The 57,671-nt window shown below is 58.5% G+C and carries 49 protein-coding genes and 1 tRNA gene (1 of these 50 running past the window's edge); 21 read left to right on the top strand and 29 right to left on the bottom strand.

Going from position 1 to position 57,671, the window contains the following annotated elements:
- The 3 genes in view from secD to Q0K10_RS04895 are tightly spaced (at most 58 nt apart) and all read right to left on the bottom strand, a layout consistent with a single transcriptional unit that may run on beyond the window.
- A protein-coding gene (gene secD / locus Q0K10_RS04905) for a protein translocase subunit SecD (protein ID WP_294503992.1) crosses the window boundary here: on the bottom strand, positions 1-384 show its 5' end (the start). Its footprint begins 2,253 nt before the window's first position; the window shows 384 of its 2,637 coding nt (coding positions 1-384); the start codon lies at positions 382-384; its stop codon lies off the left edge, out of view.
- Positions 385-408: 24 nt separating this feature from the next.
- Positions 409-867, bottom strand: coding sequence for a preprotein translocase subunit YajC (gene yajC / locus Q0K10_RS04900; protein WP_294503989.1), 459 nt, complete (start codon positions 865-867; stop codon positions 409-411).
- Between the two features lie 58 nt (positions 868-925).
- Positions 926-1,957 carry a tagaturonate epimerase family protein gene (locus Q0K10_RS04895; RefSeq protein ID WP_294503986.1) on the bottom strand — a complete coding sequence of 344 codons (1,032 nt, stop codon included), beginning with the start codon at positions 1,955-1,957 and terminating at the stop codon, positions 926-928.
- Between the two features lie 110 nt (positions 1,958-2,067).
- On the opposite strand from Q0K10_RS04895, the gene rhaM reads away from it, so the two are divergent.
- The gene (gene rhaM / locus Q0K10_RS04890; RefSeq protein WP_294503983.1) at positions 2,068-2,382 is read left to right on the top strand and encodes an L-rhamnose mutarotase; all 315 of its coding nucleotides are present in this window, start codon (positions 2,068-2,070) and stop codon (positions 2,380-2,382) included.
- A 35-nt stretch (positions 2,383-2,417) separates the two neighbouring features.
- Here the strand turns inward: rhaM and thiC are convergent, their stop codons facing one another.
- Genes thiC through Q0K10_RS04860 form a run of 6 tightly spaced genes read right to left on the bottom strand, consistent with a single transcriptional unit; the run spans position 2,418 to position 9,462 of the window.
- A complete protein-coding gene (gene thiC / locus Q0K10_RS04885; RefSeq protein WP_294503981.1) occupies positions 2,418-3,716 on the bottom strand; it encodes a phosphomethylpyrimidine synthase ThiC in 1,299 nt (432 codons plus the stop codon).
- 59 nt (positions 3,717-3,775) lie between these two features.
- The gene (locus Q0K10_RS04880; RefSeq protein ID WP_294503977.1) at positions 3,776-5,071 is read right to left on the bottom strand and encodes a 3-deoxy-D-manno-octulosonic acid transferase; all 1,296 of its coding nucleotides are present in this window, start codon (positions 5,069-5,071) and stop codon (positions 3,776-3,778) included.
- 2 nt (positions 5,072-5,073) lie between these two features.
- Positions 5,074-6,909, bottom strand: coding sequence for a glutamine--fructose-6-phosphate transaminase (isomerizing) (gene glmS / locus Q0K10_RS04875; RefSeq protein ID WP_294503974.1), 1,836 nt, complete (start codon positions 6,907-6,909; stop codon positions 5,074-5,076).
- Positions 6,910-6,923: 14 nt separating this feature from the next.
- Positions 6,924-7,355 (bottom strand): hypothetical protein, encoded by a 432-nt coding sequence (locus Q0K10_RS04870; RefSeq protein ID WP_294503971.1) that lies wholly within the window; start codon positions 7,353-7,355, stop codon positions 6,924-6,926.
- A gap of 16 nt (positions 7,356-7,371) precedes the next feature.
- A complete protein-coding gene (gene ptsP, locus Q0K10_RS04865; protein ID WP_294503969.1) occupies positions 7,372-9,144 on the bottom strand; it encodes a phosphoenolpyruvate--protein phosphotransferase in 1,773 nt (590 codons plus the stop codon).
- Between the two features lie 21 nt (positions 9,145-9,165).
- The gene (locus Q0K10_RS04860) at positions 9,166-9,462 is read right to left on the bottom strand and encodes an HPr family phosphocarrier protein (RefSeq protein ID WP_294503966.1); all 297 of its coding nucleotides are present in this window, start codon (positions 9,460-9,462) and stop codon (positions 9,166-9,168) included.
- A gap of 264 nt (positions 9,463-9,726) precedes the next feature.
- On the opposite strand from Q0K10_RS04860, the gene Q0K10_RS04855 reads away from it, so the two are divergent.
- Positions 9,727-11,004 (top strand): O-acetylhomoserine aminocarboxypropyltransferase/cysteine synthase family protein, encoded by a 1,278-nt coding sequence (locus tag Q0K10_RS04855; RefSeq protein ID WP_294503963.1) that lies wholly within the window; start codon positions 9,727-9,729, stop codon positions 11,002-11,004.
- Between the two features lie 62 nt (positions 11,005-11,066).
- On the opposite strand, the gene Q0K10_RS04850 is transcribed toward Q0K10_RS04855, so the two are convergent.
- Together Q0K10_RS04850 and Q0K10_RS04845 are read right to left on the bottom strand one after the other, a co-directional pair.
- Positions 11,067-11,984, bottom strand: coding sequence for a M48 family metalloprotease (locus tag Q0K10_RS04850; RefSeq protein WP_294503961.1), 918 nt, complete (start codon positions 11,982-11,984; stop codon positions 11,067-11,069).
- A 1-nt stretch (position 11,985) separates the two neighbouring features.
- Entirely contained in the window at positions 11,986-12,540 is a 555-nt protein-coding gene (locus tag Q0K10_RS04845; RefSeq protein ID WP_294503959.1) for a LemA family protein, read from the bottom strand.
- Between the two features lie 225 nt (positions 12,541-12,765).
- Between Q0K10_RS04845 and Q0K10_RS04840 the strand changes: the two genes are divergently transcribed.
- The 3 genes from Q0K10_RS04840 to smpB are packed head-to-tail and all read left to right on the top strand — an operon-like array spanning position 12,766 to position 15,039.
- Positions 12,766-13,401, top strand: a complete 636-nt coding sequence (locus tag Q0K10_RS04840) for a nucleotide exchange factor GrpE (RefSeq protein ID WP_294503955.1) — start codon at positions 12,766-12,768, stop codon at positions 13,399-13,401.
- A 6-nt stretch (positions 13,402-13,407) separates the two neighbouring features.
- Positions 13,408-14,565: a molecular chaperone DnaJ gene (gene dnaJ / locus Q0K10_RS04835; protein WP_294503952.1), complete on the top strand. Its 1,158-nt coding sequence runs from the start codon at positions 13,408-13,410 to the stop codon at positions 14,563-14,565.
- A 12-nt stretch (positions 14,566-14,577) separates the two neighbouring features.
- A complete protein-coding gene (gene smpB, locus Q0K10_RS04830) occupies positions 14,578-15,039 on the top strand; it encodes an SsrA-binding protein SmpB (protein ID WP_294503949.1) in 462 nt (153 codons plus the stop codon).
- A gap of 38 nt (positions 15,040-15,077) precedes the next feature.
- On the opposite strand, the gene Q0K10_RS04825 is transcribed toward smpB, so the two are convergent.
- Both Q0K10_RS04825 and Q0K10_RS04820 read right to left on the bottom strand, forming a co-directional pair.
- Complete coding sequence (locus Q0K10_RS04825) at positions 15,078-16,328, bottom strand: sugar MFS transporter (RefSeq protein ID WP_294503947.1); 1,251 nt, start codon at positions 16,326-16,328, stop codon at positions 15,078-15,080.
- Between the two features lie 14 nt (positions 16,329-16,342).
- Complete coding sequence (locus Q0K10_RS04820; RefSeq protein ID WP_294503943.1) at positions 16,343-16,810, bottom strand: MarR family transcriptional regulator; 468 nt, start codon at positions 16,808-16,810, stop codon at positions 16,343-16,345.
- 155 nt (positions 16,811-16,965) lie between these two features.
- Here Q0K10_RS04820 and murA point away from each other — a divergent pair, with 155 nt between their 5' ends.
- The 6 genes from murA to Q0K10_RS04790 all read left to right on the top strand — a co-directional run bounded on the left by murA (position 16,966) and on the right by Q0K10_RS04790 (position 25,298).
- Positions 16,966-18,246, top strand: a complete 1,281-nt coding sequence (murA, locus tag Q0K10_RS04815; RefSeq protein WP_294503939.1) for a UDP-N-acetylglucosamine 1-carboxyvinyltransferase — start codon at positions 16,966-16,968, stop codon at positions 18,244-18,246.
- 108 nt (positions 18,247-18,354) lie between these two features.
- Entirely contained in the window at positions 18,355-19,764 is a 1,410-nt protein-coding gene (locus tag Q0K10_RS04810) for an ADP-ribosylglycohydrolase family protein (protein ID WP_294503937.1), read from the top strand.
- 68 nt (positions 19,765-19,832) lie between these two features.
- The gene (locus Q0K10_RS04805) at positions 19,833-20,645 is read left to right on the top strand and encodes a hypothetical protein (protein WP_294503934.1); all 813 of its coding nucleotides are present in this window, start codon (positions 19,833-19,835) and stop codon (positions 20,643-20,645) included.
- A 262-nt stretch (positions 20,646-20,907) separates the two neighbouring features.
- On the top strand, positions 20,908-21,990 hold the full coding sequence (locus Q0K10_RS04800) for a type I restriction endonuclease (protein ID WP_294503931.1): 1,083 nt from the start codon (positions 20,908-20,910) through the stop codon (positions 21,988-21,990).
- Positions 21,991-22,400: 410 nt separating this feature from the next.
- Positions 22,401-22,766 (top strand): DUF2089 domain-containing protein, encoded by a 366-nt coding sequence (locus Q0K10_RS04795; protein WP_294503928.1) that lies wholly within the window; start codon positions 22,401-22,403, stop codon positions 22,764-22,766.
- 21 nt (positions 22,767-22,787) lie between these two features.
- The gene (locus tag Q0K10_RS04790; RefSeq protein ID WP_294503926.1) at positions 22,788-25,298 is read left to right on the top strand and encodes a hypothetical protein; all 2,511 of its coding nucleotides are present in this window, start codon (positions 22,788-22,790) and stop codon (positions 25,296-25,298) included.
- Between the two features lie 60 nt (positions 25,299-25,358).
- Here the strand turns inward: Q0K10_RS04790 and Q0K10_RS04785 are convergent.
- A tRNA-Gly gene (locus Q0K10_RS04785) sits at positions 25,359-25,432 on the bottom strand.
- Positions 25,433-25,497: 65 nt separating this feature from the next.
- Between Q0K10_RS04785 and Q0K10_RS04780 the strand changes: the two genes are divergently transcribed.
- On the top strand, positions 25,498-25,884 hold the full coding sequence (locus Q0K10_RS04780) for a hypothetical protein (RefSeq protein WP_294479613.1): 387 nt from the start codon (positions 25,498-25,500) through the stop codon (positions 25,882-25,884).
- A gap of 4 nt (positions 25,885-25,888) precedes the next feature.
- The gene (locus Q0K10_RS04775) at positions 25,889-27,190 is read left to right on the top strand and encodes a GNAT family N-acetyltransferase (protein ID WP_294503923.1); all 1,302 of its coding nucleotides are present in this window, start codon (positions 25,889-25,891) and stop codon (positions 27,188-27,190) included.
- 32 nt (positions 27,191-27,222) lie between these two features.
- On the opposite strand, the gene Q0K10_RS04770 is transcribed toward Q0K10_RS04775, so the two are convergent.
- Positions 27,223-28,062, bottom strand: coding sequence for an AraC family transcriptional regulator (locus Q0K10_RS04770; protein WP_294503919.1), 840 nt, complete (start codon positions 28,060-28,062; stop codon positions 27,223-27,225).
- 135 nt (positions 28,063-28,197) lie between these two features.
- On the opposite strand from Q0K10_RS04770, the gene Q0K10_RS04765 reads away from it, so the two are divergent.
- The 5 genes from Q0K10_RS04765 to Q0K10_RS04745 all read left to right on the top strand — a co-directional run bounded on the left by Q0K10_RS04765 (position 28,198) and on the right by Q0K10_RS04745 (position 36,505).
- Complete coding sequence (locus tag Q0K10_RS04765) at positions 28,198-28,938, top strand: prepilin-type N-terminal cleavage/methylation domain-containing protein (protein ID WP_294503918.1); 741 nt, start codon at positions 28,198-28,200, stop codon at positions 28,936-28,938.
- Positions 28,939-28,952: 14 nt separating this feature from the next.
- Positions 28,953-32,285 (top strand): hypothetical protein, encoded by a 3,333-nt coding sequence (locus tag Q0K10_RS04760; RefSeq protein ID WP_294503916.1) that lies wholly within the window; start codon positions 28,953-28,955, stop codon positions 32,283-32,285.
- Positions 32,286-32,568: 283 nt separating this feature from the next.
- The gene (locus Q0K10_RS04755) at positions 32,569-33,672 is read left to right on the top strand and encodes a substrate-binding domain-containing protein (RefSeq protein WP_294503912.1); all 1,104 of its coding nucleotides are present in this window, start codon (positions 32,569-32,571) and stop codon (positions 33,670-33,672) included.
- Between the two features lie 75 nt (positions 33,673-33,747).
- Positions 33,748-34,521, top strand: a complete 774-nt coding sequence (locus Q0K10_RS04750; RefSeq protein ID WP_294503911.1) for a type II secretion system protein — start codon at positions 33,748-33,750, stop codon at positions 34,519-34,521.
- Between the two features lie 25 nt (positions 34,522-34,546).
- A complete protein-coding gene (locus tag Q0K10_RS04745; RefSeq protein WP_294503910.1) occupies positions 34,547-36,505 on the top strand; it encodes a glycosyl hydrolase family 28-related protein in 1,959 nt (652 codons plus the stop codon).
- A 14-nt stretch (positions 36,506-36,519) separates the two neighbouring features.
- On the opposite strand, the gene dnaE is transcribed toward Q0K10_RS04745, so the two are convergent.
- The 6 genes from dnaE to Q0K10_RS04715 form a co-directional block, all read right to left on the bottom strand.
- Positions 36,520-40,083 (bottom strand): DNA polymerase III subunit alpha, encoded by a 3,564-nt coding sequence (gene dnaE / locus Q0K10_RS04740; RefSeq protein WP_294503908.1) that lies wholly within the window; start codon positions 40,081-40,083, stop codon positions 36,520-36,522.
- An 88-nt stretch (positions 40,084-40,171) separates the two neighbouring features.
- Positions 40,172-40,951: an EI24 domain-containing protein gene (locus Q0K10_RS04735; protein WP_294503906.1), complete on the bottom strand. Its 780-nt coding sequence runs from the start codon at positions 40,949-40,951 to the stop codon at positions 40,172-40,174.
- 3 nt (positions 40,952-40,954) lie between these two features.
- Positions 40,955-41,929: a hypothetical protein gene (locus Q0K10_RS04730; RefSeq protein WP_294503904.1), complete on the bottom strand. Its 975-nt coding sequence runs from the start codon at positions 41,927-41,929 to the stop codon at positions 40,955-40,957.
- Positions 41,930-42,088: 159 nt separating this feature from the next.
- Complete coding sequence (locus tag Q0K10_RS04725; protein WP_294503902.1) at positions 42,089-42,931, bottom strand: carbohydrate ABC transporter permease; 843 nt, start codon at positions 42,929-42,931, stop codon at positions 42,089-42,091.
- Positions 42,932-42,947: 16 nt separating this feature from the next.
- Complete coding sequence (locus tag Q0K10_RS04720; protein ID WP_294503900.1) at positions 42,948-44,498, bottom strand: carbohydrate ABC transporter permease; 1,551 nt, start codon at positions 44,496-44,498, stop codon at positions 42,948-42,950.
- Between the two features lie 3 nt (positions 44,499-44,501).
- Positions 44,502-46,142: an ABC transporter substrate-binding protein gene (locus tag Q0K10_RS04715; protein ID WP_294503898.1), complete on the bottom strand. Its 1,641-nt coding sequence runs from the start codon at positions 46,140-46,142 to the stop codon at positions 44,502-44,504.
- A gap of 298 nt (positions 46,143-46,440) precedes the next feature.
- Between Q0K10_RS04715 and Q0K10_RS04710 the strand changes: the two genes are divergently transcribed.
- The 3 genes from Q0K10_RS04710 (at position 46,441) to Q0K10_RS04700 (ending at position 49,935) form a co-directional block, all read left to right on the top strand.
- Positions 46,441-47,955, top strand: coding sequence for a DUF1846 domain-containing protein (locus Q0K10_RS04710; protein ID WP_294503896.1), 1,515 nt, complete (start codon positions 46,441-46,443; stop codon positions 47,953-47,955).
- Complete coding sequence (locus Q0K10_RS04705) at positions 47,952-48,641, top strand: SprT family zinc-dependent metalloprotease (protein WP_294503893.1); 690 nt, start codon at positions 47,952-47,954, stop codon at positions 48,639-48,641. The genes Q0K10_RS04710 and Q0K10_RS04705 overlap by 4 nt, the downstream gene beginning before the upstream one ends.
- Before the next feature lie 82 nt (positions 48,642-48,723).
- Positions 48,724-49,935, top strand: a complete 1,212-nt coding sequence (locus Q0K10_RS04700; RefSeq protein ID WP_294503890.1) for an iron-containing alcohol dehydrogenase — start codon at positions 48,724-48,726, stop codon at positions 49,933-49,935.
- A gap of 15 nt (positions 49,936-49,950) precedes the next feature.
- Here Q0K10_RS04700 and Q0K10_RS04695 read toward each other — a convergent pair whose 3' ends face one another.
- The 8 genes from Q0K10_RS04695 to Q0K10_RS04660 form a co-directional block, all read right to left on the bottom strand.
- A complete protein-coding gene (locus Q0K10_RS04695; RefSeq protein ID WP_294503887.1) occupies positions 49,951-51,423 on the bottom strand; it encodes a hypothetical protein in 1,473 nt (490 codons plus the stop codon).
- A 17-nt stretch (positions 51,424-51,440) separates the two neighbouring features.
- Complete coding sequence (gene ruvA, locus Q0K10_RS04690; RefSeq protein ID WP_294503884.1) at positions 51,441-52,046, bottom strand: Holliday junction branch migration protein RuvA; 606 nt, start codon at positions 52,044-52,046, stop codon at positions 51,441-51,443.
- A complete protein-coding gene (gene nadC, locus Q0K10_RS04685; RefSeq protein WP_294503879.1) occupies positions 52,043-52,927 on the bottom strand; it encodes a carboxylating nicotinate-nucleotide diphosphorylase in 885 nt (294 codons plus the stop codon). The genes ruvA and nadC overlap by 4 nt, the downstream gene beginning before the upstream one ends.
- 59 nt (positions 52,928-52,986) lie before the next feature.
- A complete protein-coding gene (locus Q0K10_RS04680) occupies positions 52,987-53,460 on the bottom strand; it encodes a PTS sugar transporter subunit IIA (protein ID WP_294503876.1) in 474 nt (157 codons plus the stop codon).
- A gap of 179 nt (positions 53,461-53,639) precedes the next feature.
- Positions 53,640-55,517: a beta-galactosidase gene (locus Q0K10_RS04675; RefSeq protein ID WP_294503872.1), complete on the bottom strand. Its 1,878-nt coding sequence runs from the start codon at positions 55,515-55,517 to the stop codon at positions 53,640-53,642.
- Between the two features lie 76 nt (positions 55,518-55,593).
- On the bottom strand, positions 55,594-56,361 hold the full coding sequence (locus tag Q0K10_RS04670) for a prepilin-type N-terminal cleavage/methylation domain-containing protein (protein WP_294503869.1): 768 nt from the start codon (positions 56,359-56,361) through the stop codon (positions 55,594-55,596).
- On the bottom strand, positions 56,358-57,449 hold the full coding sequence (locus Q0K10_RS04665) for a substrate-binding domain-containing protein (RefSeq protein ID WP_294503865.1): 1,092 nt from the start codon (positions 57,447-57,449) through the stop codon (positions 56,358-56,360). The genes Q0K10_RS04670 and Q0K10_RS04665 overlap by 4 nt, the downstream gene beginning before the upstream one ends.
- Positions 57,450-57,483: 34 nt before the next feature.
- On the bottom strand, positions 57,484-57,671 hold a 188-nt coding region (locus Q0K10_RS04660; protein ID WP_294503863.1), incomplete at its 5' end, for a hypothetical protein.

The raw sequence follows: 57,671 nt of genomic DNA, 5'->3' as shown, positions 1-57,671 counted from the left end.
CTCCACACCGCCGTTCAGATCGAGTCCCAGACGGATCGAACTCGACGCATGCTTGCGGATCACGCTCATCACGTCGCGGTTGTCTTCCAGATCACTGCCCTTGACCATTTTGGTCAGATCCACGCCGGAATCATCGGCGGCTTTCAGCAGCGCCTGCGACTGGAAGAGATTCGGATCGGCTTTGCGCAGCGCCTCCGCCTCTTTCACGAGTTTCTCGGCATCCGCCTGAACTTTCTTCGCCTCTTCCGGATCCGCCGGCTTGACCAGCAGCCCGAGGAACGTTTCATAATAATCCCGCTCGAACAACGGGTGAATCGCGGAGACGAACACCCCCACGACCACCAGCACGATGAGCGTCCGCAAAATCAACGGTCTCTTGTTCATTCCCGTTCGTCCTGTTTCCGTGTATTATTTTTTCTCGGCCGGGGCGGCGGTTTCAGTGACCGGCTCGGCCACGCCGTTCTTGATCACTTCCACAACGACCTTGTCGGCGATTTCCACCATGTAGCTCTTCTCGCGAACCTCGACAACCGTGCCGAACATGCCGGTGTTCAGCATGACGCGCGTCCCCTTCGCGATGGTGTCAAGCATCTGCTGACGCTTCTGCTGCTGCTTCTTCTGAGAGCGGAACGTGAAGAAGAACATCACGCCGAGCACGATGAGCATCAGAATGATCGGGTTCCCCCAGATCGGCACGCTCTGCTGTTCGGCAGGCTTCTGCTGCACCGGCTCGGCAACCTGCTGGACAGCCTGCCCGACCTGCGCCGCCGACTGCTGCGCAGCGTTGCCCGCTCCCTGCGGGGCTCCGGGTCCGATGGTGATGGTATTCGGGGCGGCGGCGTCGGCCATGATGAAATTCAAACTCATGTTTTCTCCTTACAAGGTTGTTGTTGAAAATGCGTTTATCCTCTAATATTACATCCATTTACGTTTCTTTCAAGCCCGAACCGTGGAAATGGTTCGTAAAATCCGTACCAAACTCCAGATGCACGAGATCAGCCTCCGTCTCGCGGACAGCGTGAAGCATTTCCGCCGGAATCGAAATCCGGTATCCGCCGAAGGTACGGGCTATCGCGCAATGACGGCGCAGCAATGCGGCAAACGCCGCCGGCTCCTCCGGCCAGCGCAGAAACAGAATCGCAAACTCCACGTTGCGTTTCCGCATCTCTCTTACGACAAACAGATGTTCCCCGGGCCGGGTCGGCTCCCCGCCCGCGTCGAGCGCGATTCCGAGAGAGCATCGCCGTTCCCCTCCCCCCGCTTTCGCGGCAAAATCCGCAAGTCCGCCGCAGGAGGCGCAGCAGTGCGCCGCCGTCTCCGCGTCGAACACCACAACTTCGGAACCGAGCACAAACCGTTTCCCGGCGTACTCCTCCTCCTGGCCGGAAGCGCCGCAGGGACGCAACACCGCCAGTGTCGCTCCGGACCGGAAGATCCGTTCCGCCTCCACCGGAGTCGATGCAACCCCGCCGTTCACCGCGTATCCACTTCGAAAATCGGCCGTGAACATGAGGAAAACCACCTCATCCGCCTTCCCGGAAACCACCGGAAACCAGCCCGCTTTCCGTACAACGTCGAGCCGTTTCCCCGCATCATCGCCAAGTTCGAACCCCGCACTCCGGCCCGTTTCCGGAACCTGTTTCGGCGCACACCACGGGAAGTGGCGTCGCAGCGCGGCCGCGTTGGCCGCGGAGAACTCTCCGTTCAACAGCACGCCACCGTCGTCGAGCGCGAACCGCTCCCCTTCGAATCCATCCGGCAGCCGTTTTCTGCAATCCGCCACCACAAGCAGCCGTCGATCTCCGGGGGCTCCCCCCGTCAGAACTGCGCTCATTCCGAGCTTATGGACGGAATCAGGCTCGAACGGGAACGCAGGGTCCGCCCCGCGGAGCCGCCTCCGCAGCTCCTCTTCGCTGCTGCCGAGCAGCGCAAGGATGTTTCGGGCTAAATTCAGCATTTTCTCTCCGCAATAAACCGTTCCCGCCGAACCGGCGTGAAAACATGAATTCTCACGCTTGCAATTTTCCGTTTCCGTGCCACATTAACACCAAAAAGGAGACCCGCATCATGATCCGCGACGCATTCAAAATGAAACTCAAACCCGGCTGCATCGACGAATACCGCAAACGCCATAACGAAATCTGGCCGGAACTCGTCAAGGCCCATTCCGACTGCGGCATATCGGACTATACCATCTTCTTCGACGAAGAGACCCTCACGCTCTTCGCGTTCCGCCGCCTCACCCCGGACAACACCGCCGACCGGATGGGCGAACTCGATATCGTCAAGCGGTGGTGGGCTTTCAACCGCGACCTGATGGAGGTCCATCCGGACAACTCCCCGGTATTCACCCCGCTGACCGAGATATTCCACATGGACTGAAACCGGCCGGGAACTCCCCGCCGGCTTCTCATCGCTCACAACCCCTTGCTGATCCGGATCGAACAGAAGTTCGGTCCGCACATCGTGCAGAAACGCTCATCGCCGTGGCCGTGATCGGGCGGCAGATCGCGTTCGGCCAGCGCTTCGGCGCGAAGTTCCCTGGCCTTCTCCGGATCGAGCGCAAGCTCGAACTGTTTCTCCCAGTCGAACTCCGCCCTCGCCCGGCTGATCGCATCGTCACGGTCGCGGGCCCCCGGCTTGCCGAGCGCAACATCCGCCGCGTGCGCCGCGATCTTGTAGGCGATCACGCCGTCGCGCACATCCCGGGCATTCGGCAATCCGAGATGCTCCTTCGGCGTCACATAGCAGAGCATCGCCGCCCCGGAATAAGCCGCCATCGTCGCACCGATCGCACTCGTGATGTGGTCATATCCCGGCGCGCAGTCGATCACCACCGGGCCGAGCACGTAGAACGGCGCGTCATCACACCGCTCCTGTTCGCGCTTCATATTCATCGCCACCTCGTTGAACGGGATGTGGCCCGGCCCTTCCACCATCGCCTGCACGTCGGCAGCGCGGCAGCGCCGGACGAGTTCGCCGAGCACATCGAGCTCCGCGAACTGCGCCTCGTCGCTCGCATCAGCGAGACACCCGGGACGCATGCCGTCTCCAAGAGAGAGCGTCACGTCGTAACGGCGGCAGATCTCAAGGATCCGGTCGAATGCCGTGTAGAACGGATTCTCTTTCTCAAACCGGCTCATCCACGCCGCGAGGATCGATCCTCCGCGGCTCACAATGCGCAGCAGCCGCTTCTTCGCGGCCGGAATTTGCGCCCGCAGCAGCCCGGCGTGGATCGTCATATAGTCGACTCCCTGTTCCGCCTGCTCCTCCATGACCTGCAAAATCAGCTCCTCGGTCATGTTCTCTACCGTGCCGCAGCGGGCGAGCACCTCGTAAAGCGGAACCGTTCCGACCGGAATCGGGCTGTGCCCGATGATCGACCGTCGAATCTCGTTGATGTTCCCGCCCGTGCTCAGGTCCATGACCGTGTCGGCACCGAATTTCACCGAATACTCAAGCTTTTCGAGCTCCTGGCGCGGACAGCTCGCCACCGAAGAGTTCCCGATGTTCGCATTGATCTTGGTTTTCAAAATCCGTCCGATGCCGATCGGATTCAAATTTCTGTGGTTGATGTTCGCGGGAATGACGATCGTCCCCGCTGCAACCCCCTCGCGGATCTGCTCCGCCGGAAGCTGTTCCTGTTCCGCAACGCGCCGCATTGCCTCCGTGATGATTCCGGCCTTCGCCTGCGCCGGCTGGGTCATCGTATCCATCGCAACTCCTTCTTGTATCGACTCCATTCGGGCGGAACGCCGATTCCGCGCCGTCTCAATCATTTCCCACTGTTTTCCGCGAGCAGCTTTTCAAGCGACTCGATCGTACGGTCGGCGGCTCCGGCGTGGCGGCGGATCGCCCTGCCCGCCCGCTCGCCGAGTTCGCGCCGCAGCGTCTCATCGGTCAGAAGCCGGTGCAGCTGCCCGTAAAGCTCCCCGTCCCCTGTCACGGTCGCAACCGCGTTCTCCTGCAGAAGCACCTTCAGGATGAAACGGAAATTGCGCAGCACATGCCCGGTCACGATCGGCTTGCCGAGCAATGCCGGCTCAATGAGGTTGTGCCCCTCGTCGTGGCCCGCGAGACTCTTGCCCATGATCACAAGATCCGCACCGTTCATGAGCTTCAGCATCTCTCCGGTCGTATCCGCCAGCAGCACGTCAACCGATTCTCCGTCGACGCCCCCCGCACTGCGGCGGACAAAACTCAATCCGAGCTTTTTAAGCATCGCGGCAATATCATCCGCCCGTTCGACATGACGCGGAACCAGCACGAGCTTCAGGTCCGGAATCTCTTTGCGCAACCGCAGAAAAGTCTCGGCAACAAGCTCCTCTTCGCCCGGATGCGTGGAGGCCGCCAGCAAAATCAGATGCTTTCCAGGACCGAAACATGTCTCATAACCCGCATCCGGCAGGTCGGCGGGCGCCTTCTGGTCGAACTTCAGATTCCCGACAACGACCACGTTCGCCTCAGGCGAGACCGAACGAAACCGCTCCGCATCCGCATCCGTCTGCACCGAAATCAGATCGAACATCCGCAGCAGAGGCCCGAAAAAGAAGCGGATCTTGCGGTATCCCCGCACCGAGTGGTCCGACATGCGTCCGTTCACCAGCGTGACCGGGATTCCCCGCCGGCGCGTCTCGGCCACGAGGTTCGGCCAGATCTCCGTCTCGAAAATCACCAGCATCGACGGCTGCAGAATCTTCAGCGTTTTCCGAACCATCCAGAGAAAATCGATCGGGCAGAAAATCACCGCCGTATTCTCCGGCGCCTGGTTGCGAACCAGCTCCTGCCCCGTCGTGGTCGTCGTAGAGACGATGAACTTCCGCTCCGGATGCGCGGCCCGCCAGGAACGCAGCAGCGACAGCGCCACCACCGCCTCTCCGACGCTCACGGCATGAATCCAGATCGCACCGTGGTATGCTTCGAGCTCCCGAACCCGCTCCGGCGAAAAACAGCCGAACCGCTCGGAAAACGTATCCTTCCAACCCGGACGATTCCGGTATTTCAGATACAATCCCGGCACATAAAACAAAAAGCCGATCGGCATGAAAAGATTGTAGAAAAAACGAAACATGATTATTCCACCGTTACACTCTTTGCAAGATTCCGCGGCTGGTCGATCTCACAACCCCGTTCCACCGCGATATAATAGGCGAACAACTGAAGCGCCACCGCCGTCGGCAACGGCGCGATGAAACGCGAGCACGCCGGAACGAAAATCACATCATCGGTCAACGTCTCCACCTCACGGTCGCCGACCGTCGCAACCGCCGCAACCGGGGCGCGCCGCGCCCGGCACTCCTGAATATTCCCGAGAATCTTGTCCCGCCCCGGAATGTCGTTCGCCAACGCCAGAACCGGATGCCGCTCGTCAAGCAGCGCGATCGGCCCGTGTTTGAGCTCCGCGGCGTGATACCCTTCGGCATGAACGTAACTGATCTCCTTGAGTTTCAAAGCCCCTTCAAGCGCCGTCGGATAGAGGCAGCCGCGCCCGATGTAGAAAAAGTCGTCAAACCCGGCGTATCGCTTTGCAATCTCCCGAATCTTTTCCGCCTGTGCAAGCACACTTCGAATCAGTTCCGGCGTCTGCTCGATCTCGCGCGCAAGTTCACAGCCTTCGCTGCGGCTGAGCCGCCGGTTCCGACCGAGCAGCAGCGCCATCAGCAGCAGCACCGCCACCTGGCTCGAAAACGCCTTCGTCGACGCAACGCTGATCTCGGGCCCCGCATGGAGGTAGACCCCCCTCCCCGCCTCCCGGGCAATCGTTGACCCGACCACGTTGCAGAGCGCCGTGACCAGCGCCCCCTTGCCGACCGCCTCGCGAACCGCCGCGATCGTGTCGGCCGTCTCGCCGGACTGACTGATCGGAATAACCAGCGTGTTCGGTTCGATGATCGGATTGCGATAGCGGAACTCCGCAGCCTGTTCGACGGAAGTCGAGATTCCGGCAATGTCCTCGAAATAATACTCCCCGACCATACCCGCGTGCATGCTGCTGCCGCACCCGGCAATCACGATCCGCGAAATCTGCGCCAGATCGCGCGGCGAAAGCTCCAGCCCGTTCAAAATCGCATTGCCCATCTCAAGGCTGATCCGGCCGCGGATTGCGTTCTCGACCGTCTCGGGCTGCTCGAAGATCTCCTTGAGCATGAAATGCGGATAGTTTCCCTTTTCCGCCGCAGCCGCATCCCAGTCGATCTTCGCGACCTCGCGCTCGACCGGAACATTCGAGACATCCCGCAGATCGATCGAGTCCGGCCGGATTGCGGCAATGTCTCCGTCGTTGAGGTAAATGACTTTGCGCGTGTGCGCAAGCAGCGCGGCGATGTCGCTGGCGATCAGGTTCTCCCCCTCACCCAGCCCGATCACCAGCGGACTGCCCTTGCGCGCCGCAACAATGAGCCCGGGATGCCGGCTCGAAACCACCGCGATTCCATAAGTTCCCGAAAGCTGGCGAACCGCCGCAGCCGTCGCCGCCAGAAGATCCCCCTCATAGGCCTCGGCAATCAGATGCACGATCACTTCCGAGTCGGTCTCCGAGCGGAAATGATATCCTTTCTTCAACAGATGCGCCCGCAGCTCATGGTGGTTTTCGACGATGCCGTTGTGGACAATCGCAAACTCGTACCGCTCGTCACAATGCGGATGCGCATTGACCGCAGACGGCACACCATGAGTCGCCCACCGCGTGTGTGCAATCCCGCAGACGGCGGAGCCGTCGATCCCGGCCGCGGCAGAAAAAGCAGCCTCCAGGCGCGCGACCTTGCCGACCTCTTTGATTTCAGAAAGCATTCCAGCTCCGACCAGAGCCATTCCCGCGGAGTCGTATCCGCGATATTCCAAGCGCTTGAGCCCGTCCAGCAGGATCGGCGCCGCTTCCCGGCTGCCGGTGTACCCGATGATTCCGCACATATGACTGACTCCTGTTACTCCATATCCCGGGAGAAGTGGATGCCGATGTACTCCACCGCCTCCTCCAGCGAACCGAGAATCTTCGTGCAGTAACGCACCATCCACGGACTGCACTCCCGGTATTCATAGGGGGAGAACGCCACCACGAACTTCCCCAGCACGTGCGAGGCATAGAACACCTCCATGCTCGTCCCGATGCTCGGCCGGCTGTAATTTACCAGAATGATGTCCGCATTGCGCACATCGAGCAGATCGAACTCCACAATCTCATTCGCACTGTCCACCTCACGGTCGACGAACTTGCGGCGCATCGGATCGAGCAGCCGGTATTTCCCTGCAAAGAGCCGTTTCGCAGACTCCCGCCATTCGCGCGCCACACCTTCATGTTCATCCATGATCGGGCCGGAAAGATAAATCGTCTTGAAAAGTTGTTTCCCGTTGTCCATTACAATCAGATATTTCTCAGATATTGACCACTTCAGGGGCGCGCTGGTTGATGAGCGCCTCCGCCACCGCCAGCGCATCGGTCGCATTCGAGCAGCCGAGCGCGGCCTGTGCGGCCTGTTCCATTTCATACATCGACATGCTGCGGATCACACGCCGCACCACCGCGATCGACGTCGGCGACATGCTCAGCTCATGCACGCCGAGCCCGACCAGCAGCGGAACCATGTACACATCCGCCGCGACCTGCCCGCAGACACTGACCCAGATGTTGTGCCGCTTTGCGGCCTCCACACAGAGCCGGATCAGCTCCAGAATCGCCGGATGCGACGGCCGGTACAGATAGGCGACCCGCTCATTTCCACGGTCGATCGCCATCGTATACTGCACGAGATCGTTCGTTCCAATGCTGAAAAAGTCGACCATCGGCGCGAATTTATCCGCCATCAGCGCGGCCGCCGGCGTCTCGATCATGACACCAAGCGAAAGATTCGACACATGCTCCTTGCCTTCGGCATCAAGCTGCTGATGAAGCTGCCCGAGAATCGAGCGCACTTCGATCACCTCGCGAACGCTGCTGACCATCGGCAGCATCACCCGCAGATTTCCGAACACCCCCGCCCGCAGCAGCGCGCGCAACTGCGTCTCGAGGATATCCCGCCGCTCATGCAGACAGAGCCGGATCCCGCGCAATCCGAGAAACGGATTTTCCTCGCTCGTTCGATAGATGTTCGTATTGAACTTGTCGCCGCCGACGTCCAGCGTGCGCACAATGAGCGGTGCATTGTCGCATGCGACGAGAAGTTTTTTGTAAACCTCAAACTGTTCCTCCTCGTCCGGCAGCTTCTGCCGGTTCATGAAGAGATACTCCGTGCGGAACAACCCGATTCCGCTCGCACCGCTGCGTTTCACTTCCGCAACCTTGTCCGGCGAATCCAGATTCGCGGCAAGCTGCACAATGAAGCCGTCGGTCGTCTCGGGATGCAGTTCATTTTCTCTCTCAAGCTGACTGCGGAGCTGCCCGGCCTCCGCTTTTTTGAGCCGGTACGCCTCCTCGGTGCGGGCATCGGGATTGATGACCAGCTTTCCGCTGAATCCGTCGACAATGAGCTTATCCTCGGCGGAGAGCTGCTCCGGCAGCTCCGGCGGAATCCCCACGATCGCGGGAAGCCCCATCGACCGCGCAAGAATCGCCGTATGACTCGTGGCGCTCCCGGTCGCAACCGCGAATCCAAGCACCTTGCCGATCTCCAGCCCCGCGGTCTCCGAGGGGGAGAGTGTATGTGCAACGATGATCCGCCGGTCATCCATGTCGATCTCATGCCCGTGAACGTGGATATTTGTCAGGTTGGAGAGAATCCGGGCGGAAACATCGCGAATGTCGGCGGCGCGTTCGCGCAAATACTCATCCGGCATCTCCGAAAAAACATGAGCAAAATGTTCACAGGCAAGATAAAGCGCATATTCCGCAGCAAACAGCTTTTCGCGGATCCCCTTCTCGACCTCGGCGCTGAACGTGCGGTCGTCGACAAGCATGATGTGGGCATCGAAAATTTCGGCATCCTGCGCGCGAAGTTTGTCGCGCACCTCGCGACGGAGCTCCACAAGCTGCGTGCGCGTCAGAGCCAATGCGGCGGAATAGCGGGAGAGTTCCGCCGGGATCTCGTCTTTGGTGATCTTATGCGGCTCGGGCTCCAGACAACCGGCAGGCCCGGTAAGTCGCGCCGTCCGCCCGATCGCAATACCGGGAGAGACCGCGATCGCCTGAATCGTCTGTGTCGGGAGTGCCATTTCTGCGTCTCGCTCCTTTGTCTACTTTTCCTCGCCGAAGTTCGACTCGAAAAACTCCACCGCCGCCTTGAACGCGGCCTCCGCCTGCGGGCCGGAAGCGCGAAGCATCAGCCTGGTGCCCTTTCCGGCCGCGAGCATCAGGAGGGAAAGCACACTCCGGCAGTCCGCCTCGCCCTCTTCGCCGTCTCCGATCTTTTCGACGCTCATGGACGCATCGAATGACGAAGCGATCCGAACCAGCTGGGCGGCAGGCCGCGCATGCAGCCCCATGGTGTTGCCCACGGTGATCTCCCGCTCGAAAACTTTCCCCGCACTCATCTGCGCCAACAGCTCCCGTTGTATTTGGAACGGATCACAGACGCCATCCCGCCGGAAAAGATTCTGCAATCGGCCCGTTTCAGTTTCTCTTACGTTCACAGTTGATTAATGTACACCGTTTTCCGACAAAAAGCAACCGGCAGGCGCTTGTAAATTCGGTTTTCAACGATTATATTCATCGTGCACACCTCAAAAAGAAATGCGGCGCAGCGCCTGAAAAAACGCTCCGCCTCTGTAAAAAAACGACAAAGGAAACACTCCATCATGAATGAGAACTGGAAAATCGAAACCCGCGCGGTCCAGGCCGGCTATCAGCCCGGCAACGGCGACCCGCGCGTGCTGCCGCTCTACCAGAGCACCACGTACAAATACGATGACGCGCAAAGCGTGGCGGATCTCTTCGACCTCAAACGCGAGGGATTCTTCTACACCCGGCTCGCGAATCCGACCGTCGACGCGTTCGAGCGCAAAATGGCCGCGCTCGAAGGGGGAGTCGCCGCCGTCGCGGTCAGCGCCGGCCAGACCGCATCGATGCTTTCCATCCTGAACCTCGCCCAGGCGGGGGATCACATCGTCGCGGTCGCAAGTCTCTACGGCGGAACGGTCTCTCTGTTCACCAACACATTCAAGAAACTCGGAATCGACGTCACGTTCGTGCAGCCGGACGCCGATTCGGATACGGTTCGCGCGGCGATCCGGCCGAACACGAAGGCGCTCTTCTCCGAAACGCTTGCGAATCCGGCGCTCATCGTGCTCGACATCGAACGGTTTGCCGCGATTGCGCACGAGGCGGGCATCCCGCTCATTGTGGACAACACGTTCCCGACGCCTTACCTCTGCCGCCCGTTCGAGTTCGGCGCGGACATCGTAACCCATTCAACCAGCAAATACACCGACGGTCACGCCATGGCGATCGGCGGAATCATCATCGAAAAGGGCGGATTCAACTGGAGCAACGGGAAATTCCCCGGATTCACCGAACCCGATCCGGCCTATCACGGGCTGGTCTATGTGGACAGCTTCAAGGAGGCCCCCTACTCCGTGAAACTGCGCGTGCAGTACATCCGCGACATGGGCGTCCCGATGGCGCCGTTCAATGCGCTGCTCGCAAACCTCGGGCTGGAAACGCTGCACGTGCGCATGCAGCGCCACTGCGAAAACGCCCAGGCGATGGCGGAATTTCTGGAAAAACACCCGAAGGTCAGCTGGGTCAACTACCCCGGGCTTCCGTCGAGCAGTCAGCATGAACTTGCGAAAAAGTATCTGCCCAAAGGGTGTTCCGGCGTGATCTGCTTCGGAGTCAAGGGCGGCAAGGCGGCGGGCGAACGGGTCATGAACTCCCTGAAACTCGCAGCCATCGTGGTTCACGTCGCGGACGTGCGCACGAGCGTGCTGCACCCGGCCAGCATGACCCACCGCCAGCTCACGGACGAGGAGCTCAAGGCCGCCGGCGTCTCGCCGGACATGATCCGTCTCTCGGTCGGAATCGAAAACATCGAGGATATCAAGGCCGACTTCGACCAGGCGCTCGCCAACGCCTGACGGAAACCGGAGGGAACGAAAAACGCCCGGAACCCCCGGGCGTTTTTCTTTTGCACTCCTCCTCAGCGCTCCCCTCCGGAGAGCGCCCACAGCCGCTTGATCCGTTCGGAGATCGGCGGATGGGTGGCAAACAAACTTTCGGCTCCGCCGCGCAGCTTCAACTCCGGGTTTACGATGAAGAGCGGCGCGACCGAGCGGCTCGTCCTGTACGGAACCGCATCCCCTGCGAGCTTCGCAAGCGCATCGGCCAGACCGTCCGGGTTGCGCGTGAATTCCACAGCCGACGCGTCCGCAAGATACTCCCGCTGACGGCTCATCGCCATCTGGATGAGTGCCGTGATGATCGGCGCAAGAATCGCAAACACGATCCCGACCAGCATCAGAATCGCCTGAATGCCGCCATCCCGGTCGTTGCGCCGACGGCCGCCGGAGAAGAAAGTCGAACGCAGGAACAGATCCGCCAGCAGCACGATCGCACCGGCCATGACCGCCATCAGCATCGTATAGCGGATGTCAAAATTCCGGATGTGCCCGATTTCATGTGCGATCACCCCCTGGAGCTCGTCGCGGCTGAGTCTGCTGCGCAGCCCTTCCGTGACCGCCACGGCCGCATGAGCGGGATCGACTCCGGTGGCGAACGCATTCATCGCCTTCGTGTTGATGACGAAAACACGCGGCATCGGAACTCCGGCCGCGATCGACATCTCCTCGACCACGTTGAAGAGCTGCGGATCATCCTCTTTGGAGATCTCATGCGCGCCGCTGACGGCAAGCAGCGTCCCGCTCCCCGCGAACCACGAAAAGAGAAAGACGATGCAGGCCGTCCCGAGCGCGATCAGCAGCCCGATCGGCCAGCTTCCATAAGCTCCGCCGAACACAACTCCGAGCGCGATGAGCAGCAGAAACATCCCGGCGATCAGAAACCAGCTGTTGCGCTTGTTCGCAGCGATCAACTGATGAAACGTTTTCGGAGGACGCATCTCAGAACTTCACCTTCGGGACTTCCCGTTCGGCGGGATCGGTGATCTGCCAGAGCTCGGCATCGGTGAAGTGGAACATTCCGGCGATGATGTTCGAGGGGAACACGGCAATCGCGGTATTGTAGTTCGTTGCGCTGTCGTTGTAGTGCTGACGCGCGAACGAGATTTTGTTCTCGGTCGATGTGAGCTCTTCCTGAAGCTGCAGGAAGTTCTCGTTCGCCTTCAGCTGCGGATAGGCCTCCATCTGCACCATCAAGCCATGCAGCGCGCCGGTCAACGCAGTTTCGGCGGCGATCTTCCCGCTGGTATCGGTTGCGGCCAGCGCATTCGAACGGGCCAGCGTGACCTTCTCGAAGACCGAAGCCTCGTGCGCAGCGTATCCCTTGACGGTTTCGATGAGATTCGGGATCAAATCGCAACGCCGCTTGAGCTGAACATCGATCTGCGACCAGGCGTTGTCCACCTGCTTCTTTGACCGAACCAGCCTGTTGTACATTCCGATCACGATCAGTGCAAGCACAACGATCACCGCCAGAACAATCAAACCAGCTATCATCTTCATTCCCCCTTTTGGTTATATCTGCGTGAAGGTCACCGTATAACGTAAAAGATTTCACGAAAATAACAAGTCTTCCGATGAAAAAATTCCGGAAAAATGTGCAGCGCCTCAAGCTTTGCAGTTCGTGAAAACGTAAAAAATGTTAATCACTCCTATTGATTTCCGGCAGTTTCCCCTTATATTAATAATTCATCCAGATCAGACAAAGGAGTATTTACAGATATGAGTCACAAACATCACGAAAAGAATCACGCAGAGAGCCCGGAAGAGTTTCTTCCCGTCGAAGAGCCGGAAGAGACGTTTGCCGAGCAGCAGAATGCGGAAACACAGCCAGACCCCGAAACCCAGGAGGATCCGGTGAAAAAAGAGCTCGAAGCCCTCAAGTCCGAACTCGCGGCCGTACAGGAGAAACTGATCTATCTCCAGGCCGACTATCAGAACTACCGCAAACGCGCCTCGAAGGACATCAGCGACGCCCGGATCTACGGCGCAGCCAATGCGCTTGAGCCGTTCATCACCGTCTATGACTACCTCATAATGGCGCGCAAGGCCTCGGAGAAGTCGGACAAGATCGACCAGATCCGGCAGGGACTTACGATGATCATCGACCAGTATTTGAAGGCGTTTGAGGAGTCCGGCGTAAAGCGGATCGAGACAGTCGGAACTCCGTTCGACCCGACCATCCACGAGGCGGTCGCGCGGGAAGCGTCGGACGAAGTTCCGGAAGGAATCATTCTCAAGGAGTGGAGCGGCGGATACCGGTTCGGTGAACGGCTGCTGCGCCCCGCGAAGGTGGTTGTCTCCTCCGGTCCCAAGGCGGAACAAACGGAGGACTCTTCCGCGGAGAAGGAGGCATAAGCAATTATGGCTCAGGATTTTTATCAGACACTCGGCGTCGACCGCAACGCAACGCTCGACGACCTTAAAAAAGCGTATCGCAAACTTGCGATCAAGTACCATCCGGACAAGAATCCGGGCAACAAGGAAGCCGAGGAAAAATTCAAGGAAGTTTCTCTCGCCTATGAGACCTTGAGCAATCCCGAAAAGCGGCGCCAGTACGACCAGTTCGGCCACGACGCCTACACCAGCAGCCAGCGGGGCGGCGCGGGTCCTGACTTCAACGCCCAGGATATCTTCAGCCAGTTTTTCGGTGGCGGTGGCGGAGGTGGCGGATTCTCGTTCGAAGATCTGTTCGGCGGCGGCGGCGGACGCAGACGGCGCGATCCGAACGGACCCGTGCGAGGCAACGACCTCCGGTATGACCTTGAGATTGATTTCGAAGACGCGGTTTACGGCGCCGAAAAACGGATCACGATTCCCCGGCTGGTCGAGTGCCCCGACTGTTCCGGCAGCGGCTGTGAGCCCGGGACCGGGCGGAAAACCTGCACCCAGTGCGGCGGCCAGGGCCGTATCCACGTCTCGCAGGGATTCTTCAGCATCCAGCAAGCGTGCCCGAAGTGCCAGGGCACCGGCCAGATCATCGAAAAACCCTGTCGCAAATGCCACGGACAAGGAAGAATTCGTCAGGAGAAATCGTTCTCGCTGCGGATTCAGCCCGGTGTCGACACCGGCTCGCAGATGCGGGTCGCGGGCAAGGGGGAGGACGGTCTGCGCGGCGGCGCTGCCGGCGACCTTTATGTGGTGATCCACGTCCGGCCCAGCGCGGTCTTTCAGCGCAGTGAAAATGACCTCAAGTGCGAGGTGCCGATTTCGTTTGAGGCCGCCGTCGCGGGCGGAACCGTCGAGGTTCCGAGTCTGACCGGAAAGACGAAAATGCGGATTCCGCCGGGGACTCAGTCCGGCACGGTATTGCGGCTCAAGGGCAAGGGGGTTCCGTCGTTGCGCGGCGGTGCTCGCGGCGACCTTCATGTGCGGGTCATGGTCGAGAGCCCCGTCGGACTCACAGCGGAACAACTTGAGCTGCTCCGGAAATTCAACGCGTCCCTCACCCCGAAAAATCTGCCGCGCCGCAAGGCGTTCGAGGATCGCGCACAGAATTTCCTGCGCGAAACCAAAGCATAACGGAGGAGAGCCATGCCGAGACGGAATCCGGACGAACCGGTCCTTGCGACCAACAAAAAAGCCTTTCATGACTACAACATCATCGAACGGTTTGAGGCCGGCGTGCAGCTGGTCGGGACGGAGGTCAAGAGCTGCCGGGCGAAGTCGATCACGATGATCGACTCCTACGTCACGATCCGGAACGGGCAGGCATGGCTTGAAAACATGCACATCGCCCCTTACGGGTTCGGCAACCGCTTCAACCACGAGGCCAAACAGACCAGACGGCTGTTGCTGCACAAGAACGAGATTCTCAAACTCGCCCAGTGGATCGGCACAAAGGGGGGGACGGTCATCCCGTTGAAGGTCTATCTCAAGCAGGGGCTTGTGAAGATCGAAATCGCCTATTGCCAGGGGAAAACCCACAGCGACAAGCGGGAGACGCTGCGCAAGCGGCAGGACGATCTCGATATGCGCCGCGCGGTAAAACGGTAAATCGGCTCCGGGGCAAGTTCCCGGAGTCGATCTGCCGTTCACGCCGCGCCGGAGAGTTTCCGCCGTCCGGCAAGCACCCAGCATTCGAGGTAAATCACCACCGCGAAAAGGGCGAGACAGACGGGAATGACCAGAATTCCGCCCCGAAGTCCGTAACAGTCACCGATCACTCCCATCAGCAACGTGAAGATGCCGCACCCCGGGATTCCCAGAGCCGAAAAGCAGATGTAAAGCATGGTCGAATCGAGTTCCGGCATGGTCGTCACCCCGTAAACCTGCACCGACGGCCAGAAGGTCGACACCCCGATTCCGGAGAAGATGAGCAGCAGAAAAAGAAGCGGGAATCCCAATGCGGGCGGCATTACGCCCGGCCTCAGAAACGCCAGCAGCAGCGTCACCGGAATCGTGCAGAGAGCACTCCCGAGCAGAACATACCGGATATCGTTCGGGCGGGCGAAAAAACCGAATCCGCTCCGACCGAGGAACATCCCGAACGCCACCGCCCCGGTTCCAAGTCCGGCCACCCAGGCGCCCGTGTGAAAATTGAGCTGCACGTAGGCGGCCGACCAGAAAGTCAGCCCGAATTCCGCGCCGGCGCCGAAGAACATCGCCAGACTGCAGAGCCAGAACCGTGGGACCCGCACAATCGCGGCAGTCTGCCGCACAATCTCACGGAATCCCGGACCGGAACACCTCTCCGGATATTTTTTCCGGGGATTCTCCCGCCAGAGGAAGGATGCCGAGGCGAAAAGCGTGACCAGTCCGATGCCGCCGAGAATGGTGCGCCAACCCGTCCCGAGCGTCCAGAGCCCGCCGACGACGATCACCACAAGGCCGATTCCGATCGACCAGAACGAGTGCGCGATGTTTACATATCGCTCGGGGGCATCGGGATGAAGATCCTGTACAAACGGAGTGGCGATCCCCTCGCAGATTCCCTCCCCGAACCCGGCGACGAGCAGACACGGAATCAGCATCCAGTATCCGGAGGCCAGAGAGCACAGCAACGTCCCCGCCCCCATGAAAAGCAGGCAACCGCCCATGGAAAGCCGCTTCCCGAACCGACCCGCGATGCTCCCGCACAGCAGCAGCGCCGCAACCATCGCCGCGCTGCGGAACAAATGAAGCATTCCGCCGGCGGCCATTCCGCCGCGGTCGAGCGGGAACTCCAGCGTCTCGCCGATCTCCACGATCATGAGTGGAATCGAAAGCGAACAAAGCGCAAAGCAGACGGAGGCGGAAAAGGCCGCATAATCATAACGGCCGAACCGCAGAGCGTTCCGCGTCATGACAAACTCCGGCGTTACTCCTGATCGCCGCAGTGGTTGAAGACGAAATCGTGAAACTTCGCCATCACGGACATGAAAATGGCGCGCTCATTTTCTTCGAGCGACTCCAGAAAATCAATGGTCTGCCTGTCGAATGTCTGCTCGCACTCCAAAAATTTCTTCCGGCTGAACGGCGCAAGGGTGATCGCGACCGCGCGGCGGTCCTGCGGATTGTGTTCCCTCGTGAGCATTCCCTTCCGGACGAGCGCATCGACCATCTCGGAAGCGGCGGCCGGGGTGATTGACAGCGATTCCGCCAGAACCTTCAGTGTGACTCCCTCCGGATATTCCCGGTTCAGAACATAGACGATCTTGATCATCCGCAACTGATTGAAGGTCATATTCACCAGCAGTTGCTTGTAATCGCTCGAACCGATGTCGCGCATACGGTCGGCGAGGGAGAACATCTGCTGCCAGAGCGCGGTCGCTTCTTCTGTTTTCATTCCTGTATTACCATGGTTAAAATTTTCGGCACTCCTTAACATACAACCATCCTGATTGTTTTCAAGTTCCATATGAAAAAAATTATTCCACCGGGCTTGAAATCGCCGTTTCCGGCGTTATACTTCCTCATGAACTTCAGGGGGAACAGAAATCTATGCAGAGCTTGAAAGTCGAAGGCTCCGCCCCGATCGGCGGAAAGGTGAAAATCAGCGGCAACAAAAACGCGGCGCTGCCGATGATCGCGGCGCTTCTGCTCACCGACCAGGAAACGACCCTGCACAATGTGCCGGACATCCTCGACGTGCGGACGATGCTCGACATCGCCGGGGAACTTGGTGCGGAATTCACGTTTGAAAACAACACGCTGGTCTTCCGCTGTCCGAAAATCCGCACGACGAAGATCTCTCGTGAACTCTGCTCCCGGAACCGCACGAGCATCCTTTTCGCCGCGCCGCTGCTGGCGCGCTGCGGTCAGGCGGAACTTCATCCGCCGGGCGGAGATGTGATCGGCCGCCGCCGTCTTGACGGCCACTTCTACGGACTGTGCAAACTCGGCGCAACGATGACCGGGGACGCGACCTACCGCTTCGACGCGCCGGAGGGACTCGCAGGACGGGAACTCTTCCTCGACGAAGCGAGCGTCACCGCGACCGAACAGATTCTCATCGCCGCCGCGACCGCGCGCGGACGCACCACGCTCTACAACGCAGCGGGGGAACCGCATGTCCGCGACCTGGCCGAAATGCTCAACGCGATGGGAGCGAAGATCAGCGGCGCCGGCAGCAATACCATCGAAATCGACGGAGTCGAAAAACTTCACGGCTGCACCCACACGATCGTCGGCGACCACATCGAAGCGGGCAGTTTCCTCGCGCTCGGCGCGGCGACCGGCGGGGAGATCACAGTCGAGGGAACGCATCTGCGCCACTACTGGATGCTGCGACGCGTCTTTGAGCGGCTCGGGCTGCGGATGGAACTCCGGCCGGATCACATCTTCCTGCCGGGGGGGCAGGATCCGCAGATCGAATGCGATTTCGGCGGCCACATTCCGCAGATCTCCGACGGGCCGTGGCCGCAGTATCCCTCCGACATGATGAGCTGCACGATCGTCGCGGCGACGCAGTGTCGCGGCAGCGTGATGTTTTTCGAAAAGATGTTCGAAAGCCGCATCTACTTTGCGGACCGTCTCATCAGCATGGGGGCGAATGCGATCGTCTGCGATCCGCACCGCGTGGTCGTCACCGGCCGCGCGCAGCTGCACGGAGTCACGATGTCGAGTCCGGACATCCGCGCCGGAATGGCGATGGTCATCGCCGCGCTCTGCGCACGCGGAGAAAGCACGATCAACTCCGCGGAAGTGATCTATCGCGGCTATGAGAACCTCGTCGAAAAACTCTCCGCCCTCGGAGCGAAGATCCGGGAAGTGAAAGGCTGATCCCCCGGGAAAATTTTCATTTTTTCCCGGTTCCGGAGTTGCAAAACCGGAATTTCCGCTGTAAGGTAAACATGTTATCTCTCTTCATCAAAAATACGGAGAACGGATATGGACGAACAGCTTTACAGGAAGAAGGTGCTGGGCTGCTGGCTCGGCAAGGCGGTCGGCGGAACCCTGGGGGCGCCGGTGGAAGGATGGGACGGGCCGCACCATCTGGAGTTTTACGATCCGGTTCCGCAGACGATGGTTCCGAACGACGACCTCGACCTTCAGGTGGTCTGGGCGATGACGATCGCGGGGAATCCGCGGCCGGTGGTCAACAGCCGCGTGCTTGCGGAGGCGTGGCTGAAGAACGTCGGCTTTCCGTGGGATGAGTACGCGGTGGCGATCCGCAATTTGAAGAACGGAATCGAGCCGCCGTTTTCGGGCAGTTACGACAACTGGTTCGTCGACGGGATGGGGTGCGCGATCCGTTCGGAAATCTGGGCGTGCCTCGCGCCGGGCGATCCGGAACGCGCCGCGAAACTCGCATACGAGGATGCGTGCGTCGACCACGCCGGGGACGGCATGTGGGCGGAGGTGTTCCTGGCGGCGATGGAGTCCGCCGCATTCGTCGAGAACGACGTGCGCAAAATCATCGAGATCGGCAAGGCGCAGATTCCGGCGGACTCGAAGCTCCGGATCGGCATCGAGGACGCGATCCGCTGGTTCGACGAAAAACCCGAATTCGATTACCTCTTCCGGGAGATCATGACAAAATACAAAAGCGACAACTTCACGGATGTGAAGGTGAATTTTCCGATCATGGTCGCGGGTCTGCTGCTTGGGAAAGGCGATTTCAGCAAGTCGATCTGCGACGCGGTGAATTTCGGCGAGGACACCGACTGCACGGGTGCAACCGTCGGCGCGATTCTCGGAATCATGAACCCCGATGGAATTCCGGAAAAGTGGCTCGCACCGATCGGCCGGAGCATGGTGCTGAGTCCGGGAATCCGGGGGATCACGCCGCCGCCGACCATCGACGCATTTTCGGATCTGATCTGCGAGATGAGCAAACGCATTGTGCTCGAACCGTGCCCGGCGACAAGTTTCAAACCGCGCCCGGTTCATGCGCGCGCGGTGGTGCGTCCGCCGCGCAGTCAGGCCGAGCCGGAGCAGGAGGTTGTGTTCGACGGAACCTTCGCCGAATGGCCGGAGGAGCTGCCGGAAAAACACGAACTTGTGCTGGATTTCCGTTTCAAAATCGATCAGCCCGGCCGCTATGTCGTGATGTTCAACACGAAGTCGCAGGTGATCGTCGAAATCGACGGAGTCCTCGCGTTCCGGCGCGCGCCGGGCGACATGGCGCCCTCGTTCCACCGCGCACCGTGGAATCAGGAAGTGACGATGGATTTCGCCGCCGGGGAGCACACGCTCCGCGCCACGATTCAGCGCGTTGCGCCGGGTACGCGCCCGAACTGGGTGGTCGGCGTCGCTTACGGTGACACGCTGCAATGGGTTCCGGACGCGATGCTGTAAAAGCCATCCATCCCATGTTCCCGACGCCGCGCCGTTCGCCTGAACGGAGCGGCGTTTTTCCGTAGAGCGTGGAATCAGAACCGGTCGTCATCCCCCGGCCGGTTTCGCCGGAGAAAACACCTTTCCTCGTGCAGCTCGGCAAAAAACAAACAGGTGAAGTCACGTCCCGCAATAAATTCAACGCTCCTCATCCAGAAAGGAGATTCCTGCTGCGAGAGCTCGCATTTTCCCTGCCAGATTCCATTCTTCTGTTCTGCGTCGAACGTATAATGCGGCATCCAATCTTCCTGAAAGAAGTTCGTGTATCGGGAAAGAGTCGTCGTGATGTGTTCCCGAATCCGCTTTTCATCAGCAAAGTCGTTCTCTATCCCGGTCAGACAGAAAACAAACGAGGAACCGGTGTCCCACGACCAGGATTCCGGCAGAGTATTGTTGCGAACAAGCAGAATATCGGATATCCACGAAAACACGTGCCCCCCGTCCGGCATTCTGTTCTCGAACAAAAAGACATCCGGCAACGCGATGATTTCCGTTCTCAAATTTTCATTGATGACTTGTTTTTTTACGATAATGTTGATCCATTGGAAGAAATGATCGACCGCATACGCGGGAATTTCGCCCACCGGTTTTGTCCGGGCTGGATCTTTTTTTTGTTTAATGGAAACGATGGAATAAGCGGGAATCGTCAGCGGCCTCGTATTCACCGGATAAACGAAGGTTCTGTTGCGGCCGATTTGCACCAGAAACTCCGACAGACTGAGAATATCACCGTCCGCCGCCATGCAGAACAAGCCCGCCATCAAGGCGAGAAAAAGCAGAAAGGTTTTCATTGCACATCTCTCTCCGATAGGGCAATTTTTATGGAAAAACCTCTGGGATAATATAATCCATCGCCGGTCAATTGCAAGTTCGCAAACCGAAATCGCCCGCCTTCGCTTGGAATTGCAGAAATTCACATCTGGTTTACCTGATAACATTTTACCAAGAGGTTTTCAATCCCCACTCACTAAAGAACGTTTTCCTCGCCACACCCCGGCGAAGAAGAAAAACGGGAAATTAAGCATTCATTGCTTGACTTCTACGGAAAATACTGCTATAATTCTGCATATGGAAATCACCTTGTCGGGGGAAAGGAAAATTGCCATGAAAGACGCGCTCAAGAAAATTGCGGAACGCATCGAGAAGACGTTCGATCGAATCGAAACGGAAGAAGCGACCAAAAATGCGTTCGTGATGCCCTTCATCCAGCTTCTCGGATATGACATTTTCGATCCGGAAGAGGTCATCCCGGAATTCACCGCCGACCTCGGTATCAAAAAAGGAGAAAAGGTCGACTATGCGATTTTTCATGATGGAGAGCCGGCGATCCTGATCGAATGCAAATCCTGCCACTGTGAACTCTGTGTCGACAATGAGAGCCAGCTGTTCCGGTATTTTCATGCGACCCGCGCCCGCTTCGGAGTGTTGACCAACGGCATCGTCTACAAATTCTTCACCGACCTCGACGAAGCGAATAAGATGGATACCAGACCCTTCCTCGAAATCAACCTCCGGGAACTCGACAAAATCGACTTCGGCGAACTCGTCAAATTCTCGAAAAGCAACTTCGACGAAGCGAGCATCCGGAACCGCGCCGATGTGCTGAAATGCGCAACCTCGATACGCAACGTGCTCAAGGAGGAACTGGCCAATCCCTCCGAGGAGTTCGTCCGCATGGTGTTCCGGAAAATGGATTGCGGCGGCAGCTCCTTCACGGAGAAGGTCCGGGAGAAAATCACACCGCTGGTCAAGTCGGCCATCGACACGATCATCAACGACCAAGTCAAATCCCATCTGAACAACGCGCTGAACACTACGGAGGCCAAATCCGAGGAAATCGCCGCCGCCGCGGCGCCTCCCGCCGAGGAAAGCTCCGGCGGAATCACGACAACGCAGGATGAGGTCGATGCACACAATATTATCCGGGCCATTCTCTGCCAGACCATTCCGGTGGAGGACGTTGCCATGCGGGACGCCAAGAGTTACTGCGCCATTCTCTACCAGAACAACAACCGCAAACCGATCTGCCGCCTTTATTTCAACAATCCGGAACGCAAGTCCATCGGCTTGTTCGATGGAAACGCGGAGGAAAAAATCGCGATCCAGACCACGGCCGAACTGTACCAGTTCGCAGATCGACTGAAAAACACGGTTTTCGGATACATGCAGCTGAAGCACGAAGCATGATCTGAATCTCCCGGTTTTTTTCTTCATCAGCCATCATTGCTGTCGTACCTCCGGCTTGGCGGTACGCTTTTTCTGAACAAAAAAAGTATTTTTTTAAAAAAAGCAAACAAAATATCAGTAATCACTTGACTTTATCAAAAAGAAGCGTTATTTTTGAAACAAAGCACCATTCAGATGCAATTTTCCAGAGGATTTTATTTCCATCACGAGGGAAAGTGCTCGGAGTTGCCTGGAGGAGGCAATTATGAAGCCCGCCCGGGTCGTCGCAAGATGATCCGGGCGGTGTCTTTTTTCCTCTCTGTTTCACCGGCCGAAATATAAATAAAATTTATTTTTATTTCAATTTTATTTATTTCAATCTTGATTTTATTGAAAAATGTGGTATCATTAATTCCGGAAAGGGGTGAAAAATGGCACGGGATCACTTTTCGCATATCTGTCAGAACTGCGGCGGAGAGCTCACCGTCGAAAAACTCTGCTGCCGGAACTGCGGCGTGGCGCTTGAGGGGAAGATCGAACTGCCCCGGCTCGCACGACTGAACGCGGAAGAACGGGAATTCATCGAACTCTTCGTTCTGTCAGCCGGTTCGCTCAAGGAGGTAGGGAAGATTCTGCACCTCTCCTATCCGACTGTCCGGGCGCGGCTGGACCGGGTCATCGCGAGCCTTCAGGAACTCGATCGAGACCGCCGCGACGCGCGCATGCAGATCATCGCCAGGGTCGAACGCGGCGAAATCAGTGCGGAACAGGCCGCCGAACAGCTTGCCTTCATCTGAAAATTATCAGGAGACAATCACATGGCTGAACTCATTCTGACCGCGTTGCGCTGGAATCTGCTGACGGTCTGGCTCCCGGTCGCAATCGTTGCGGCGTCTGCTGCGTGTACCGTGATCCTGATCCGGCGCGATCGTTACCGGCGCAGACTTGCACTCGTCCCCTCCCCCGAGACGGAGCAGATTCGCCGCCTTGTCGAAAACGGCGCAATTGACTCCGGGGCTGCGGAAAAATTGCTCGCAGAGTGTGATGCCCTGCCGGAAGTGCGCGAACGTTCACCGCTGCCGGATCTGCCGCTGAAGCTGGTCTCCGCCTTCGGCCGCATTTACAGCGTCATGAAAATCGTGATGCTCGCGGGAGTGGCGGCGACCTTCGCGGCAATCCGGCTTTATGCGGGAACCCGGAAAGACGGCGGGAATTATGAGTTCAACGGGGAACATCTGCCTCTTCTGCTTGCGGGAACTGCGCTGGTGCTGGTTCTGGCGATCTGCGAATACATCGCAGCCGTCCGGATTCTGCACGGCAGCATCAAAGCCCGCAACTTTCTGATTTTCAGCTGGATGATCAATTTTCTGCTGATCCGGGCGATGCTTTCCCCGTTTGACTCTTCATTCTACTGGGCGCTGACGGCAGGCTGCGGAGTGTATACCTTGTACGTGCTGCTCTTCCGTCGCGACGCACGCAGAAAAATCTCCGCAGAAGGCGGCGAAACCGGGCGCGGCGGAAAAATCGCCGTCGGACTCCTCGCGGCCGCCGCGCTGGCGGCCGGGCTCACGCTCTTTTCGGCGCAGTCGAGCCACGTGTACGAAAACTCCGCGACAATGGTGAATTTCAGAAGCAACGACCACGGCCCGCTCCATATCGAAGTCGAAAACATGATCCTGATTCCGGGCTCTCCGGACGGGGAAACCGCCGAACTGTGCGAACTGCTGGCCGAAGCGTTCCAAGCGAATTCCGGCCCGCTGTGCGAAATCCGGCGTTTCGGAGAGCCGGTTCCCGTCGACAATCTGCTGCAAAAGCTGCCGGTGGTCGTCACCCGCGTGGAGTATCTGCCGCCCGAACCCGTTCGCGGCTTCCGGAAAATCCTGATCCGCAACCTCTGCCCGGAAGCGGCAGCGGCGAACGATCTCTTTGAGTCGTTCACCGGGAAGATGAAACTGTTCCGCTGTTTCCGGATCGAAACCGCAATGGGAATTCACTCCGTCTCCTTTTTATGGAAAGGGATCTCCCTCACGGAAAACCCACTTAACTTCTCCGGGACTTTCCTCGCCGCAACCACCAATCCGGAGGGGAAGCGGAAATCGCTCGAACGCATCGCCGCCCTCGCGGCGAAACAGTGGAACGGAATTCTGGAAAAGCGGCGCAACAAGCCCGTTGCGAGACTTCCGGAAATTCCGGTGGACGAGACGACCCCGCTCCTTCTCGACCTCGACCTCTCCGCCTTTCCGGGAGCCGCACCGCTCTACACCGGGCGCGGGAAATACATCAACACCGTCGCGCTCTACCGGTTCGATCCGCCACGCACTCCGGAAGAACGGCAGAAACTTGTCCGCGCTCTCGAGTCGCAGGGATTCCGCCGCGATTCCGGCAACGGCTTCGGCGGCATCGTCCGATTCGAGAAAAATGCCCCGTCCGTCACCTTGACGCTCCGTTTCCCGGAAAGGCAGCAGATGTTCGAGGAACTCAACTGCCGTCTGCCTTACGGGGAACTGCTTTACTTCCGGTGGAAACATTCAGAAGCGGAAGCCGATCTCGAATTTCTGAGAAAGTTCGCCGCCGCCGACCCGCGCGCTTTCGCACTGATGGGCGGGTTGCGATACCTCCCCGCCGCCGAACGGCGCGAAATCTTCACAAAGGTACTGCGCGACACCCCGCCCGACCGGGCGGAAAAGCTCATCATCTGGCAGTACTTCCTGGGGATCGATGAGCCGCTTGAGCCGGAAGCCGAACGATTCTTCCGCTCCCTCGCGGAAGAGGTTCTCGATGATTTCGCCGCCCCTGATTTTCTCAGCGAAGTCGGAACTCTGCTCGACAGCACCGAGAAAATGCCGGAGAAACAGGCGTTTCTGCTCGAACGGCTCGCACCGATCCGGGAACGGATCAAGCTGCCCACGCCCCCCGGGGAGAACGGCATCGTCGCAGCGAAACACCGTATCCGCCGCACGCCCCTGCTTCCCTCCCGGCTGCTGCTTGAGATCGAAATTCCGGGCAAACCGCTGCTGCGGATCGCGGCGGGCCTGACCGAGATGCCGGATGGGAACCTGAAGGCGGAAGTGGCCGGAATGAGCTCAAGTGGAATTTCGCGGCAGGAACTCTCCAGCCATTCGTTCCAGTCGAGTTACGTCTGTCTCGGCGCGAGGAGCGGCTGGCATAAATTCGGCTCTTCGCATGGGAGAAGGTTCGACAACATTCAGAATTCGTCCCTTTCCTCGGGCGTGCCTCCGGAATCGGGCAAACTCAACGTCCAGCTGCAATTCGACGAAACCGCTTCCGAATACATGATCGGCATCGCCTGGAATCCGGAAAAAAAGTGAGTTCCCCTTGCAATCCGCCGTTCAAACGTGTATACTAAAGGCATGACGAAGGCAAAAAAATGGAGCGGGTGACCGGAGTCGAACCGGCGTCGCCAGCTTGGGAAGCTGGAGCATGACCGTTTTGCTACACCCGCAATCCGAAGTATGAGATAGAATATAACCGCTTTTTACGGAAATGCAAATCGAAAAAGGAACAAGTATGAAAATTTTCTCCCGCTTTCTTCTTGCCGGAGCCGCCTGCGCGCTTCTTGCCGGCTGCGCGACCAAACGTCTCCCCTCCGAAGACCTCGAGGTTCCGAAGCTCTTTCCGGAGGAGATCGCGATTCTGAAAAATCCCGACCTCTCCCCGAACAGCAAGGAGAAGTACGACGCGATCAAAAGTCTCATCCGGAAGGTCGACTTCACCTTTACGCGGGAGGCGAAAACCATCAACGATCTGCTCTACTACGGCGACGGCGTGCCGGATGCGACCGACCGCCCCGACCGTACCATCACCTTCAACTATCAGTACGGCGACCACTATGTCCGACTGGTCTTTGCGCTCTACATGACTGTTGTACTGCGTGCGGATGTGATCGAAAAGTAAGCTGATGACCGATTCCGCCGATACTGACTTCATGCTCCTTGCCCTGAATTGCGCACGGGAGGCCGCAGCCGCGGGGGAGACTCCGGTCGGCGCGGTCGCCGTCGTCGCAGGGAGAGCGGTCGCCCGCGCCCGCAACCGGGTCGAGGAGAAACAAAGCTCCTCCGCCCATGCCGAACTCGAACTGCTGCGGGAGCTTGAAACGCTCCGCGGAGACTGGCGCATGGAGGATGTGACCGTCTATGTGACCAAGGAACCGTGTCCGATGTGTGCGGGTGCGCTTGTGAATGCCCGCGTGCGCCGGATCGTCTACGGTGTTGCCGATCCCCGCTTCGGCGGCTGTTCCGTATTCGGGATCCCCGGTCATCCCGGAGCCCTGTTCCATCCGCAAGTTACCGGCGGGGTCTGTGCGGAAGCGGCGGCGGCGCTGCTTGCTGGCTTTTTCCGTGAAGCACGCGCGAAACACAAACAGCGGCCCGTCCAGATGCGGAATCACTACGACCCGGAATTTGCCGCAGCCCAGAAGGTTCTGCTGCGCGAAGTGTTCGACTTCGATCTCGACTTCTGGTTCCGGCTCGGAATGTGGAACGAAAAATACGAGAGTTACGCCCTCTTTGACGGTCCGCGCATGATTGCACATGCCGGGCTTTCGCGCCTGAATCTCCGCGTGGGCGGCAAAGAGCTCCGCGCGATTCAACTCAACGGCATCGCCTGCACTCCGCCCGAACGCGGGAAAGGGCATGTGCGGAGACTGCTCGACGGAATTCTGCGCCGTTATTCCGGGACGCCGGTTTTCCTCTTTGCAAACGGGAATGTGCTCGATTTCTATCCGAAATTCGGTTTCGAACCGAGAACGATGCACTTGCCGGTCGCGGACGTTGCGGTCGACAATCCAGAATGCCGTCCCGTCAAGGCCGCGCCGGATGAACTGCGGGAACTCGCCTCGATCCGGCGGCTGCCCTCCTCGATCTTCTCAGTCAACAACGACTTCGAACTCCGCTGCTTTCACCTGTACGGGGATTTCGCCGACCGGCTCTATCGCCTCGCGCCCGGAATTGCGATCGCGGCGGAGGCATGCGGAGATACGCTGAAACTGCACGAACTCCTCGCCGACCGGCCCGTCCGCTGGGAGAAACTCGCATCATTGCTGCCGTTCACCGGAATCCGGCGTGTGGAGTTCGGCTTCTGTCCCGACCGGCTTGGAATCGACTTCCGCTGGGAGGTATCCTCCGTCCCCTGGCACCTCTTCATACGCGGCGACTGGCCCCTCCCCGGGCACTTTCTCATCCCCGAATTCGACCGCACCTGACTCCGGCGGAAGGTCCCCCCCCCATTCCGAATTCACCGGTTTCGGGCGGCCACTTCAAAGATCTGCTGGCGAAACTCCCGGGGGGAGACTCCGCTTTCCCGCTTGAAAAAATGGGAAAAATAATACTCGTCGTTGAAGTTCAACCGCCGGGCAATTTCCTTGATCGACAGTTTTGACTCGCGCAACAGCAGCGCAGCCCGAAGCTGCAGCTGATGCGAAAGGTATTTCTTCAAGGTGATGCCGGTATCCTGCGAAAAGGAACGCGACAACGTGCTGCGATGCATTCCCGCGACTTCCGCCAGTTCGTCAATGGTGATTTTCGCATGAATGTTCCGCTCAATATAATCCAGCATCTTGCGATACCGCGAAGTAATGGCGTTCTGAAACGTTATCAGGTTGCGGGGAAGAAAATCCGCCGTGATCTGAAAAAGCATCCCCTTGATCTTGCACGCCCGCTGAATTCCGTCAACCGGAAGACTGCTGATCCGGTCCAACTCCCGGATGATCTCGGGAGCCATTCTCCGCTCCATATGCGCAAAACTCAGAAAGATCTCGGAAAACGGAAGCAGCTGCAGATTGTAATGGAATGCGTAAAAACAGGTTCCGTGCCGGAAGTGGAACGAAACCGGAACTCCCGCACTGAAGAAAAAGAGACTCCCCGGCTCCATCGGCAACTCGCCGCCGAACATCGGTGACCCCACGGTGGAAACCGGCCCGGTCGAAGAATAAACCGCAAAAATTCGATTGAATGCGTAAGTATTTACGGAACAGCGGTCAAAATCCGCCCGGGAATATTCATAGAGTTTCACAGAAAGCAGATTCGCGTAGTCGGTCTCCTGGGAAAAGAGATACGGATCATCCAAGAAATTCATAAAATCGCAAGTTTTTTAACTGTTTTCACATTGTTCTAATCGTGTTTTTCCTGTATAATATACATGTTGTTGCAAATTTGCAAATACAATGAGAAAACAAACTCGCAAAAACAGCCGGGGAAGGAGCGGAAGATCATGATAACTCTTTTTCACAACCGAAAACTGCCGCATTCAAATTTTACATTGATTGAATTGCTGGTTGTAATTGCGATTATTGCGATCCTTGCGGCAATGCTGCTCCCGGCACTGAACCAGTCGCGGGAACGGGCCAAAAGCATCTCATGCACGAACAATCTGAAGCAGTGCGGCCTCTTTTTCGACATGTACGCCAACGATTCCGACGACTATTACCCGGCGCCGATCCAATCCGGAAAGAGCTGGGCATGGTATATTTCCGACTTCGCCGGTGAAAAGAATACGAACAAGGAGTACGATAAACGGTATCAACTGCTGCGCTGTCCCTCCATGCCGGTCATGCCGGAGTCGGAATCCGGAGTGTCCATATCGGCGCAGGTTTACGGTATGAACGTCTGCATCCTGGAAGCATGGGCGGCGCAACTGGCGATCAAGCGTTCCCGGATTCAGGCGGCTCTGAACACCAACCGGCCCTATATCGCCCGGGGATCGCTGGAAAACACCATTCTGCTGGTCGACAGTATCTATTCCGGCAGCAGCGCCACCAAGTCCGGGAAAGACCAGATTCAGAATTTCGCTCTTCCACGGGAGGACTGCAGCATCATTCTGCGCCATCAGAACCGATGCAACATGCTCAATCTCAGCGGTTCGGTGAAAAGCATGTCTTACAACGACCTGCGCCGACAGCTGCAATGGGGAAGCAACTACATCCGCGATATGAACGGAATCAAAATACTGTAAAGGATGGATCGTTTATGAAAAAAATCAGTTGCGTCTGGATGCTTGCCTTTGCCGGGATGTTATTTCATGCGCAGGCTCTGGAGATGGATTCGAACGGATGCATTCAGGCTGATTCGCTCCGTTTTTCGGTCAGTTGCGTCACTCCCGGCTGGAAACAGACCGTTTCCCAGAGCAGCCTGCCCGGGCAGGTGACGAAAGATTCCGGTGCGACGGAATACCGCTGCGAAACCCGCTTCCCGCTTCCGGATCAGGCGGAAGGGATTCTGCAGGAAACATTTCGGCGAAAATCGGAAACCGAATGGGATCTTCAGGCGGAACTGAATTTCCCCCGCCCGGTTCAAACAGCCCGGGTCATGCTCGAAGCAACGCTGCCGAACGCCTTGTTCGACGGCGAAACGCTGCAGGTCAACAGCAGCGCCGTTCAACTGCCGGAGAATGCGTCCAGAAGCGGGAAAATTCTTCTGTACCGGGGAAAAGCGACCGAACTGATCATTCCGCTGAAGGAGAGCCTGCTGCGTTTCCGAGGGGATTTCGAACTGCACCTGCAGGATAACAGCAAATGGAAGTTTCCCGGTTATTCGCTCCGCATTCTGTTTACGCCGTCCGAAGGGGAACTGCAACAGGCCCGCCTGTCGCTGATCATCTCGCAAATCCCCTACCGGAGCAAGCCGCTGGACCTGCGGGCCGGATTCAACCGGGAATTTCGCGATCAGCAGGCGGAAGACGGCGTCGGCGGCTGGACCGATCAGGGAGCAGAGAACGATCTCAGGCTGCTTCCGACCGGAAAACAGAGGTTCGACGGAATCGAATTTTCCATCGTCGACCCGAAAGAGAACAATCGCAAAACCTGCCTGGTGCTGGGCGGCAATCGTCCCGGCCACTCCGGACCGGTGGAGATCGAACAGCCTGAACAACCTTCCGGAAAATACCTTTCTCTGCTCCACGCGCTCGCATGGCCGGAGAAAAAACCGATCGGAACCGTTCAGATTTCCTACACCGACGGAACATCGACCCGGATCACGGTCTGCGGCGGAAGGGATGTCGACAACTGGTGGATGCCGCAGAATTGTCCGAACGGCACGGTGGCATGGACAGGGGAAAATCCCAGTTCTCTGGTGGGCCTGTACCGCTCGAGCTTTCCGATCGACTCCAAACCGGTTCAAAGCCTGAGCTTTGAAGCTCTGGGGCGGTCGGTCTGGGGGATTGTCGCGGCATCTCTCCACGATGCGTGCCCGCCGCGCGGCAAAGACATCCCGGTGTTCATCACCGAAGGGACGGAGTGGAAACCGATCCTCTACAAACGAGACGTTCTGCCAGGCTCCGTTCTCGATTTCTCGAATACCCTCGATGCGCCCGCGGGGAAATACGGACCGATCATGGTCCGCAACGGGAAATTCGTATTCCGGGACCGTCCGGATGAACCGATCCGCTTCTACGGAACGAATCTGGGAGGCAACGCGCTGTTCCTCGACAAGAAACAGGCGGAGAAGATCGCCGACCGGATCGCGGCGGCAGGATACAATGCCGTCCGAATCCACAACCACGATCATCTGCTCGTGCGGCATGAGAACGGAACCTCCACCGTTCTCGACCCGGACCGGCTGGACCGGCTGGAATATTTCATTGCCTGCCTCAAGGAGAGAGGAATCTACATTTCCACGGACCTCTACGTCGTCCGGCAGACGGAACCGGGGGAAATTCCGGAGTTCCCGGGAAAACAGTTTCAACTCGGCGGCTACAAGGCGCTGGTCTGCGTTCTGAAATCCGCCCGCGAAAATCTGAAAGAGTTCTCCCGGGCGTGGCTCACGCATGTCAATCCCTACACGGGCCTCGCGTTGAAAGACGATCCGGTTCTCTTCTCGCTCTCCCTCATCAATGAAAACGACGTATATCGCACCTGGACCCATGCTCCGGAAAGCGTCGCATTGTATCGGAAACTGTTCGCAGAATGGCTGAAAGAACACTCGCTGCCGGAAAGTCCCGCTTCAGCGGACAATCCGGTCTATGCCGACTTCCTCACGGAAATCTATGAGGAATCCTACCGTGATCTGGAGCAATTTGTGCGAGAGCTCGGAGTAACGATCCCGCTCAACGACCAAAATGCAACCACAGCCCTGCGCACGACGGTTCTGCGGGCGGCATACGACTATGTGGATATTCACAAATACTGGGATCATCCGGTCTATGTGGGAGTCAACCGCTGGAATCCCCCTTCCCGGCTGCGAAATCAGTCCGTGATCCGGAGCGAAGCGGAATCCCCCGCGCGGCTGATGCTGTCGCGTCTGCTCGACCGGCCGATGATGGTGACCGAGTTCGACTTCCCCGCGCCGAATCGTTTCCGGGCCGAGGGACCGGTTTTGACCGGAGCATATGCCGCACTGCAGGATTGGGACGGACTCTTTCACTTCGTCTACACCCATCATCCCCGGCAGCTGGAAGGGGAAACAACCGGGGAAGGCGACTTCTTCGCTTCGGCGCAGGATCCGGTCAAATATCTTTCCCAGCTGATCGGAATCCGTCTTTTCCTGGACCGCGGGGTGCGACCAGCTCCGATCTGTCTAGCCCTCCTGCTGGATGCGAATGGGCACGCGCCGTTTTCGGCGATGCCGGCCGGAGATCTTATCAGGCTCGGGTTGCTCGTCAGAATCGGCTCCCTGGTCGTGCCTCCCGGAACGGCTCCGGATGCGTCGCGGTATGCGGGCTGGCTGAAACTGGCGGGGGCCTCCCCGGCCGCATTTCCGAAAACTCTCCCGACCTTCCCCATTGGCGGAGAACAATCGTTCGGCGTACTGGATTCGATGGCCCGGGCCGGAGTGATCTCCGGCAACCTGTTCGATTTGGATCGGAAACGGTATCGCTCCGCCACCGGTCAGATCGAACTGAATGCAGAAAAAGGCACGTTCCGGGTCGTCTCGCCGACCTGTGAAGCGGTGATCCTGCCCGCTGAAAGTACAGGCCGGGGTGATTTTCTTCAGGTACGGAACCACGTCGGGCGCGGCGTCTTCGCGGCAATCTCCACTACCGGAACGCCGCTGGATCAATCCGATCGAATCCTGCTGCTCCACCTGACCGATACGCAGGTTGAAAAATTGAAGTTCGGAAACGCCGCCGGAACCCGCCTGGAACAATTCAGCAAAGGCCGTTTCCTCGCAGAACGGGGAGAAGCGGAAATCGAGTGCGGCGTGTCCTCCGACGCGGAATTCGAACTCTATCGCGTCGATTCCTCCGGCAGACGTCTGGGAAAAGTTCCGTTCTCCCGTTCCGGAAAAGGAACGATCCGATTCCCCGCCCGGGTCTTTTCGCCGGACGGGTCCGGTTTCCTGTACGAACTGTCCAGACGCAAATAGCCGTTCTGCCTGCCGCCTCCGACCGGCCCCAATCGACCGGCGGAGGCATTTTTTGTTTCATCGCCTTTTCGATCGTCCGGCGACTGATCCGAATCAGCCCGAACCCGTCTCCCGCCCCCCTCTGCGTCTTCCCTTCGGCAATGTATCGATACGGCGGGAGCTTCCTGCCGGAACGGCATGAAAAAAAATTTTTGAAAAAAATCTTTGACACCTCTTGGCAAATAGATCGCAGTCTGCTATAATATATAGCAAGATAAGATATTTTATAAAGGCAGGAGCGAGAATGGAAAAGAGGACGTACGGCGGAAAAACGGCGGGAATCCGGGAGCAGCTGCTGCGCCAGATTGAGCTCGGGAATTTTCCGCGCGGCTCGGTACTCCCATCCGAACGCGAATTGACGGAGCAGCTGAATGCAAGCTACATGACCGTCCGCAAAGCCATCGGCACCCTAGTGGCGGAAAAGTATCTGGAGCGGATTCCGAGAGTGGGCACCTTTGTTTCACACACGATTCCGGGGCACAAGGTGCAGCGGCAGCTCGGGATCGTGGTTCCGGCCTGGACGGCACCGGAGAATTCCGATTTCGTGATGTACGCCAGCGAAACCGCGGAACATGAAGGGTGGCTGCCGAAGATGGTGTCGATCCGGCACTGGGAGGACCGGGCGCTGCTGGACGCCTGGACTAATTTCGACGCTCTTGTCTGCTTTGCCCCGCAGCCGATCACGCAGATGCCGTCCGAGCTGCTCAAAAAGCTTCAGAAAAACGAAAAACCGGTTGTATTCATCGGCATCCCCGCCCACTACTTCGGGCTTGACGCCGTTTGCGGTTCCATGGAAGTCGAATTTCGGATCATCCTCGACAAACTCGCGGAAGCGGGACACACCCGCATCGCCCTTGTTGAACAGTGTTCGCTTATGAACGACCAGCAGAGCGTCGATGTCCCGACTTTTCACTCCGTCTGGAAACAGCGGATCACGGAAACCATCGGGGCCGCTGCCGTCGACCCCCTGTCGATTCTCGTGGAAACGCCGCGGTTTGAACTCCCTCACCGGACAATCTACGAGAAACTCAAGTCGATCGGCACGCACCCTCCCTTTACGGCAATCATCACACGCGTTCCGTTTCTCTCGGGAGTCATGGCGGCCTTCTCGGATCTTGGTCTGCGCGTCCCGGAGGATGTTTCCGTCGTCGCCATCGGAGACCGGCAGGAACTGGAATTCTACCGGCCGGAACCCACCTACCTGAAGGTATCGCTGCGCGACCACGCAATCCGGGCCTTCGAACTGATTCGAGCGCGGCTCGCCAATCCGGAACTCCCGGCGCAGTACGCCATGGTCTCTCCGGAATTCATCGAAGGAAAAACCATGAAAAAATTGAAAGAAAAATGATTTTCCCGGTGCCCGAACCAACGATCCAGACACCATAACCCCCACAATAATCATCAACCCCAGAGGAAAGTGACTATGGAGATGAAATGCAATGCCGTCCCCCGCAAAGCCGCACCCTTTATGATGCGTCACTTCACATTGATTGAACTTCTGGTCGTTATAGCGATCATCGCGATTCTCGCATCGATGCTGCTGCCGGCGCTGAATCAGGCGCGGGAACGGGGAAAGAGCATCTCCTGCCTTTCAAACCAGAAGCAGTTCGGGCTTTCGGAAATGCTCTACGCGAACGACTACAACGACTTCTGGACGATTCCCTACTATGACGCCGCCTACGGATACGCCTCCAATCCCGCCAACGCCTCCCACTGGGCGACGGCGCTGGTCCGTCTGAACTACTTGACCTCTCCGGCAAAAGCGGGCAAAAACGTTCTCATTCACTGCCCGTCGGCGCCGCAGCATGACGGGAACGACTATTTGCACTACACCTTCAATATCGGAGCGATCGATGTTTCGACCATGGCGGCATACAAGGTGGCCCCGCGTCCGGGAAAATTACGGGCGCCGTCACGCGCGATGGCAATTTCCGACGCCTATCATCCGGTGATCGACTACTATCTGAATCCCTCCACCTACGGGCAGTCCGTCTGGTGGCGCTGGGAGAATCCGATGCCTGCGCATGTAAAAAGCGAGTGGAGATTCCACCACGTCAACGGCAACAACATGCTCTTCATGGACGGCCATGCCACTCTTATCAATACCGTCATGCTTGCCCAGGGCCAGTCTCCGTCCATTCAAGAGGTGGTCATCTACTGGCAGGGTACGCAGGATAAGCACTGGAATGTACAGTAACCATCCACCCCGAAGGAATCTCAATATGATGTCGAAAAGGATACTCGCCGGCTTCGGCGCGCTTCTGGCCGGAGCTCTCTTCGCCGCGGACCCGTCACTCTCCGATCTCAACTGCAGACGGGACGATCTGCTCTCACGGACGACCCTCGAAACAATCGCCGCAACCGATCCGCTGCTCGGCGAGTGGCTGGCGGCTCAGAAAAAGATTCTCACGAATCTGGAACGGGCGATCGAACGGGATGCCGAACAAACGGCAAGTCTGAAGGCCGACTATGATTATCTGCTCACCCGCCTCGCGGAAGAGATCGAGTTTGCCCGGAACACTCCCGTGATCGACGAAAGCAGACACTACAACGTCAGGGATTTCGGAGCCAGAGGAGACGGCTCGGCCGATGATGGGGAAGCGCTCCGCAAGGCAATCGCAGCCGCAGCGGCCGACACCACCGGCAGACGCACCGTGTTTCTGCCGCGCGGACGATATCTCATACGGTGCGTCGGCCCGGAAACCGGCAACGTGAAGCTCGACAATCTGAAAAATCTCCGCCTCGTCGGGGAACACGGCACGGAAATTCTGCTGCCCGGCCCCCTTGATGTGGCGATCCGCATTCTCAACTGCGACAACGTCGGCGTGAAGAATCTCACCTTGACTTATCGGAAAGTCCCCTACACAACCGGCGTCATCACAGGATTTCCGGCCGACGACACCATTCGCGTCGTAATTGATCCGGGCATGACCGCTCCGACCGAACCGATGTTCCGGGAGGCGCAGACCCGGGGTCTCATGCGGGTCTACTCTCCGGAACGGATTCCCGGTTCCCTGCGCCCCGCGCGCAGTTCCGTCGCCCCGCATCAGGGTGCGCCGACCGTAACCCGGATCGACGACAACACGTTTGACTTCAAACTCAATTCGTTCACTCCGACCGCGAAGCACTACACCATCGGCAGCCGCATTGCGTTCTACGCCAGAACTTATGGGAATCACACCATCAACAACGCCAATTCCAGCCGAACCCGTCTCGAAAACATCACGATAAACACCTCTTCGGCGATGGCGATTCTGAACAACTCGGCTGAAAGGCCGTTCGTTGTGAACTGTAAAGTGGAAGCGCTGCCGGGCAGTTTCGTCTCCACTTCGGCCGACGGAATCTACATGCGCAACATCAGCCTCGGCGGACTCGTGAAGGGGAATGAGATCCGGCACGTCGGCGATGACTTCATGAACATCCACTCCTACGTGCATCCCGCGGCAAAAACGGATGGCAAAACCATTTACGTGAACTCGTCTGATTGGGATCCCCGCACTCTGGCCGCGGGCCGTCGTCTCGGGCTCATCCGCGCCTCCGCCGGAGAAACCGGCGTAGAAAAAGAAGCGCGCATTCTCTCGGTCGAACCGGAAGGCCGACTTCTGAAAGTGACCATCGACACACCGTTCGGACCGTTCGAAACACTGGAAACGACCCGGGACATTCCGGATATGCTGATGCTGCCGGACAACCAGAGCCACGGGCTGGTCATCACCGGGAACCGGTTTGAGGACGGCGTTTCACGCTTCCTCGCCGGAGGACGCAACTGGCTCTTTGTGGACAATGTCGTGATCGATTCGCTCTCGCACCCGTTTTTCATGAACATCCGTCCGGAAGCGGTCGGCCGCAACGGATTCGAATTCGTCGCGCCCCGCAACATCGAGATCTCCGGCAACCGCTTCCAGACGGAAGCGAAGACTCTGTTCCGAATCGGCGCCGGCGCGGCCGCTCCCGGGAAAAGCGCTCCGACCGCCTCGCATATCCGGATCATCGACAACGAAATCGACATCGTCGGAAGCTCCGATCTGCCGCTCATTGAGATGGAAGGATCGGCCTATTTGACCGTTTCCGGAAACGACGTCGACGCCGTGCTGCCGCAAAGCGGCGGATTCGTCCGGCAGCAGAAGAGCTACCAGGTGTCGATCCCCCGGAATCATCTCTCCGGCAATCTCGGCAGATGATCGTTTCCCCGCAACTAGCGGGCGGAAGCCGCGGAAGATTCCTTTTCGCGGTCGCGATTCCAGGCACGGCGCGTCGGCGGCGTGTAGGGAATTGCCTTCAATCTCCAGTGGCCCGGCGTCAAAAGCCGGTCGAGTTCATCGAGCAGCGCCTTCGTCACCGTGATCCGGTCTCGGCGCGCCTCGATGAACGTCACGGAGTCATCCACCCCGACCAGGCAGAGCACGACCATCGCCTTGCCCGGCATCCGGAAACACGCCTCGGATACCTTGCCGAGAACACCCGGCTCAAGTTTATCCGCGTACAAGTGGATGTGCAGCTCCTCGGTCAATTCGTTCGGCGCCTCCGCCAGCGGCATGACTTTCTCGACGATGACCCGCGGCTTTTCCGCCTCGTCACGCTTGCTGACCGTCACCGTTGCGAGCACCGGCAACCCCGGTTCAAGCGTCACCCCCTGCTGCGACAGATCATTCAACGCGCGCTCGTAGAGCATGCACTCCACCGACGAGTCCAGATCCTCCAGAAGCATAACCCCGAACGGCTTACCGCTCTTCTTGCTGAATTTGCTCGTAAAACTGCCGACCATACCGGCGATCCGGATCTGTGAATTGTCCGGAAGTTTTTCAATGCGCCGGATCGGGCAGCTCGAATAGGTCTTCACCAGTTCGGCGTACGGATCGAGCGGATGCCCGGTCACGTAAAATCCGAGCAGCTCCTTCTCACTGCGCAGAATCTCCTCGCGGTCGAACTCCGGAATGTCCGGAATCGGCACCGAACAGACTTCGTCCGCTCCGTCATCCGCTCCGAGCAGATCGAAGAGGGATCCCTGCCCCGCCGCCCTGTCCTTCGCACGGCTTGCGGCGAAACTCATCATCGGCTCGGCCACCATCAGAATCTGACTGCGCCGCAGCCCGAGCGTGTCGAGAGCGCCCGCCCTGGTCAGATGTTCCAGCATGCGTGAATTCACGTCGGTGCCGCACCGTTCACAGAAGTCGAGGAAGCTCTCGAATTTTCCATCCGTCTCACGGCTCGAGATGATCTTTGAAGCCGCCACTTCGCCGACTCCTTTGATCGCCCCGAGTCCGAAGCGGATGCAGCCGGAGTCCACCGAAAAACTGATCTCGGACGAATTCACGTCCGGAGGCAGCACCTTGATCCCCATCTCCCGGCACGCGTTGATCAGAAACGCGATCTGATCGGCCGACTCAAGTTCGCTCGTGAGCACCGCGGCCATGAACTCCACCGGGTAGTTCGCCTTCAAATACGCCGTCTGATAACAGACGAATCCGTAGGCCGCAGAGTGCGACTTGTTGAAACCGTATCCCGCAAACAACTTGATCTTCTCCCAGATCTGATCCGCGAGCGCCTCATCGATGTTGTTCGTCTCCTTGCACCCCTTGAAGAACTTCTCCTTCTGCTTGGCGAGAACGTCGACCTTCTTCTTGCCGATCGCCCGGCGCAGAATGTCCGCACCGCCGAGCGTGAAGCCGGCGAGCACCTGCACAACCTGCATGATCTGCTCCTGATAGAGCATGATTCCGTAGGTCTCCTTGAGGCATGCCTCCATGAGCGGATGGTCGTAGATGATCTCCGCCTCGCCTTTCTTGCGCGCGATGAAGTCCGGGATGAACTGCATCGGCCCGGGGCGGTAGATCGCCAGTAGCGCGATGATGTGTTCGAGCGTCTCCACTCCGAACGACCGGCAGAGATTCTGCATGCCGCCGGATTCAAGCTGGAACACCGCGACCGTATCGCCGCGCCGGAGCATTTCAAAGGTTTTCGGATCGTCGAGCGGGATCTTCATCATGTCGATGTCGATTCCGTGATTCTTTTTGATCATGTCGAGCGCGTTCTTGATGATCGTAAGCGTGCGCAGCCCGAGGAAGTCCATCTTCAAGAGCCCCTGCTCCTCGCACGGGTGCGCCGGGAACGGCACGACCATGCTGTCCGACGCGCTCCGGGCCAGCGGCACAAGGTTGTCGAGCCGCTGGTCGCCGATGATGACTCCGGCGGCGTGAATCCCGGTCTGCCGGTTCAGCCCCTCAAGCACCTTCGCAAACTTGAACACCTGCGCGACCTCCGGATCACTCTCGATGAGTGCGGCGAGCTCCTTCGACTGCTCGACCGCCTTGTCAAGCGTCATCTTCGGATCCTCCGGAATCAGTTTGGTCAGCCGGTTGCCGAACTCGAAATCATGCCCGAGAACGCGCGCGACGTCTTTCACAACCGCCTTCGCCTTCAGCAGTCCGTAGGTGCAGATCTGCGCGACGCTGTCGAAGCCGTATTTCTGCCGGACGTAGTCGATCACTTCACCGCGCCGCTTTTCGCAGAAGTCGATGTCGAAATCCGGCGGGCTCACGCGCTCCGGGTTCAGAAACCGTTCGAAGAAGAGGTGGAACCGCAACGGGTCGATGTCCGTGATCCGCGTCAGGTACGCCACAAGCGAACCGGCGCCGGAACCGCGCCCCGGACCGACCGGAATCCCCTCCCCCTTCGCGTGCCGGATGAAGTCCGACACCACGAAGAAATAACTGATGAACCCGGTCTTTTCAATGACGCCGAGTTCATACTCCATGCGGTCTAGAATCTCCTTCTGCTTCGCATCCGGCTCAGTGATCTTGCGCGGATCGAATCCGTAGCGATACTCCATGTTGTCGAAGCAGACTTCGCGCAGATCGTTCTTATCCGCCAGCCGCCCGTCCGGCATGTAGAATTTCGGGTAGTGGTTGACCTCCGGGACGTAGTGGAATTTCATGCTGCAGCGCTCCGCGATGAGCCGGGTGTTCGTCACGGCCTCCGGAACCTCGCGGAACAGCTCCTTCATCTCCTGTTCGCTCTTGAAATAGTAGTCCGGCCCGGAAAACTTGAAGTGTTTCTCGGCGAGCCGCGCCCCGGTCTGAATGCAGAGCATGATCTCGTGTGCCTCGGCGTCTTCCTTGCGCATGTAGTGGACGTCATTGGTCGCGATCATCCGGAGGTTGTTGCGGCGGGCGAGGTCGATCAGGAAGCGGTTGCACCGCTTCTCATCCTCCATATAGTGATCCATCAGCTCGATGAAGAAATGATCCGGCCCGAAGATGTCGAGATATTCATGCATCGCCTGCTCGGCGCGTTTCTCGTTCCCCTGCAGGAAATACTGGGAGATCTCGCTGCCGATGCAGGCGCTCGAACAGATCAGCCCCTCATGGTACTGCCGCAGCAGCTCCTTGTCGATCCGCGGCTTGTAGTGAAATCCATCCTTGTTGGCCGCCGACATCATCTTGCAGAGATTGTGATACCCCTGCTCGTTCTCGCAGAGCAGAATCAAATGAAATCCGCCGCGGTTGAACGGCTTGTTCGAATCGAAATCGCGTCGGTCACCCGGAGCGACGTACGCTTCAACCCCGACGATCGGATTGATCCCGGCGCCCGAAAGCACCTGATGGAACTCCTCCACGCCGCCCATGTAGCCGTGGTCGGTGATCGCCATCGCATTCATGTCGTTCTCCTTTGCGAGATCGACCAGCCCCTTGACGGTACAGGCTCCATCGAGCAGACTGTAGTGGGTGTGAAGATGCAGATGAACGAAATCCGACGGCATAGAAAAAATCCCTCCCTGTGAGAACCTGAGTGCAATGAGATAAAATACTCCCGCGGGACGTTTTTCTCAACCCCGGCCGGCGGATTTTTCAGGAAAAATCCTCCCTTCCAAGCCCGATTGCCGGCCGCAGCTGTTCCCGGTAGAGCATCGCCCCGCCGACCGCGAATCCGGGCAGCAGCAGAATCGCGGAAAACGGAATCAGCAGCCAGAGATAACCCGCACACCCGAATCCGAGCATCACCATTCTCCGGCGGGACGCAGCCTCACGCAACGGCGCGATCCCCAGACCGTCGGCGAACGCGCTGGAAAACGTATAGGTCAGCCCATATCGGTATCCGACAATCAGAACCGGGGGAATCCAGCCGACCAGCGGGATGAACATCGCCGGCAGAAAAAGCAGCAGACTCCAGCCCGTCGTCACCATGGAATAACAGAACGACTGCAGCATGAACTCCAGATTCTTCCGCCACGGGAGCGGAGCATGCTCCACACCGTAACGCATCCGTTCGAACCGCATCACGAGAGCATCGAAAAACGGCGCGCCGAACGCTTCGTAAAGTGTCGTGAGCAAAAGCGCCCCCGTCATCAACGCCGCCGCCACGGCAGTGATGCCGATCACCACCCGGGCCGCGTAGATCAGCCAGCGGAGCCAGACGCTCCACCCGGCCGGGTCAGGCAGCAATCCGACAAGCGGCGGGATCACCCATGCGATCAGCACGAACAACAGCAACCCGTAAAGGACGAGAATGATCCCCATCGGAATCAGAGCGTATTTCCACAGTGCCGGCGTGCGGAGAAAGATCCCGATCCCCGTGTGCAGACAGCGGATTCCGGAATAGAAATCCTGCAGAGCCTTTCTCTCCGGCATGGACTATTCCTCCCCGGCGGGGACGGGAATCGCCTCTTTTGACGGCAATGCCTCAGGAGCAGTCTGTTCCGATTCTCCGGCTGTAACCTGCCCCGGAATCTGATTGAGAAGTTTCGCCAGAACGAGCTCCTTGAGCGCGGCGACCAGGCCGTCATCCACCTTGCGGGTGCAAATGAGCTTTGCATGATCGACCACGCATTCGATCCCCTGCAGAAGCCGGGGGTCGACGGCCGGATTCTGCATGAGTCCAAGCAACATCATATCGAAAAGATCCCTGGCCTGAAGCGCGGCGTTGTTCGAGGCGAAAAGCCCTTCAAAAGAAATCGTCGCCTCCGGAACGGTGTTTTCCAGCCCGAATGTCACAAGCTGCAACGACTGAAACGGCAGCATCATCTGCGGAGAGGCGTTCGCGTCTGAGGGCGGGATCACAGCCAGCGTAAACAGACGGTTGCTCCGAGCCGCAAGCAGGAGGTTTTTGTTGATTCCTCCGAAATTCAGCGGGAGCGCCAATGCCTCCCCCAGCAGAATCTGCACCTGCGACGGAGATTTCAGCAGGATCGTGCCACGCTGTCCCTCGGAAATGGTGCCGGTCAGGGCGGGGCACCCCGCGATGGTGGTTCTCGTCCCGCCATTGACGAATCCGAAGTTCTCTCCGAGCAGATCGAACCACTTCTGCGCCTGCCCCTCGACTGCGTCGATCACCACGATCCCCTCACGGGAATCGGCGTTCAAATAGGCCGTGACCCGGCACTCCTTCAGAAGCGACTCATCCATTTTCGCCTCCGCAAGCTGATCGGACGAGCTCTTCGCCCCGGCAGCGGCGGCTTCGCGGTCGAATTCGCCGCGCAACTTCACAAACTGCGGGTGTGCCATGAGCGCCGCCACATCGAGCGACATAACCATGTTGACCTCCGCCGCACACAACGACAGCACCGTCAGAAACGCGGCGCTTAGAACCGGTAATTTCAACAATCTCATTTGGGTCTCTCCTATGAAAAAAACTCTGCAAAGCCGGTCGTAACCATATCGCGGGAACCGTGATTTTACAAATGAAAAAACGAAAAACAACGAAAAAAAACAAGGGGGGAAGAGAAAAATCCCCTCCCCCCGGCGCACCATCCGCGGAAAACGCGGAACTCACCCTTTCACGCCGCCGAGCATGATCCCCTTCACAAGCTGCTTCTGCATGAGCACGAAGATCACGATCATCGGCACCACGCTCATCGCCACGGCAGCCATCAGCAGGTTCGTCTCCTGCCCCTGCGAGGACTGGAACGAGAGCATGCCGATCGGCAGCGTGTACTTGTCCGGAGTCTTCATCAGCACCAACGGCCAGAAAAGGTTGTTGTAACTGCCGATGAAGGTGAAGATCGTCAGCGTCACGAGCGCCGGACGCGCGAGCGGCAGAACCACATCCCAGTAGAGCTGCCACTTCGTCGCGCCGTCGATCTCGGCGGCCTCGTCGAGCGACTTCGGAATGTTCATCATGAACTGCCGCATCAGGAACGTCCCGAATGCCGAGAACGCCGCAGGCAGAATCAATCCCGTATACGAGTCCACCAGGCCGAAGAGAATCATGTTCTGGTAGTTCGGAATCATCATGACCAGTCCCGGCAGCATCATCGTCGCCAGATAGAGAAAGAACACCTGATCACGTCCCTTCCAGCGCAGCCGCGAAAAACTGAATGCGGCAAGGCTGCTCGTGAACACCTGAAGAAACGTGATCCAGCACGACACGAAAACCGTGTTCCAGTACCAGCGCCCGAAGAAGATTCCCTTTCTCGTGAACACATCCCGGTAGTTGTGCCACTGGCACACCTCCGGCAGCCACGAGTCATACCCGATCTCGTCGAGGACTTTCAGACTCGCGAGAATCATCCACGTGAACGGCAACACCAGCAGCACCGCCATCAGCGTCAGAACCACATTCAAAGAAACCAATTTGGCGAAACCGCCCCAGAATCTGTTTTTTTCCTGCATGATACCCGAGCCTTCCTCACTCGTTCGTGTAACGGTTGCCGAATTTCCAGTTGAACATGGTCACGATGAACACCATGAGAAACAACAGCCAGGAGACCGCCGAGGCATAACCGAGACGTCCCGTACCGAACCCCTGCGTGTAAATGTAGTACGCCAGCGTCGTGGTCGACCCGGCCGGACCGCCGTCGGTCATCACGCGCGCCATGTCGAATCCGCCCTGAAGCCCGCCGATCACCGCCATGATCATGATGAAGAACGTCACGTTCGACAACTGAGGCCAGGTGATGTTCCAGAATCTCTGCCAGGGAGTCGCCCCGTCGATGTCGGCCGCCTCATAAAGCTCCTGCGGAACGCCGGAGAGTCCAGCGAGATAAAGCAGCATGTTGTTCGAGCCGATCGCGCCCCAGAATCCCATGATCAGCAGTGCCGGTTTCGCCCAGTAGTAATCCGAGGTCCAGTTCGGCGGCGTGAGCCCCTCTTCGGCGGCAGCCATTTCCGGCAGAATCCAGAAGACGCAGCAGAGCCCGACCAGCGCCATGTTCAGCACCATCGCCGAACCGTCGACAATCGTGGAGTCCCCGATGCCGCGGTCGATGATGCAGGTGTATTTGCGCCCGACAAAGAAGAAGTTGTACAGAAATCTCCCCCAGCCGATTCCGAGGAAGATCAGCATGAGCAGCAGCACCCAGTTCGCATTGCGGCTCAGAAGCGACAGCGCCTCCTCCTTGCCCGCGATATGCAGCCAGGTCGGCGAAACCCACCACCAGGCGAAAATCAGCGGCAGAGACGAAAGAATCATTCCGAGCCAGATGCTGACGCTCCCCGACTCGCCGTCACGCCAGAGCCGCAGCTTGCGCCGCACCATGCAGAGGTAGAAAAGCCCGACCACCACCAGCAGCCCGATGCCGATCGCCTCGCAGGCCGGCGATATGAGAATCGCCACCGGCGTCAGCGCGTCGAGCAGCGGCCGCAATGCGTTGTTGATCGGTCCGTTCTCGGGGCTGTAAAGTTTTTTCCAGAGGATGTAGGTGGCTACGCCCGCCGTGAAGTAGGGGAAGTAAAAAAGCGTGCGGTAGACCGTCTTGCCTCCGATGGAGCCGAGAATCAGCACGCCGCCCACAAGCGACACCATCAGGATCGTCATGCCGGTTCCCCCGAGCCCGAGCACGGCCAGCAACCCGAAGCAGCAGACCATGACGGCGGTCAGGATCATCGTAACGGTCAGCCGTTTCCGGTTGTCACCCTTTACGAAATCCATGTTCAGAAGCAGGGCGGCAACAAGGCTGCCCGCCACGCCGAACGGAATTCCGATCATCATGAAGAACGTATTGCCGAAATACTGCGGGAAATCCGGATCGGAAAAGAGTTTCACGAAGTTGTCGAACCACACGAAACTGATCGGTTCCGACCGGAAATAGTTGTGCATCTCCAGATTCCAGTCCGTGAACGCCATGTAAATGCTCATCACCAGCGGAATCACCGTAAATGCAAGGAAGCCGAGAATGTTCGGGAGCAGGAATCCGATCCCGATAAAGAGCTCCTTCCAATCTTTTTTCGTCAACGCCATTTTCTATTTTCCCCCCGTCGCATTGCTTTCATCGAGCATCCCCCGATCTCGATAATATTTCACGTAAAAAGGATTCTTGATCCATTCGACCGGAATCTTCTTCCCCTCTTTCTTGAAAGCGTCGATCTTCTGCTGAAGCGCCCAATCCTCCTCCCATGCTTTCATCATCGCGGGGTTCGCCTGCTTTGAAATCTCGATCTCACTGTTGTAGCGAGTCTCGATATACTCGAGCGTCTCATCCAGCGAGGAACGGTCGTTGAAGTAACGGTTGATGCCGTTCTGAAGCCAGTTCGTCGAACCGGTCTTGACATAGGGGCTGTAGTAACTCGGCAACCCAATCGTACGGGCCCAGATGAATTCCAGCTCGCTGCTGTCATGCTCGTTCGGACGCTTCGTCGAGATCGCCCTCATCTCGGCGCTCACGATGTCGGGATTCGGCGGCAACCCATCGGCATGCTCGACGATATACTGATTGTAGGCCTTGCTCGCCAGAAACTGGAGGAACAGTTTTGTCAATTCCGGCTGTTTGCTGCCGCGATAGGGCATCGCGGCGCGAACCGAAAGCGGATGATTCTTATAGTCGTACATCGGCAGCTGACTCACACCGAACTGAATCGTCATATTCCGGGCCTCCTGCACCTCGCGGAATCGGATCAGGCAATATCTGCCCATGACGATCATCGCATATTTACCGGAGACGAAGTTCGAGTAATCCGCCCCGCCATATCCGGAATCCGTGTTCATTGAAGCGACATCCGCCGCCGTCGGTGCAATCCGGTCAACATAAGTCCACTTGTAGAAAAGCCGGATCGCATCTTTGAGCGCGTCATTGTTCGCGATGCAACGGGTCATGGTTTCATTGTAAATATCCAGTCCGCGACTGCGGGAGATGCACATCGCCATCATCACACCCCAGCCGCTGTCCAATGCCTGCAGGAAAAAGTACTCCTGACGGGGAAGTCCCTCATTCGCCTTTTTGACATACTCGATGGCCATCTTCTCGAACTCCTCGGGCGTCCACTCCAGCGGCGGCCGGCTGAACCCGAACTTCTCCAGCGTCGAAAGGTTGATCCACATCGCCACGCTTGCGCCGTTACAGGGATACCCATACTGTTTGCCGTCCATGCCGTTCAGGAGTCCGGCCATGCCCGGATAGGTGTTCTTAAGCCCGTAACCGTTCTTCTTCGCATCCTCGGTGATATCCATCGCCACGCCGAGCTGGGAGTAGCCGAGCACTTCTGAGGTATCGAAAACATCGCCGGCCATCCCGGAAACCGCCTGGATGAGCGTACTCTGGTTGTTGGCCGTCTCGAGCTGCACATCGCCGTTCGGCTTCGGCGAACCGGGCTTGACATAATGGAGATCACCGGGCTTGAGCGGAGCGCCGACCGGACCATACGCCTCGTTCAAAGCGGCAGCCTCCTCCTCCGTGTAGGTCACCACGTTTCCATGCGAATCTTTCAGAACATGACCGTTCTCCACGAGCCACTCCCGAAACAGCATGATCTGCTCCTCCCGCTGCGGGTTTGAATCCGTCCGCCAGGTGATGACGGGCACCTCCGTGGTCTGCTCACGGCTTGAATACATCGTATAAATCGACGCTGCGACAAGCACCAGCAGAAGAATTCCAAATATTTTCTTCATCGCGCGGCGGGCCTCCTCCATATTATTTCGGTTTTTAAAACAATTCCAAAATTTATAATGGTAAAAATACACCGGGATAAACAAAAAATCAACCGGGGCGATGATTTTTTTTCGTAATAAATCGCATTGCCGCAGCATCCGGAAAAATCGACGGACGATCCGGGAAAATCGCCCCGAACCCCGTCCGCCCCCCTTGCTTTCATCCGGCACCGGTGGTATATTATGCGCCGGACATCCGCAACGGGACGGCGATGCGCCCGCAGAACAAGGCCGAACCATTTGAATGCAAAGGAGTTTTATGAAATCCGGATTCGACAGTGAAAAGTATCTCCATGAACAATCCCAGGCCATTTTGGAGCGGGCCGGAAAGTTCGATGATAAACTCTACCTTGAGTTCGGCGGCAAGCTTCTGTGTGACTTCCACGCGGCGCGCGTCCTGCCCGGCTTCGATCCGGACACGAAGATCAAACTTCTTCAGCGCATGAAGGACAAGATCGACATCATCATCTGCATTTACGCCGGCGACATCGAGAAGAAGAAAATGCGCGCGGATTTCGGCCTCGCCTACGATACCGACACCATGCGGACGATCGACGACCTCCGCGACTGGGGACTCGACGTGAAGGCCGTGGTCGTGACCCGCTATCAGGAACAGCCCGCCGTCAAGACCTTCATCAACAAACTTTCGCGCCGCGGAATCCGGGTCTACACCCATCATCCGATCGAAGGATATCCGACCGACCTGGATACGATCGTAAGTCCGCGCGGCTACGGCTCGAACGAATACATTGAAACCGACCGGCCGATTGTGGTCGTGACCGGTCCCGGCGCGAACTCGGGGAAGATGGCGACCTGTCTCTCTCAGGTCTATCATGAATTCCAGCGCGGCGTCAAGGCCGGTTACGCGAAATTCGAAACGTTCCCGGTCTGGAATCTGCCGCTTGCGCATCCGGTCAACATCGCCTACGAGGCGGCCACCGCCGACCTCGGCGACATCAATATGGTCGACTCGTTCCACCTCGAAGCCTATGGGGAGACGGTCATCAACTACAACCGCGACCTCGAAATCTTCCCGGTGGTCAAGCGGATCTGCGCGCGCATCATGCCGCCAGAACAGCTTTACAAATCGCCGACCGACATGGGTGTGAACCGGGTCGGATTCGCGATCACCGACGACGAGGTCTGCCGCCAGGCCGCCACCCAGGAGATCATCCGGCGCTATTTCCAGTACATGTGCGCCCACGCGCTCGGCAACGCCGACAAGATCGCCTCCGAACGGGTCAAACTTCTCATGGATGATCTCGGCATCACCGAATTCGACCGCAGAGTCGTCGCCCCCGCCCGCGCCGCCGCCGAGGAGGCGGAAAAACAGCCGGGCAAAGGCAGCGAAAACATCTTCTGCGGCGCGGCGCTCGAACTGCCCGACGGCACGATCGTCACGGGAAAGAACTCTCCGCTGCTCCATGCGGCGTCCAGCTGCATTCTGAACGCGATCAAGATTCTCGCGAAGCTGCCCGACGATCTCTTTCTGCTTTCGCCGCAGGTCATCGACTCGGTGAGCCAGCTTAAGAAGAAGATTTACAAGAACAAGGGGATCAGCCTCGATCTCGGAGAGACACTGACCGCGCTCTCGGTCAGCGTCCCGACCAATCCGGCCGCGCAGCTTGCCATGAAGAAACTCTCGCGCCTCGCCGGGTGCGAGATGCACATCAGCCATCTGCCGACCCCGGGCGACGAACTTGCGCTGCGGAAGCTCGGAATTCATCTGACGAGCGAGCCGCGCTTTACAAGCCGCAATCTCTTCATGGAATGAGCACGCCGGAAAATGATGCCGATTCAGCGCCGGTCATCGTCCGGTCGGCGCGGCGACGGCGGATTGCATTCACGATCCGCCCGGAAGACGGACGGCTGACGGTGCTTGCCCCGCTCCGTGTGACGGAGTCGGAAATCGCCCGCATCCTCGAACGGAACCGGAGCATCGTCGAGCGTCTGCGCATCCGTTTCGAGCAGGCGGAATCCAGACGGCGGCCTCTCTCCTTTACGGAAGGGAGTCCCTTTCTGCTGCTGGGGAAGCCGTATCCGCTGCACCTCACCTGCCGGGTGCTCGCATTCGAGGAGGGGTTTTACGTGCCGGCAGGGGATGAGCCCTCGATCCGGGGACACATCGAAACGCTCTACCGGCATCTCGCGGCCGAGCTGCTCGAGCGGAAAGTGCGGGAAACGGCCGGGCGATTTCATCTCACTTTCCGCCGAATCCGGATCAGCGGAGCGAGCGGCCGCTGGGGATCGTGCAGCCGCGACGGGAGTCTCAACTTCAGCTGGCGGCTGATCCTCTGGCCGGAACCGGTCGTCGATTACGTTGTCGTTCACGAACTCGCCCATTTGCTCGAACTGAACCACTCCGACCGCTTCTGGCGCGAAGTTGCGCGCATGTGTCCGGAATACCGGCGGCACGACCGCTTTCTGCGGGATCACGTCCCGGAATTCTCCGTCTGGTAAAATCCGTGCCGATGATTTGACATTTTCCCGCGGAATGCTACATTAGCAACAGATTCCAACCGATTCAAAGAGGAGGTGCATCATGTGGGAAAACGGCATTGACATCTACAGTGTCCGGCAGATCCGGCTCAGGACCGATCTCTACTTCGGCGTCGGAGCGATCGAATATTTCGCGGAGATCGCCGATCAGCTGACCGCACGGAACATCACGAGTGTGCTTGTCGTCACCGGCCACAGCTCTTACAAGCGTACGGGGGCGTGGGATGTCGTCGAACGAATTCTCAAGCAGCGGAACATCCGTTACGTTCTCTACGACAAAGTGACGCCGAATCCGACCACCGTCGAAACGGATGAAGCGACTGCGCTCGGCATGGAAGCGGGCGCTCAGGCGGTCGTCGCCATCGGAGGCGGCAGTCCGGTCGACACCGGCAAGAGCGCCGCGATTCTGCTCAAACATCCGGGGAAAACCGCGCGGGAACTCTTTTCGCAGGGATTCACGCCCACCGGAGCCGTGCCGATCGTCGCAATCAACCTCACGCACGGAACCGGAACCGAGGTCAACCGGTTCGCGGTCCTGACGATTCCGGAGACTGAGCAGAAACCGGTCATCGCATTCGACTGCATCTATCCGACCTGGTCGATCGACGACCCGGCGCTGATGACGGGGCTCTCGCAGACCCAGACCCGCTACGTCAGCATCGACGCGGTCAACCATGTCGTCGAGGCGGCAACCAGCAAGTCGACCAATCCCTACGCCGTCATGCTCGGGAAAGACGTGATCGAGCTCGTGACGCGGTATCTGCCCATCGCGGACAAGGATCCGGCAGACTTGACCGCCCGGTATTTTCTGCTCTACGCTTCGATGCTGGCGGGACTCTCGTTCGACAACGGGTTGCTGCACTACACGCATGCGCTGGAACACCCCTTGAGCGCGCTCAAGCCGGAGCTTTCGCACGGACTGGGTCTGGCGGTGCTGCTCCCGGCGGTCGTGCAGACGATCTATCCGCAGCAGGCGGCGGTTCTCGCGGATCTGCTCAAGCCGATGGCGCCCGACCTCGAAGGGAAACCCGAAGAGGCGCATGCCGCGGGCAAGGCGGTTCAGGCGTGGCTCGTCCGCTGCGGCGTTCCGCAGAAACTCTGCGACGTCGGATTCCGCAAGGAGGATGTGGAGAAGCTCGTCGACATGACGATCCATGAACCGTCGCTCGCGAGTCTGCTCGAACAGGCGCCGGGTTACGCGAACGCGACCTCGGTCGCGGCAATCTACATGAATTCGTTCCTGCCGCTGGTCTGATCCGCTGCGGACGATTCAGCGTTCATCGCCGGGAGAAGCGGTTTCTCCCGGCGTTTTCACTCCGACGCGTTCGGCGAGAGAACTTTGCAGCAATTGCGCCACAAGTTCCGGTTTGCGCATGTGAATGCCGGAGTGATAGATATGCAGAAACGAATATTCCGGGCCATAGGCATCCTCCAGAATCCGCGTGTACTTCCCCTCCGGATCCCGTTCGAAATTCATCACCAGCAGATTTCCCCAGAATGAGCTGCGGATCACGTTGGAGAAGTGCCCTTTCGGCGTTCTGTGCCCCTCATTCGAAATGCAGAACGGGCAGTAAGCGCCGACCAGCATCGTGACCCCGCCCCAGAGCAGAAGAAGAATCACGACAACCGTTTTCCACACCGCCGGACGCCACGAGAGAATCCACCGCGCAATCACCAGCCAGAATACCGGGATGACCGGAATCAGATACCGCATTCCATAGGCGGCTCCGCCGTATTCGTTCGTGAAAATCAGATAAAAACAGATCAGCGCCGCCGCAGTTCCGACCCCGCACCACTCCGAAATGCGCAGTCTCTTCCGCAGAAACCACACCGCAGGGAACACCAGAAGCAGGAACGGCTGATAACTGAACAACCCGCGGAATCCGAACAGACATTCGAAGCAGTATTCTCCAAACTGCGACCAGAGAAACACAAACCGGTACGACCCGGAACCATCCGCGACATAGAGCGGCACAACCGTTCCGTAGGCGATGAAATTCAGCAGCAGCACGCCGAAACAGATCGCTCCGCCCGCAACGACCACCGCGCCGGAGAACCTCATTTTTTCCGTCCCGGCCGGTGAGGAGAACCAGATCCCCGCCAGAACCGCCAGTCCGGAGAGGAGCCCCAGCGGCATATCGAGCGCACCGGCGATCCCGGCGCACGCCGCGGCGGCCACGGCGGCCCGCAGGGTCGGTTTCCGCCGGAACTTCTCGAGCGCGACGATCATTCCAAAGAGCGCCAGAGCCGCCGGGGTGTGATTGTTCAACACCACGGAATAACTCCCGAGCCAGGTGGTCAGAGGCAGCGCCAGCGCAAGCAGAAACTTCCACTCGATCCGTCCGCGGGAGGTTCGCCTCAGATGGCGGAACATCAGAATAAAAAGCAGAATATTGCATCCTCCGGAGAGCAGCAGATTCACAAGGTAGATCGACAACATCCGGTTCTCCGTGAAATTGATCCCGGTCACCCGATGGATCGCGCCGTGAATCAACGCCGCGCAAAAGCTCAACGGCAGCGGTTTGTCGGAATAGAGATGCCCGTTCCGTTCGAGCTTGTCGACCGTCGAGGCGAAATTCGTCCCTTCGATGTAGAACACCCCCTGCTCGCCGAACGCCTGCACCACGCTGAAACGAGACGATTCGTTGCCGGCAAGCGTGACCTCATCCTTGGTATAAAGAACCGCGAACAGCAGCAAAAATGCGATTCCGGCGTAGAGCAGTTTCCGGGCTTTTGTGCGCATATTCCGGATTCCCCCCCTCAAAAATTCAGCCGGATGATCGCCTGTCGCAACAGCGTTTCGCTGCTCTGCTCTGCGGCGGGCAGTTCTGCGGTCAGAGCTTTGAGCACCTTGTCGATCGCATCGCGCTTGAATCCAAGCTGCTCAAGCGCGAGCGCCGCGTCGCCGACCGCCGTGGCAGCGGCTGGCGCACCGGGAGAGGCGAAAACGCTCGCAGCGCCGGTCGAAGTGACTTTATCCTTGAGTTCAACCACAAGCCGCTCCGCAGTCCGCTTCCCGATGCCGGGTATGCGCGAAAGCGTCTTTACGTCGCTCGACTGCACGGCGGCGCAGAAGTTCGCCACCGGCAGCGCCGAAAGCACGCTCAACGCGAGTTTTCCGCCGATGCCGGAGACATTGAGCAGCTGCCGGAAGAGATTTTTCTCCTCGGGCGTGGCGAAACCGAAGAGGACGATCGCATCCTCGCGCACCTGCGTGTAGATGTGCAGCGTCACCTCGTTGCCCGGCTGCGGCAGCTTCTCAAACGTGGAGACCGGAATCGCGACCTCGTAGCCGACGCCGTGCACATCGAGCACACACGCGGAAAATCCGGATTCCGCAACGATTCCGGTCAACCGCGCAATCATTTTTCCGCCTCGATGTCGAGCGAGATGTCGGCGGCCTTGACCGAATGGGTCAATGCTCCGCTCGAGACGAAATCGACGCCGAGTTTGCCGATGCGCGGCAGACGTTCGAGCGTGATGCCGCCGGAAGCCTCCAGTTTCGCGCGGCCTGCGACGAGTTTCACGGCCTCGGCCATCATGTCGTCGGACATGTTGTCGAGCATGATGTAATCGGCGTGAGCCTCGACGGCCTCGCGCACTTCATCGAGGGTATCGGCTTCGACTTCGACCTCGAGTTCCGGATACTTCTCGCGGGCACGCTGCACCGAACGGGCGATACCGCCGGCCCCCTCCATCGCGGCGAGTTCACGGTGATTGTCTTTGATCATAACCCGGTCGTAAAGTCCGACGCGGTGATTCGTCGCGCCGCCGACGGCGACGGCGTACTTCTCAAGATTGCGGAACCCCGGGGTGGTCTTGCGGGTATCGAGAATTTCGGTTTTGGTTCCCTTCAGCGCTTCGGCGTACTTCGAAGCGGTCGTGGCGACGCCGCAGAGCCGCTGCAGGAAATTCAGCGCCGTCCGTTCCGCGACGAGAATGCCGCGCGCGGGGCCGGAGATCTCGGCGATGATTTCGCCGTATTCGCACACGTCTCCGTCATCTTTCATGGTTCGGAACTGCAACCGCGGCTCGACCATTTTGAAAACCCGTTCCGCGATCTGGATACCGGCAAGCACCATGCGCGGCTCCTTGCAGCGCAGCACGGCAGTGGCAACGGCCTCCTCCGGCACGACCGAGTTGGTGGTCACATCGCCGGTGGTGTCGAGGTCTTCGTTGAGGGCGAGTTCGATCAACAGATCCGCACGACCCCAATCGATCTGCGGAACCGCATCTTCCTGAATCATTTGTTTCCTTTCTCCGTTATGTTGTTCCGGCAACCGGCCGGACTTCGTTCGATCCGATTTCAGCACCCGCGGAGCAGTTCATACAGTTCACGGGGGCAACCGCAATGAAACACTTTCTCCCGGAATGAGTCGTCCTTCAGCGAGGAGCTCAGCCGGGAGAGCATACGCAGATAAAGTTCATGCTGGTCGACGCGTGCAACGATCATGACGACAAGTCGCACCGGCACGGAATCCATGCTCGCATAGTCAGGGATGCCGCCGCGGACCAGGGCGGCGGCGGCAGTGAGATCGGCGGCGGCCGGAAGCCGGACATGAGGAATCGCAATTCCGAGTCCGATCCCGGTGCTTTGAAGTTTTTCCCGCGCGCGGATGGCATCGGTCAGCCCGGCTTTTCCGCCGGGTCCCGCAAATGGAGCGAGCAGATCGATCAGCACATTGAGGGTTTCCTGTTTACCGGCCTGTTCAAGCACGGTACATCGATCCGGCGCAAGGCGGCCGGATAATCGAAACTCTCCGTCGGAAGAATCGTCCATTTGCGGAAAAAAGCCTTTCCAGAAAATCCTGTTTTCAAATATACTTCTTTATAATATAGTGCCGTTTTCCGGAATGTAAAGCCCCCGACAGGAAAAAAGCTCTCTCCGAAGAGAGAGCCACTTCAGGCAGAGCATCCGGAGTGCTTCCGGACGAGGGTGCGGAGTCCCGCCGTCCGCACTCATTCCGAGCACTGGATTTCCAGAGACTCCGGACCGGCAAAATAGGTAATTCCGGGGCGGACCGTGAATTTCTCCGCCGGTACCGGAACCGGTTGCCCCAGGTGATCGCAGACTCCGACCGGTCTGCCGGAGAACCGGATCCGGACCGGACGCGGACGCAGTTCCGTCCAGACCGCCCAGACATTCCAGCGGTCCGGGGCGGTCCACTGCGCGATCCAGACGTCTCCCTCCTGCCGGATCCGGGGAACGGTCGACCCCGAGGGACAGAACCGCGTGAGCGTGCGGTAAGCGTACCACGCCTTTTTCGGTTCGAGATTGGAACGGCAGACTCCGAAATGCGACTCCCGGTCCGACTCCCGCAATCCCCTCGAGCGCAGACTGTACCAGAAGAAGCGTTCGATTCCGCGGGAGAACGCGATGAGATATGCGCGCGGCAGAAACTCCGCCTGCGTCTCCTCGGTGACGACCTGCGGAATGGGATTCCAGTCGAGGTTCACGATCACATTGCCTTTGAGATCGCTGTCAAGTTGATAAATTGCCAGTTTTGCGCCCCGGATTTTGCCGTCGCCCGCTTCGATCATCGGAATGAACCGGTCGCCGGGTTTCAGATTCGTATCTGTGAGCAGCGTGTTTTCGCCGTCGTTTCTGCTGTCGAAACGGCCGATGAACTCCGATGCGACCTTGTGTCCGGAGAGTTTCCCCGTCGACGTCCAGTCCAGATGGAGCGCCTCAAGCCGTCTCCTGCCGGTGTCCACGCTTTCAAACGTGCCGTCTTCTTTCGATCGGATGTCATATCGCAGCGGGAAACCGCACGGCAGAACGACCGTCCCGCCTTTCTTCACATAGGCGACCAGATCGGGCATATACGATTCCGGGAACGACCAGCGGACGGTCGGAACCAGAACCGGATACCGTTCAGGATCGAGGTCGGCGAGCTGCGAAAGCGTGATCTTTTCCGCCGCTTTGAAAAACGGGAAATGGGCGGCGGCCGAGTTGACGGCAAATCCGTTCACCCCCTGCTCGGGGTCGCAGACCAGCGCGACCGCGCTCTCTGCCGGATCGATTTTGAGATACTCCAGAGCCGCCGGAAGCTGTTTCATCCAGAAATCCGACGCGACCGGAGAAGTCGACCAGCCGGATTCCGTGATCCAGACCGGCTTGTCGGCGAGCTCATATTTCGCCATCAGCGCCTTGACCTGATCCAGCGCGGGCAGCAGCAGCCGTTCCGGCGTGGTATTCCAGTTGTAGGGGTGCAGATTCATGACGTCGAAGTACTTCCCGGCTCCGGCGCGGAACGATTCTTCGATGTATTTGAGGTCGATTCCGCAGGCGGCCGCATGAACCACCTTGAGTTCCGGATCGACTTCCCGGATCGCTTCGGCGGTCGCTTTGAGCAGCGGAACGTACCGCTCTCCGGGCCGGAGGAACGGCGTGTAATTCGGCTCGTTCCAGACTTCCCAGTACCGGAGATCCTTCCCGTAGCGGGAGACCACGGTGCGGACATAGTTGCACCAGGCGTCATAATTGCCGTTCCGGACCGCCTCTCCTGCCCAGGTCGGGGAGCCCAGAATCGGCAGAATGTGAATCCGGTCCCGCCGCGCGATGGCGGTCAGACGGTCGAAGAGGTCAAAATTCCACTTCCCCTGCGCAGGCTCCACGCGATACCAGTCCCAGTCGGTCCGGACCCAGCCGATGCGGGCCTCATTCATGCGGGCGAAATCGCGCGCCGTAAACGGCCAGTCCCAATCGGGACGGCTCACATGCGCACAAATCCCGTAAGGATCATTCAGCCGCTCCGAAGCCTCTTCCGCGGCGCAGACGGCAAGAATTCCGGCGGCAAGACCCATCATCGCTCGACATGCAACAGACAAATTCATACTTTTTCCCGATCTTTATCCTTGAATGAAAAATATCCCGGAGTCTCTTCTCCGGAGTTGTAAAAATCCCGACTCCTCACAGCGGATTTTTCGCGAGCGAGGAGTAGAAGTAAGCCTTGGCGCGATTCATGGTGTCCGCACGCAGCTGCGAACCGCTCATGTTGCTCACATGACCGTCCAGGAAACCGACGTTGGCGCGCTCGTTGTGCCGAAGCACGATCCCCATCTCGCCGCCGTCGTTGAGATAGGCGGCATTGGAGAACCACATCGCTCCGCCATAATACTCCGCCTGCCGCCCGACATTGGTGGTATCGGCCAGAACGAAAGTCGCCCCCGGCTGCTTTGCCCGTTCCGGCAGAAGCATGCGGATGGGATCCTTGAATACGCAGAAGCGGCCGGAGCCGCGCCCGATCATATCCTCGCCATAAAGCCAGTTGACGACCGTATTCGGTTCGAGCATTCCGTAAACCGCGAAAAACGGAGTGACCCATTTGTCTCTCCAGCCTTTTTTATACGCGAGCGTATTGCTCGGGCAGATCAGCGTATCCAGCGGGATGTAACCCGGCGTTCCGAGGTCGAGCGCCCCGGAAATGGTCCCCGCGTGGCTGAGCAGGGTGCAGAACAACTCATACGAACCTTTCCCATACGGGGTCTGAATCACCCAGTAACCTTTGTAATCGGCGGCGTAGAAGCCCTGCGCCTGAAGTACCTGCTTCTGATTGTTCATGCAGCTGGTTGCCCTCGCCCGTCCCCGTGCCTGATTCAGCGCCGGCAGCAGCATTGCCGCCAATATCGCGATGATCGCTATCACGACGAGCAACTCTATCAATGTGAATCTTCTCATGCCATGTTCCTTTCTGAATTGGGGTTGGTTGTGATGGTCGAATGAAGATTGCGAACGGATTGATGTTCGTAAACGATCGCTCTGGATTCCACGATGATCGGCCCGGAGGCGGGGTTCTGCAGATACCGGTGAACAGCGTCCGCTTTCTGCGCGGCCATCGCGTTCTCATCGTCGGCGATCGTGGTCAACGGCGGCGTGAAATACGCGGTGAATTCCGGATTTCCGAAGACAATTACACTCAGATCGTCCGGAACGGAAATCTCATGCTCATTGAGAGCGCGCTGAACGCCCTGCGCCGCATAGCCGGAGATGACGAAGAGCCCGGTGAAATTCAGTCCGAACCGGTCCAGGTGCTTCATCATGGCCAGATAAGCCAGTTCCGGCGAGTAGTTGCCGCTTTCCGGATGGCACTCGATCAGAACGGGAACGCAATCGTACAGCGGGGCGAAGGTCAGAAAATCATGCAGGATCGCCCAGTTCCCGCCAAAAGAAGGCTCCGCAAGCAGAATGCCGATCCGGCGGTGGCCGTTGTTCCGGAACCGGGTCAGAGCCAGCGTGCACACATAACCGCTGTTGACAAAGAAACAGTGGTGCGAAATGTCGCGGAGATTCAGATCGCAGAGCACCAGCGGCCGGGAGAACTGCCCCAGCCAGACAAGTTCCTGCGAGCTCAGCGGCCGGGCCGGCCACGATACGACCAGCAGGTCAGCCGGGCACGCCTCCAGCTGCGGAATCAGATCCGACTGGTAGTTGTACGGCAGCGCCGAAAAATCGTAATGCCCCAGAGCCAGCAGGGCGCGGCCGAACTGTTCGGCGATGTACCGCTGGTGGCCCTCCGGCCAGTCGACGTAAAAGAAAGCCACGGAACGGCAGGGCGCAGTGGAACGGACGTACAGCCCGCTGCGATCCCGTCGTTCCAGCAGCCCCTCCTTTTCAAGCCGGTCCAGCGTCACATCCGCAACCCGGTAGCTGACTCCGAACTTCCGTTCAATGTGCCGGATGGTGTGAAATCGTTTGCCGGGCGAGAAGCGTTTCAACTCCCGGCTCAGTTTGATATAAAGTTGTTCAGATCGTTCCTGCAGAATCATTTTGCCCGATGTCCCATGTTGTTTTCGTTATCAATTATAAACAATGTAGACAGATTTCCGAAATTTTGTAGACAGATAAAAAAATCTTCCTGAAAAAATTCCCGAATTCAGATGAAACCGGGATGCCGAAGGTCATCGGAAGATCAAAATCAAAACCACCGGCTAAGCCGGTGGTATGCACCACGCCTTCAAGGCGATATTGCCGGCAGCCCGACACGGGCT

The sequence above is a fragment of the uncultured Victivallis sp. genome (assembly GCF_944391105.1).
Lineage (GTDB): Bacteria > Verrucomicrobiota > Lentisphaeria > Victivallales > Victivallaceae > Victivallis.
The sequence above is the reverse complement of the archived record's forward strand: the minus strand, read 5'-3'. Positions and strand labels throughout refer to the sequence as shown.

Excerpts from the sequence above, each read along its gene's own strand:
- yajC (WP_294503989.1), bottom strand. The coding sequence starts at position 867 with ATGAGTTTGAATTTCATCATGGCCGACGCCGCCGCCCCGAATACCATC.
- Q0K10_RS04895 (WP_294503986.1), bottom strand. The coding sequence starts at position 1,957 with ATGCTGAATTTAGCCCGAAACATCCTTGCGCTGCTCGGCAGCAGCGAA.
- rhaM (WP_294503983.1), top strand. The coding sequence starts at position 2,068 with ATGATCCGCGACGCATTCAAAATGAAACTCAAACCCGGCTGCATCGAC.
- thiC (WP_294503981.1), bottom strand. The coding sequence starts at position 3,716 with ATGGATACGATGACCCAGCCGGCGCAGGCGAAGGCCGGAATCATCACG.
- Q0K10_RS04880 (WP_294503977.1), bottom strand. The coding sequence starts at position 5,071 with ATGTTTCGTTTTTTCTACAATCTTTTCATGCCGATCGGCTTTTTGTTT.
- glmS (WP_294503974.1), bottom strand. The coding sequence starts at position 6,909 with ATGTGCGGAATCATCGGGTACACCGGCAGCCGGGAAGCGGCGCCGATC.
- Q0K10_RS04870 (WP_294503971.1), bottom strand. The coding sequence starts at position 7,355 with ATGGACAACGGGAAACAACTTTTCAAGACGATTTATCTTTCCGGCCCG.
- ptsP (WP_294503969.1), bottom strand. The coding sequence starts at position 9,144 with ATGGCACTCCCGACACAGACGATTCAGGCGATCGCGGTCTCTCCCGGT.
- Q0K10_RS04860 (WP_294503966.1), bottom strand. The coding sequence starts at position 9,462 with ATGAGTGCGGGGAAAGTTTTCGAGCGGGAGATCACCGTGGGCAACACC.
- Q0K10_RS04855 (WP_294503963.1), top strand. The coding sequence starts at position 9,727 with ATGAATGAGAACTGGAAAATCGAAACCCGCGCGGTCCAGGCCGGCTAT.
- Q0K10_RS04850 (WP_294503961.1), bottom strand. The coding sequence starts at position 11,984 with ATGCGTCCTCCGAAAACGTTTCATCAGTTGATCGCTGCGAACAAGCGC.
- Q0K10_RS04845 (WP_294503959.1), bottom strand. The coding sequence starts at position 12,540 with ATGATAGCTGGTTTGATTGTTCTGGCGGTGATCGTTGTGCTTGCACTG.
- Q0K10_RS04840 (WP_294503955.1), top strand. The coding sequence starts at position 12,766 with ATGAGTCACAAACATCACGAAAAGAATCACGCAGAGAGCCCGGAAGAG.
- dnaJ (WP_294503952.1), top strand. The coding sequence starts at position 13,408 with ATGGCTCAGGATTTTTATCAGACACTCGGCGTCGACCGCAACGCAACG.
- smpB (WP_294503949.1), top strand. The coding sequence starts at position 14,578 with ATGCCGAGACGGAATCCGGACGAACCGGTCCTTGCGACCAACAAAAAA.
- Q0K10_RS04825 (WP_294503947.1), bottom strand. The coding sequence starts at position 16,328 with ATGACGCGGAACGCTCTGCGGTTCGGCCGTTATGATTATGCGGCCTTT.
- Q0K10_RS04820 (WP_294503943.1), bottom strand. The coding sequence starts at position 16,810 with ATGAAAACAGAAGAAGCGACCGCGCTCTGGCAGCAGATGTTCTCCCTC.
- murA (WP_294503939.1), top strand. The coding sequence starts at position 16,966 with ATGCAGAGCTTGAAAGTCGAAGGCTCCGCCCCGATCGGCGGAAAGGTG.
- Q0K10_RS04810 (WP_294503937.1), top strand. The coding sequence starts at position 18,355 with ATGGACGAACAGCTTTACAGGAAGAAGGTGCTGGGCTGCTGGCTCGGC.
- Q0K10_RS04800 (WP_294503931.1), top strand. The coding sequence starts at position 20,908 with ATGAAAGACGCGCTCAAGAAAATTGCGGAACGCATCGAGAAGACGTTC.
- Q0K10_RS04795 (WP_294503928.1), top strand. The coding sequence starts at position 22,401 with ATGGCACGGGATCACTTTTCGCATATCTGTCAGAACTGCGGCGGAGAG.
- Q0K10_RS04790 (WP_294503926.1), top strand. The coding sequence starts at position 22,788 with ATGGCTGAACTCATTCTGACCGCGTTGCGCTGGAATCTGCTGACGGTC.
- Q0K10_RS04780 (WP_294479613.1), top strand. The coding sequence starts at position 25,498 with ATGAAAATTTTCTCCCGCTTTCTTCTTGCCGGAGCCGCCTGCGCGCTT.
- Q0K10_RS04775 (WP_294503923.1), top strand. The coding sequence starts at position 25,889 with ATGACCGATTCCGCCGATACTGACTTCATGCTCCTTGCCCTGAATTGC.
- Q0K10_RS04770 (WP_294503919.1), bottom strand. The coding sequence starts at position 28,062 with ATGAATTTCTTGGATGATCCGTATCTCTTTTCCCAGGAGACCGACTAC.
- Q0K10_RS04765 (WP_294503918.1), top strand. The coding sequence starts at position 28,198 with ATGATAACTCTTTTTCACAACCGAAAACTGCCGCATTCAAATTTTACA.
- Q0K10_RS04760 (WP_294503916.1), top strand. The coding sequence starts at position 28,953 with ATGAAAAAAATCAGTTGCGTCTGGATGCTTGCCTTTGCCGGGATGTTA.
- Q0K10_RS04755 (WP_294503912.1), top strand. The coding sequence starts at position 32,569 with ATGGAAAAGAGGACGTACGGCGGAAAAACGGCGGGAATCCGGGAGCAG.
- Q0K10_RS04750 (WP_294503911.1), top strand. The coding sequence starts at position 33,748 with ATGGAGATGAAATGCAATGCCGTCCCCCGCAAAGCCGCACCCTTTATG.
- Q0K10_RS04745 (WP_294503910.1), top strand. The coding sequence starts at position 34,547 with ATGATGTCGAAAAGGATACTCGCCGGCTTCGGCGCGCTTCTGGCCGGA.
- dnaE (WP_294503908.1), bottom strand. The coding sequence starts at position 40,083 with ATGCCGTCGGATTTCGTTCATCTGCATCTTCACACCCACTACAGTCTG.
- Q0K10_RS04735 (WP_294503906.1), bottom strand. The coding sequence starts at position 40,951 with ATGCCGGAGAGAAAGGCTCTGCAGGATTTCTATTCCGGAATCCGCTGT.
- Q0K10_RS04730 (WP_294503904.1), bottom strand. The coding sequence starts at position 41,929 with ATGAGATTGTTGAAATTACCGGTTCTAAGCGCCGCGTTTCTGACGGTG.
- Q0K10_RS04725 (WP_294503902.1), bottom strand. The coding sequence starts at position 42,931 with ATGCAGGAAAAAAACAGATTCTGGGGCGGTTTCGCCAAATTGGTTTCT.
- Q0K10_RS04720 (WP_294503900.1), bottom strand. The coding sequence starts at position 44,498 with ATGGCGTTGACGAAAAAAGATTGGAAGGAGCTCTTTATCGGGATCGGA.
- Q0K10_RS04715 (WP_294503898.1), bottom strand. The coding sequence starts at position 46,142 with ATGAAGAAAATATTTGGAATTCTTCTGCTGGTGCTTGTCGCAGCGTCG.
- Q0K10_RS04710 (WP_294503896.1), top strand. The coding sequence starts at position 46,441 with ATGAAATCCGGATTCGACAGTGAAAAGTATCTCCATGAACAATCCCAG.
- Q0K10_RS04705 (WP_294503893.1), top strand. The coding sequence starts at position 47,952 with ATGAGCACGCCGGAAAATGATGCCGATTCAGCGCCGGTCATCGTCCGG.
- Q0K10_RS04700 (WP_294503890.1), top strand. The coding sequence starts at position 48,724 with ATGTGGGAAAACGGCATTGACATCTACAGTGTCCGGCAGATCCGGCTC.
- Q0K10_RS04695 (WP_294503887.1), bottom strand. The coding sequence starts at position 51,423 with ATGCGCACAAAAGCCCGGAAACTGCTCTACGCCGGAATCGCATTTTTG.
- ruvA (WP_294503884.1), bottom strand. The coding sequence starts at position 52,046 with ATGATTGCGCGGTTGACCGGAATCGTTGCGGAATCCGGATTTTCCGCG.
- nadC (WP_294503879.1), bottom strand. The coding sequence starts at position 52,927 with ATGATTCAGGAAGATGCGGTTCCGCAGATCGATTGGGGTCGTGCGGAT.
- Q0K10_RS04680 (WP_294503876.1), bottom strand. The coding sequence starts at position 53,460 with ATGGACGATTCTTCCGACGGAGAGTTTCGATTATCCGGCCGCCTTGCG.
- Q0K10_RS04675 (WP_294503872.1), bottom strand. The coding sequence starts at position 55,517 with ATGAATTTGTCTGTTGCATGTCGAGCGATGATGGGTCTTGCCGCCGGA.
- Q0K10_RS04670 (WP_294503869.1), bottom strand. The coding sequence starts at position 56,361 with ATGAGAAGATTCACATTGATAGAGTTGCTCGTCGTGATAGCGATCATC.
- Q0K10_RS04665 (WP_294503865.1), bottom strand. The coding sequence starts at position 57,449 with ATGATTCTGCAGGAACGATCTGAACAACTTTATATCAAACTGAGCCGG.